This is a genomic window from Streptomyces sp. NPDC060000, from assembly GCF_042737375.1.
Taxonomy (GTDB): domain Bacteria; phylum Actinomycetota; class Actinomycetes; order Streptomycetales; family Streptomycetaceae; genus Streptomyces.
On sequence record NZ_JBHWUU010000023.1, the window covers coordinates 1 to 44,667 of the forward strand.

The 44,667-nt window shown below is 70.7% G+C and carries 39 protein-coding genes and 3 pseudogenes; 26 read left to right on the plus strand and 16 right to left on the minus strand.

The window, feature by feature from the left end; genetic code table 11:
• Positions 1-159: 159 nt before the first annotated feature.
• Entirely contained in the window at positions 160-300 is a 141-nt protein-coding gene (locus tag ACFWBB_RS14555; RefSeq protein ID WP_385270870.1) for a hypothetical protein, read from the minus strand.
• A gap of 303 nt (positions 301-603) precedes the next feature.
• Between ACFWBB_RS14555 and ACFWBB_RS14560 the strand changes: the two genes are divergently transcribed.
• On the plus strand, positions 604-1,725 hold the full coding sequence (locus tag ACFWBB_RS14560) for a PP2C family protein-serine/threonine phosphatase (RefSeq protein ID WP_385270873.1): 1,122 nt from the start codon (positions 604-606) through the stop codon (positions 1,723-1,725).
• 112 nt (positions 1,726-1,837) lie between these two features.
• A pseudogene (locus ACFWBB_RS14565) lies at positions 1,838-2,079 on the plus strand (DNA-binding response regulator); the annotation flags it as partial.
• Between the two features lie 86 nt (positions 2,080-2,165).
• Here ACFWBB_RS14565 and ACFWBB_RS14570 read toward each other — a convergent pair.
• A complete protein-coding gene (locus ACFWBB_RS14570; RefSeq protein WP_385270876.1) occupies positions 2,166-3,554 on the minus strand; it encodes a glycoside hydrolase family 43 protein in 1,389 nt (462 codons plus the stop codon).
• Positions 3,555-3,806: 252 nt separating this feature from the next.
• On the opposite strand from ACFWBB_RS14570, the gene ACFWBB_RS14575 reads away from it, so the two are divergent.
• From ACFWBB_RS14575 to ACFWBB_RS14590, 4 genes are all read left to right on the plus strand, one after another.
• Positions 3,807-5,228: an amidase gene (locus ACFWBB_RS14575; protein WP_385270878.1), complete on the plus strand. Its 1,422-nt coding sequence runs from the start codon at positions 3,807-3,809 to the stop codon at positions 5,226-5,228.
• Between the two features lie 26 nt (positions 5,229-5,254).
• Complete coding sequence (locus ACFWBB_RS14580; RefSeq protein ID WP_174855754.1) at positions 5,255-5,473, plus strand: hypothetical protein; 219 nt, start codon at positions 5,255-5,257, stop codon at positions 5,471-5,473.
• A 154-nt stretch (positions 5,474-5,627) separates the two neighbouring features.
• Positions 5,628-7,124 (plus strand): SPFH domain-containing protein, encoded by a 1,497-nt coding sequence (locus tag ACFWBB_RS14585; RefSeq protein ID WP_385270881.1) that lies wholly within the window; start codon positions 5,628-5,630, stop codon positions 7,122-7,124.
• 44 nt (positions 7,125-7,168) lie between these two features.
• Positions 7,169-7,615 (plus strand): type II toxin-antitoxin system PemK/MazF family toxin, encoded by a 447-nt coding sequence (locus tag ACFWBB_RS14590; RefSeq protein WP_385270884.1) that lies wholly within the window; start codon positions 7,169-7,171, stop codon positions 7,613-7,615.
• Here ACFWBB_RS14590 and ACFWBB_RS14595 read toward each other — a convergent pair.
• Positions 7,600-8,997, minus strand: a complete 1,398-nt coding sequence (locus ACFWBB_RS14595) for a TIGR02452 family protein (protein ID WP_385270887.1) — start codon at positions 8,995-8,997, stop codon at positions 7,600-7,602. The genes ACFWBB_RS14590 and ACFWBB_RS14595 overlap by 16 nt on opposite strands.
• Before the next feature lie 25 nt (positions 8,998-9,022).
• On the opposite strand from ACFWBB_RS14595, the gene egtA reads away from it, so the two are divergent.
• The 6 genes and pseudogenes from egtA to ACFWBB_RS14625 all read left to right on the plus strand — a co-directional run.
• Positions 9,023-10,324, plus strand: a complete 1,302-nt coding sequence (egtA, locus tag ACFWBB_RS14600) for an ergothioneine biosynthesis glutamate--cysteine ligase EgtA (protein WP_385270890.1) — start codon at positions 9,023-9,025, stop codon at positions 10,322-10,324.
• Complete coding sequence (gene egtB, locus ACFWBB_RS14605) at positions 10,321-11,688, plus strand: ergothioneine biosynthesis protein EgtB (protein WP_385270893.1); 1,368 nt, start codon at positions 10,321-10,323, stop codon at positions 11,686-11,688. Before egtA ends, egtB begins: the two co-directional genes overlap by 4 nt.
• Entirely contained in the window at positions 11,688-12,479 is a 792-nt protein-coding gene (egtC, locus tag ACFWBB_RS14610) for an ergothioneine biosynthesis protein EgtC (protein WP_385270896.1), read from the plus strand. Before egtB ends, egtC begins: the two co-directional genes overlap by 1 nt.
• A 236-nt stretch (positions 12,480-12,715) precedes the next feature.
• Positions 12,716-13,696, plus strand: coding sequence for an L-histidine N(alpha)-methyltransferase (gene egtD, locus ACFWBB_RS14615; RefSeq protein WP_385270899.1), 981 nt, complete (start codon positions 12,716-12,718; stop codon positions 13,694-13,696).
• A gap of 271 nt (positions 13,697-13,967) precedes the next feature.
• Entirely contained in the window at positions 13,968-14,300 is a 333-nt protein-coding gene (locus tag ACFWBB_RS14620) for a hypothetical protein (protein WP_385271114.1), read from the plus strand.
• Positions 14,219-14,656: pseudogene (locus tag ACFWBB_RS14625) on the plus strand (AMP-binding protein); the annotation flags it as partial. The gene ACFWBB_RS14620 and the pseudogene ACFWBB_RS14625, both read left to right, overlap by 82 nt.
• A 46-nt stretch (positions 14,657-14,702) precedes the next feature.
• On the opposite strand, the gene ACFWBB_RS14630 reads toward ACFWBB_RS14625, so the two are convergent.
• The 5 genes from ACFWBB_RS14630 to ACFWBB_RS14650 all read right to left on the minus strand — a co-directional run bounded on the left by ACFWBB_RS14630 (position 14,703) and on the right by ACFWBB_RS14650 (position 19,801).
• Positions 14,703-15,803 carry a PDR/VanB family oxidoreductase gene (locus tag ACFWBB_RS14630; RefSeq protein ID WP_385270903.1) on the minus strand — a complete coding sequence of 367 codons (1,101 nt, stop codon included), beginning with the start codon at positions 15,801-15,803 and terminating at the stop codon, positions 14,703-14,705.
• A 23-nt stretch (positions 15,804-15,826) separates the two neighbouring features.
• A complete protein-coding gene (locus ACFWBB_RS14635; protein ID WP_385270906.1) occupies positions 15,827-16,738 on the minus strand; it encodes a metal-dependent hydrolase in 912 nt (303 codons plus the stop codon).
• 90 nt (positions 16,739-16,828) lie between these two features.
• Positions 16,829-17,752, minus strand: coding sequence for an alpha/beta fold hydrolase (locus ACFWBB_RS14640; RefSeq protein WP_385270909.1), 924 nt, complete (start codon positions 17,750-17,752; stop codon positions 16,829-16,831).
• Positions 17,749-18,885, minus strand: coding sequence for a hypothetical protein (locus ACFWBB_RS14645; protein ID WP_385270912.1), 1,137 nt, complete (start codon positions 18,883-18,885; stop codon positions 17,749-17,751). The genes ACFWBB_RS14640 and ACFWBB_RS14645 overlap by 4 nt, the downstream gene beginning before the upstream one ends.
• A 4-nt stretch (positions 18,886-18,889) precedes the next feature.
• Positions 18,890-19,801 carry an SDR family oxidoreductase gene (locus ACFWBB_RS14650; protein ID WP_385270915.1) on the minus strand — a complete coding sequence of 304 codons (912 nt, stop codon included), beginning with the start codon at positions 19,799-19,801 and terminating at the stop codon, positions 18,890-18,892.
• Positions 19,802-19,953: 152 nt separating this feature from the next.
• On the opposite strand from ACFWBB_RS14650, the gene ACFWBB_RS14655 reads away from it, so the two are divergent.
• Positions 19,954-20,595, plus strand: a complete 642-nt coding sequence (locus tag ACFWBB_RS14655) for a TetR/AcrR family transcriptional regulator (RefSeq protein ID WP_385270918.1) — start codon at positions 19,954-19,956, stop codon at positions 20,593-20,595.
• A gap of 248 nt (positions 20,596-20,843) precedes the next feature.
• Here the strand turns inward: ACFWBB_RS14655 and ACFWBB_RS14660 are convergent, their stop codons facing one another.
• A complete protein-coding gene (locus tag ACFWBB_RS14660) occupies positions 20,844-20,990 on the minus strand; it encodes a hypothetical protein (RefSeq protein WP_385271117.1) in 147 nt (48 codons plus the stop codon).
• A 256-nt stretch (positions 20,991-21,246) separates the two neighbouring features.
• Here ACFWBB_RS14660 and ACFWBB_RS14665 point away from each other — a divergent pair, with 256 nt between their 5' ends.
• Positions 21,247-22,059: an oxidoreductase gene (locus tag ACFWBB_RS14665; protein ID WP_385270921.1), complete on the plus strand. Its 813-nt coding sequence runs from the start codon at positions 21,247-21,249 to the stop codon at positions 22,057-22,059.
• Positions 22,060-22,351: 292 nt separating this feature from the next.
• On the opposite strand, the gene ACFWBB_RS14670 is transcribed toward ACFWBB_RS14665, so the two are convergent.
• Together ACFWBB_RS14670 and ACFWBB_RS14675 are read right to left on the minus strand one after the other, a co-directional pair.
• A complete protein-coding gene (locus tag ACFWBB_RS14670; RefSeq protein WP_385271120.1) occupies positions 22,352-23,185 on the minus strand; it encodes a PIG-L family deacetylase in 834 nt (277 codons plus the stop codon).
• A gap of 259 nt (positions 23,186-23,444) precedes the next feature.
• A complete protein-coding gene (locus ACFWBB_RS14675) occupies positions 23,445-24,080 on the minus strand; it encodes a TetR/AcrR family transcriptional regulator (RefSeq protein WP_385270924.1) in 636 nt (211 codons plus the stop codon).
• Positions 24,081-24,345: 265 nt separating this feature from the next.
• Here ACFWBB_RS14675 and ACFWBB_RS14680 point away from each other — a divergent pair, with 265 nt between their 5' ends.
• Positions 24,346-26,523, plus strand: coding sequence for an MMPL family transporter (locus ACFWBB_RS14680; RefSeq protein ID WP_385270927.1), 2,178 nt, complete (start codon positions 24,346-24,348; stop codon positions 26,521-26,523).
• A 92-nt stretch (positions 26,524-26,615) separates the two neighbouring features.
• Here the strand turns inward: ACFWBB_RS14680 and ACFWBB_RS14685 are convergent, their stop codons facing one another.
• Entirely contained in the window at positions 26,616-27,326 is a 711-nt protein-coding gene (locus ACFWBB_RS14685; RefSeq protein WP_385270930.1) for a MerR family transcriptional regulator, read from the minus strand.
• A gap of 275 nt (positions 27,327-27,601) precedes the next feature.
• On the opposite strand from ACFWBB_RS14685, the gene ACFWBB_RS14690 reads away from it, so the two are divergent.
• From ACFWBB_RS14690 to ACFWBB_RS14715, 6 genes are all read left to right on the plus strand, one after another.
• On the plus strand, positions 27,602-28,216 hold the full coding sequence (locus ACFWBB_RS14690; RefSeq protein WP_266393698.1) for a DUF6230 family protein: 615 nt from the start codon (positions 27,602-27,604) through the stop codon (positions 28,214-28,216).
• Positions 28,217-28,334: 118 nt separating this feature from the next.
• On the plus strand, positions 28,335-28,820 hold the full coding sequence (locus ACFWBB_RS14695; RefSeq protein ID WP_385270933.1) for a DUF6114 domain-containing protein: 486 nt from the start codon (positions 28,335-28,337) through the stop codon (positions 28,818-28,820).
• A 766-nt stretch (positions 28,821-29,586) separates the two neighbouring features.
• Positions 29,587-30,030 carry a hypothetical protein gene (locus ACFWBB_RS14700; protein WP_385270936.1) on the plus strand — a complete coding sequence of 148 codons (444 nt, stop codon included), beginning with the start codon at positions 29,587-29,589 and terminating at the stop codon, positions 30,028-30,030.
• Positions 30,031-30,215: 185 nt separating this feature from the next.
• A complete protein-coding gene (lipB, locus tag ACFWBB_RS14705; RefSeq protein WP_385270939.1) occupies positions 30,216-30,884 on the plus strand; it encodes a lipoyl(octanoyl) transferase LipB in 669 nt (222 codons plus the stop codon).
• Between the two features lie 457 nt (positions 30,885-31,341).
• The gene (locus tag ACFWBB_RS14710) at positions 31,342-32,640 is read left to right on the plus strand and encodes an SNG1 family protein (RefSeq protein ID WP_385270942.1); all 1,299 of its coding nucleotides are present in this window, start codon (positions 31,342-31,344) and stop codon (positions 32,638-32,640) included.
• A gap of 232 nt (positions 32,641-32,872) precedes the next feature.
• Complete coding sequence (locus tag ACFWBB_RS14715) at positions 32,873-33,442, plus strand: TetR/AcrR family transcriptional regulator (RefSeq protein ID WP_385270945.1); 570 nt, start codon at positions 32,873-32,875, stop codon at positions 33,440-33,442.
• Positions 33,443-33,529: 87 nt separating this feature from the next.
• On the opposite strand, the gene ACFWBB_RS14720 is transcribed toward ACFWBB_RS14715, so the two are convergent.
• Positions 33,530-34,024, minus strand: coding sequence for a TetR/AcrR family transcriptional regulator (locus ACFWBB_RS14720; protein ID WP_385270948.1), 495 nt, complete (start codon positions 34,022-34,024; stop codon positions 33,530-33,532).
• 85 nt (positions 34,025-34,109) lie between these two features.
• Between ACFWBB_RS14720 and ACFWBB_RS14725 the strand changes: the two genes are divergently transcribed.
• Together ACFWBB_RS14725 and ACFWBB_RS14730 are read left to right on the plus strand one after the other, a co-directional pair.
• Positions 34,110-34,811 carry an SDR family oxidoreductase gene (locus ACFWBB_RS14725; protein ID WP_385270951.1) on the plus strand — a complete coding sequence of 234 codons (702 nt, stop codon included), beginning with the start codon at positions 34,110-34,112 and terminating at the stop codon, positions 34,809-34,811.
• Positions 34,812-34,894: 83 nt separating this feature from the next.
• Positions 34,895-35,869 carry an NmrA family NAD(P)-binding protein gene (locus tag ACFWBB_RS14730; protein WP_385270954.1) on the plus strand — a complete coding sequence of 325 codons (975 nt, stop codon included), beginning with the start codon at positions 34,895-34,897 and terminating at the stop codon, positions 35,867-35,869.
• Between the two features lie 1,142 nt (positions 35,870-37,011).
• Here the strand turns inward: ACFWBB_RS14730 and ACFWBB_RS14735 are convergent.
• A pseudogene (locus ACFWBB_RS14735) lies at positions 37,012-38,185 on the minus strand (extracellular solute-binding protein).
• 343 nt (positions 38,186-38,528) lie between these two features.
• On the opposite strand from ACFWBB_RS14735, the gene ACFWBB_RS14740 reads away from it, so the two are divergent.
• The gene (locus tag ACFWBB_RS14740; RefSeq protein ID WP_385270957.1) at positions 38,529-38,744 is read left to right on the plus strand and encodes a dodecin; all 216 of its coding nucleotides are present in this window, start codon (positions 38,529-38,531) and stop codon (positions 38,742-38,744) included.
• Between the two features lie 129 nt (positions 38,745-38,873).
• Here the strand turns inward: ACFWBB_RS14740 and ACFWBB_RS14745 are convergent, their stop codons facing one another.
• Positions 38,874-39,365 (minus strand): HAD family acid phosphatase, encoded by a 492-nt coding sequence (locus tag ACFWBB_RS14745; RefSeq protein ID WP_385270960.1) that lies wholly within the window; start codon positions 39,363-39,365, stop codon positions 38,874-38,876.
• 116 nt (positions 39,366-39,481) lie between these two features.
• Here ACFWBB_RS14745 and ACFWBB_RS14750 point away from each other — a divergent pair, with 116 nt between their 5' ends.
• On the plus strand, positions 39,482-40,495 hold the full coding sequence (locus ACFWBB_RS14750) for an LLM class flavin-dependent oxidoreductase (protein ID WP_385270963.1): 1,014 nt from the start codon (positions 39,482-39,484) through the stop codon (positions 40,493-40,495).
• 229 nt (positions 40,496-40,724) lie between these two features.
• Positions 40,725-43,094 (plus strand): ATP-binding cassette domain-containing protein, encoded by a 2,370-nt coding sequence (locus tag ACFWBB_RS14755; protein ID WP_385270966.1) that lies wholly within the window; start codon positions 40,725-40,727, stop codon positions 43,092-43,094.
• Here the strand turns inward: ACFWBB_RS14755 and ACFWBB_RS14760 are convergent, their stop codons facing one another.
• Complete coding sequence (locus tag ACFWBB_RS14760; RefSeq protein ID WP_385270969.1) at positions 43,095-44,150, minus strand: NAD-dependent epimerase/dehydratase family protein; 1,056 nt, start codon at positions 44,148-44,150, stop codon at positions 43,095-43,097.
• Positions 44,151-44,667 lie beyond the last annotated feature (517 nt).

Below are 44,667 nucleotides of genomic sequence, written 5' to 3' on the forward strand. Positions count from 1 at the left end.
CCGCCAGACCTCCGTGGCGGCCCCGCCTCAGACCCCCGGCCGGCCCCGCCGCCAGACCTCCGTGGCGGCCCCGCCTCAGACCCCCGGCCGGCCCCGCCGCCAGACCTCCGTGGCGGCCCCGCCTCAGACCCCCGGCCGGCCCCCCGGCAGGGTGACCGCTCAGGCAGCCGTGCCCAGCGCTTCCCGGTCCGGTACGTCGTCCGGGTTCACCACCGGCACGGTCACCGGCGCCGGGGCGCTGCGCCCGCGCACCGCGAGGCCGGTGCCGATCGCGGCCGCGACGACCGGGCCGCCGGTCACCAGGGCTCCGCGGGCCCCGGCCGGCTCCCTGAGCGACCCCTGCGAGTCCTTCGACCGGGCCGTCGCCGGCCACGGCTGGTGACCACTCCGGCGGCGGCGTTCAGGCTCCGCCGCCGGAGCGGCCGGTCGGTGGTGGCTGGTCTACTCGTCCGCGTCGTCGCGGGTCGCCCTCGACCTGGGAGGGCGGCGGGTCACCGCACGGCCGGCCCGTGGAGCGGCCCCGCCCGTGGAGCGGCCTCGGTTCCCGCCGGGGCAGGTGACCTGTCTAAGGTTGGAGAGATCACCGCCTGCCCGGGAGTCGCCATGATCGGTCCCCGCCGGAAGCGCTCCACCGACGCCCTCGGCACCATCGAGCCCCCGGGCAACGCCGAGACGGTCGTCGGGGTGCTGTCCGTGACGGTCCTGGTGGAGGTGCTCGGCGTCCTGTCCGGGTCCGAGGTGTGGCTGCTCGGGCTCCTGGTCATCCTGCCCGGCACGGCGTCGGCGCTGTGCACCGTCCAGCAGACGAGGTTCGTCGCCGCCTGGACCACCCTGTTCGTGTCCCTCACCCTGTTCCTGCGGGCCGGTGACGGCGGCCGGTGGCTCGACCGGTCCCTGCTGGTGCTGCTCACCCTCGCCCTGGGAGTCGTCTCCGTCTACGCCTGTCACCGGCGTATCGCGCGCGAGCAGGAGATGCTGCGGCTGCGCACCACCGCCGCCGCCATGCAGCGGCACATCCTGCACCCGCTGCCCCTGCTCACCGACGACGTGCTGGTCAACGGCGTCTACGAACCCGTGCAGGAGGACCGGCTCGTCGGCGGCGACATCTACGACGTCGTCGCCTCGCCCTGGGGCACGCGTGTGCTGATCGGAGACGTGCAGGGCAAGGGACTGGCCGCGGTGGGCGCCGCGTTCGCGGTGATCGGCGCCTTCCGGGAGGCGGCCCACCGGGAGCCCACGCTCACCGCGCTCGTCGACGCCCTGGACGCCGCGGTCGTCCGGCACAACTCCTACGCCGAACAGACCGGCGACGACGAGCGGTTCGTCACCGCCCTCATCATCGGCGTCGACGCGGGCGCGGAGGCGCAGGTCGTCAACTGCGGTCATATTCCGCCCCGGTTGCTGCACGACGGCGCCGTCACCACACCGCCGATGGACTCCGGCGTCCCGCTCGGGCTCGCCGAACTCGCCGTCGAACCCACGACGGTGGACTGGTTCGCGTTCCCGGCCGGCGCGACGCTGGTGCTGACCACCGACGGCCTCACCGAGACCCGCGCCCACGACGGCTCGTTCTACCCGGTCGACGAGCGGCTGATGAAGCACCTCGACCTCTCCCCCACCGAGCTGCCCGTGGCCCTGCACGAGGACGCCCGCGCGTTCGCAGGGTACGACCGCCGGCAGGACGACGTCGCCGTGCTGACCGTCCGCCGGTCACCGCGGCTCTGAGCCCGGCCGTCGTGGCGCGGCGGCGGCCCGTCGCACGTCGCGCGCTCATGACGGACGGAGAGGGGCTGGGGCCATGTCTGGCGTCTCCGGTATCCCTGAAGGCACGGTTCGGGTGCTGATGCTCACGGCCAGGGACGCCTTGGAGCACCGCATCGACGGGCTGTCGGCCGGCGCCGACGACTATGTGACGAAGCCGTTCTCCCTGGAGGAGGCCGTGCTGCGGCCGCGCGCTCTGCTGTGCAGGGCAGGGCCCGCCGGGACTGCCGACCGGGGCCCCGTACGGGTGCTGGGCGATCTCGTGCCGGCCGAGAGACCCGCGAGGTGCGGCGCGGCGGCACGCCGGTCACGCCGACCCGGCCCGGTCCACCGTGCGTGAGTGTGCGGGCCCGCGGTCGGGCGACCGCGGGCCCGTGCGCTCACGGAGGCGGGCGAGGGATGTCTCAGGCCCAGGCGGTCACCGGCACGAAGGAGCTGTCCTGACGGAACAGGTCGGTGCCGTCCGGCTGTTCCACCCGCAGCTGGTAGTTGTAGTGGCGCAGGTAGTAGCCGGGGTAGTTGTACGACTCGAAGCGGATCGAACCGCTCGCCGAGCCCGTCCGGGCGATGAAGGTGGCGTCCTTCGCGAAGGTCGACGTGCCGTCGTTGGCGTCGAAGCGGCCCCGGAAGGAGAAGTGGCGCAGATAGTTGCCGGAGGCGTCGCGGAAGGAGTACGCGTTCGCGTCGGCGAGGCCCGCCACGACGGTGAAGGTGGACGCCTGCTTCTCGGCGGTGGTGCTGGAGCCGGTCACCACGGGCAGGTTGAGCAGCGCGGACTGCTCCTGCCAGTAGCGGGTGGTGTAGTTGCCGGACCGCAGGGAGCGGGTGGCGTTCTTCGTGAGGCTGGGGCCACCGGTCACCGTCTCCTTGATGACCGTGAAGTGCCGTGCCGTGCCCGAGATGCCGGGCAGTGCCTTGGGTGCGCTCCAGGTGGCGAAGGAGTCGTAGCTGTCGCTGTAGTAGTAGTTGCCGTCGCCGTAGCCGTCGAAGAAGATCCGCCAGCCGCCGTTGTCGAGCTGGATGACGGACGGGCCCTCCCGGTAGCTGCCCCAGCCCGCCCAGTCGCCGGTCCTGGTGATCGTGTAGGGGCCTGCGAGGTTCGACGCCGTGCCGTACTCGATGTACTTCGCCGTCTCGTTCTTCGTGAACGCGTGGTACGTCGAGCCGACCTTCACGATGCAGGTGTCGATGTGGTTCGACCCGATGCCGGACAGCGCGACCGGTGAACTCCAGCCGGTGAGCGCGGAGTTGGTGGCCTTCAACAGATACGGGGTGAAGATCCACTCGTCGCTGGTCACCGAGCAGGACACGATGACGTTCACGCTGCCGTCGCTGTCGACGAACCACTCCGGCGCCCAGGCGCGGGACAGGTTGGTGATCGGGACCGTGTAGTCGTACAGGAAGGTCCAGTTGACCCGGTCGGAGCTGCGCGCGAACCCGATGGTGGTGCTGGCGTCCTGCCAGGTGTGGGTGGTGTAGGTGATGTAGTAGTAGCCGTTGGTGTGCTTGAAGACGCTCGCGTCGCGGATGCGGTTGCTCGGCGGGGTGTAGGCGGAGGACTGCACCAGCCGGAAGTCGGTGGCGTCGTCGGACTGGTAGACGTTCACCGTTCCGTCGTCGCTGTTGAGGAACGGCACGATGGTGTAGCGGGTGGCCGAGCCGGCGGCCGGCGCGGCGGCGAGGGCCGTGCCGAGCAGGCCGGGCGCTTCGCCGAGCACCAGGGCCGCGGCGGGCAGCGCGGCCATCGCACGCAGCACGGCACGGCGGGACGGGGTGGAGGGACGTGTCGTCATGGGGCGGCTCTCCTACGGCTCAAGGTTCGAAATTCCGAACGAAGTTCGGAAAGTCGATCAGAAGGTAGGGGTGGGACAGGAGCACGTCAATCCTTTGCGCAGGAACGGACGAGGACTGTGGGACACCTGTGGCGGAGGCGTTCGCCGCCCTTGTGGCGGACGGCCCGACCCCGCCCGCCCGCGCGCCGTTCCGCCATCCGGCCACCAGACGTTACCGTGCGGTAGACATCGTCGTCCCGGAGGTGCCCCCGCATGACGCCCGACCGTGCCGCAGGCCTGACGGCCACCGCCCACGCGCTGGCCGGGGGCGAGATCTCCTCCCGCACCCTCGTCGAGCGGACCCTCGCCCGGATCGAGGCGAGCCAGGGCACCCTCAACGCCTTCCGGATCGTCCGGGCGGAGGCCGCGCTCGCCGAAGCCGAAGCCGCCGACCGGCAGTTGGCGGCCGGGGTGCGAAGGCCGCTGCTCGGAGTCCCCGTCGCCGTCAAGGACGACATGGACGTGGCGGGCGAGCCGACCGCCTTCGGCTGCCAGGGCGCGCACCCGGCGGTCGCCGAGGACGGCGAGGCGGTACGGCGGCTGCGCGCGGCCGGGGCCGTGATCGTCGGCAAGACCAACACCTGCGAGCTGGGCCAGTGGCCGTTCACCGAGGGACCGGCCTTCGGCGCGACCCGCAACCCTTGGCACACCGAGCACACTCCGGGCGGCTCCTCCGGCGGTTCGGCGGCCGCGGTCGCGGCGGGGCTGGTGCCGGCCGCGCTCGGCTCGGACGGCGCCGGCTCGGTGCGCATCCCCGCCTCCTGGACCCATCTGGTCGGCATCAAGCCCCAGCGCGGACGCGTCTCGACCTGGCCGCGCGGCGAGTCCTTCCACGGCATCACGGTCAACGGCACGCTGGCCCGCACGGTCGCGGACGCGGCGCTGCTGCTCGACGCGGCGAGCGGCAACCACGCGCACGACCCGCACCGGCCGCCCGCCGTCGACGCCTCGGCCGCGGTGGGCCGTGACCCCGGCCGGCTGCGGATCGCGCTGTCGCTGAAGCCGCCGTTCACCGCCGTGCCCGCCAGGCTGCGCCCCGAGGTGCGCGCCCGGGTCCTCGAACTCGCCGGGAAACTGGCCGCTCTGGGGCACACCGTCGAGGAGGCCGACCCGCCGTACGGGCAGATCGGCCTCACATTCGTACCCCGGGCGACCGCGGGCATCGCCGAACGCGTCGCCGAGGCGCCCTTCCCCGCGCTCCTGGACCGGCGTACCCGGGGTTCCGCCCGGCTGGGCCGGCTGCTCGGCGGGGTCCCGCTGCGGGCGGCCCGGCGCGCGGAGGCCGTCCTGCACCGCCGGATCGGCGGCTTCTTCGAGAAGTACGACGTGATCCTCGCGCCGACGACCGCCGCTCCCCCGCCGCGCATCGGCGCCATGCTGCACCTGAGCGGATTCGCCACCGACCGCGCCATGATCGCCGCCTGTCCCTACGCCTGGCCGTGGAACGTGCTGGGCTGGCCGGGCGTCAACGTCCCCGCGGGCTTCACGCCCGGTGGACTGCCGGTCGGGGCGCAGTTGCTCGGCCCGGCGAACAGCGAGCCGCTGCTGATCTCGCTCGCCGCCCAGCTGGAGGCGGAGTTGCGCTGGCACGAGCTGTGGCCGCGGGAAGCGGTCGCGGACTCCCCGGCCGGATGAGCGTGTTCCGCCCGTACTCTGTGACCATGGACGATGCGTCGATGGTCGGGCTCATGGGGCGGGTCACCGGGACGATCGGGCCGGGGCTCGTCGGCGAGGTGATCGTCCGGGTGCGCGGCGGGGCCGAGCACTTCCTCGCGCACGCGGCGGACGGCGCCGGCCGCATCGAGTGCGGCACGGTGGTGATGGTGGTGGAGCATCTGCCTCCCAGGACCGTCTACGTCACCCGCGCGTACGACAGTTGAGCTCTCCGCGGCGCAGGTGAGAGCGGTTCTGTACGCCTTCGGGAACGTACGCGTCAAGATTGCAACAAGGTTTCGCCCCCGTCTTCAACCCTGATCCCGGCAGGCGCACACTCCCTTCGTTCGGTGCCGAAAGGGCACCATCAAAAGGGGGCGTATGCCGATGGTTGTCGGCGTCGTTGCGGGGATGGCGGTTGCCGCCGTTCTCGTTGTGATCGGTCTGTTCAAGATGATGTGGCGCGTCGCGGAACCCAACGAGGCACTCGTCATCTCCGGCTCCAACCACCGCACGGAGGGCCTCGAGGCGGGCATGGGTTTCCGCATCGTCACCGGGCGCGGAACACTGGTGATGCCCGGGGTCCAGGTGGTGCGCAAGCTGTCGCTCGACCTGAACGAGACCGAACTGCATGTGGACTGCGCGACGCACCAGGGCATTCCGCTCAAGGTGCGGGGCGTGGTCATCTTCAAGGTGGGCGACGACTTCGTGTCGATCGCCAACGCGGCCCGGCGCTTCCTCGACCAGCAGAAGCTGATGTCGGAGCGGGTGCACAACGTCTTCGCCGGTCATCTGCGGTCCATCGTGGGCGGGTTGACGGTCGAGGAGATGATCCGCGACCGGGAGAAGCTCACCGGGCAGACCCGTGCCGCGTGCGGTACGGAGATGGAGAAGCTGGGCCTGATCGTGGACTCGCTCCAGATCCACGAGATCGAGGACCCGACCGGCTACATACGGAACCTGGCGATGCCGCACGCGGCGGCCGTCCAGCGGGACGCGCGGATCGCGCAGGCGGAGGCGAACCGTCTCGCCACGGAGGCCGAGCAGGCCTCGTTCGCCCGGATGGCGGAGGCCACCCGGGACAGCGAGATCCTTCAGGCCGGTTACCAGGCCGAGCGGGACAAGGCGGCCGCGAAGGCCCGCCAGGCGGGGCCCCTCGCCGACGCGGCCTCCCGGCAGGAGGTCGTCGTCCAGGAGACGCGGGTCGCCGAACTCGAGGCGCATCGGCGTGAGCAGCAACTCCAGGCGGACGTCCGCAAGCCGGCGGACGCGAAGGCCTACGAGAAGCGCACCCTGGCCGAGGCGGAGCGCGACGTCCGGATCTCGGCGGCGCAGGCAAAGGCGAAGGAGACGGAGCTCGCGGCCGCCGCCGAGGCGACCCGGGTGAAGGCCGCCGCCGGCGCCGAGGCCGAGGCGACCAGGACCCGGGGTGAGGCCGGCGCGGCAGCCACCCGGGCCACCGGTGAGGCCGAGGCGGCCGCCGCACAGGCCAGGGGTCTGGCGGAGGCCGAGGCGGCGAGGGCGCGGGGGCTCGCGGAGGCGGAGGCCATCAAGGCCCGGGCCGCCGCGCTCGCCGAGAACCAGGAGGCGGTCGTCGCCCAGCAACTGGCCGAGAACTGGCCGGAGATCGTGAAGGCCGGCGCCTCCGCCTTCGGCAACGTCGACAACATGGTGCTGCTCAACGGCGCCGACGGCATGGCGGACGTGTTCGCCAAGGCGCTCACCATGGGCGGGACGGGACTCGGTCTGGCCCGTCAGCTGCTCGCCTCGATGAACCAGACCGGGCAGTCCCCGAACGGACAGGCCGCGAACGGGACTTCGGCGCTCAACGGGACCGCGGGCCCGCCTTCGCAGAAGGTGCCGATCGAGGAGAAGTGACCCGCTGAGGACGTGGTCACGGGGGCAGCCCTTAAGGTGCCCCCGTGACCGCGTTTACCGATGAAGACGTCCCGGGCCGCTCCGGCCCCTCCGCCACCACCGAGGCCGACCCCCGCGGGGTCGGCCGGGTGCGCACCGAGTACTCCCCCGCGCACGACGGCGACCCGGACCCCGGCGAGATCGTCTGGACCTGGGTTCCCTTCGAGGAGAACGACGGCCGGGGCAAGGACCGCCCGGTGCTCGTCGTGGCCCGGGAGGCGGGCGGGACCTTCCTCGCCGTACAGCTCTCCAGCAAGCGCCACGACGGGGACCGCGAATGGGTGCCGATCGGCAGCGGCCCCTGGGACCGGACCGGGCGGGACTCCTGGGTGGACGCCGACCGTGTCCTGCGGCTGCACGAGGAGGGCATGCGCCGCGAGGCCTGTGCGCTGGACCGGATGAGGTTCAACCTGGTCCGGCACCGGCTGCACGAGCGCTACGGCTGGACCTGAGGGCTCCGCCGGCCGAGCGTCCGCTCGAAGGCACCCAGCACCACGGCCCCGGGCGTCCGGTCCAGCACTCCGAACACCACATGCTCGAACGTCCGCTCGAATCGCCCACCGGGGCCGAGCAACGCCCGGAACGCTCCCGCCACCTGCGCGGGGTCGTTGCGGAACACCCCGCAGCCCCAGGCACCCAGCACCAGGCGCCGGTAGCCGTGGGCGGCGGCCGTCTCCAGGACCCGTTCGGCGCGGACGGCCAGCGCGTGCGGCAGTTCGGACGCGCGCTCCGGGGCCGTCCGCAGCACCACGCCCGCGTTCGGGGCGGCGGAGGTCAGAAAGCCGGCGGCGTAGGGCTCGTCGAGCAGGCGCCCCCGGTCGTCACGGAAGACGGGCACGGCCGGTGAGTGGATGACCCTGTCCGTGTAGAACGGGTCGCGGTGGGCGCGGTGGTGGTCGTAGAACTCCCGGGCCGTGAGCAGGCAGGTGTACAGCGCGGAGGCCCGGCACAGGGCCTCCTCCTGCGCCTGGGCCCCGTTGAGGTAGCCGCCGCCGGGATTGCGCGCCGAGGCGAAGTTCAGCACGGCGACCGGGCCTGCCCCGGCAAGCCGCCCGGCGGCCTCCAGACTGCTCTCACCGGTGACCTCGACGAGCGTGCGCCCGATGAACGAACCCACGGCGCCCGAGCCCCGAGTGGCCGAGCTCCCGGAGCCGGAACCCCTGACCGCTGAACCCTCGGCACCGGAAACCTGGGTGGCCGAGCTCCCGGAGCCGGAACCTCGGGCGGCCGAACCCCTGGCCACCGAACCCTCCGCACCCGAGACCTGGGCGGCCGAGCTCCCGACGGCAATACCCCTGGCGGCCGAAGCCTCGACGCCAGGACCGTCAGCGGCCCGACCTTCGGCGTGCGGGTCACCGGAGCCGCGCACGGGTGCGTTCACGGACCCGCTCGCCGGTACCTCGACCGGTCCCGGACCCACCATCCGCGTCCCCGCCCGGGCGGCCTCGACTGCCGCACGGAGGGAGACCGCGCGCCCGTCGGACGCGCGGTAGGACCCCGCCTCGACGATCGCCTCCGTCTCCCGCGCGATGCCGCGCAGCCGCGCGCTCATGGCGCCACCCCCGTGGACTCCATGGCCGCGCGCCGCGCGGTCACCCCCGCCCCGCCCGCCTCCCCCGTCGTGCTCATACACGCATCGTGAGCGATCCTGGACATCGCGTGCAACAGAGTTTCCCGGGACGGGAATCCTCCGCGGACCGGTCGGAAACGCCTGGAAAACAGCTCGAACCGAATCCCGTATAGACCGTTGTGCACCCTTGTGCGAATCCGTTCGAGGGTTTTGGGTGGGACGAGCGACGCCGGTCCGGCCGCACCGAGGCCGGACCAATGGCATGGTGGAATCTCAGGAGGATCCCGACATGTCCGACTCGGTCAGTCACTGTACCGACGAGACGGAGCCCCGCAGCGCCCTCACCGAAGCCGAGGTGGAGGCCCTGGTCAAGGGGATCTGTTTCAAGACCGGCCCGCCCCGCACCGTCGGGGTCGAGGTGGAATGGCTCATCCACGAGCTGCGCGCGCCGCAGCTCCCCGTCACACCCGAACGGCTCGAAGGGGCGTACGCCGCGCTGCGGACCGTGCCCCTGAGCTCGCCGCTCACCGTCGAACCCGGCGGCCAGCTGGAACTGAGCTCACCGCCCGCCGCCTCCCTCATGGAGTGCGTGGGCATCGTCTCCGCCGATCTGGCCGCCGTCCGCGCGACCCTGAGAGAGCACGGACTCGCTCTCTCCGGCCACGGCACCGACCCCTGGCACACACCCCGGCGGTTCCTGCACGAGCCCCGCTACGACGCCATGGAGGCGTACCTCGACCGCACGGGCCCGGCCGGCCGGGCCATGATGTGCACCTCGGCCTCCGTGCAGGTCTGCCTGGACGCCGGGCACGAGGAACCCGGCCCGCTGGGGCACGGACGGCGCTGGTGGCTCGCGCACACGCTGGGCGCGGTGCTGGTGGCGGCCTTCGCCAACTCCCCGCTGCTCGGCGGCGCCCCCACCGGCTGGCGCTCCACCCGGCAGCTGCTGTGGACGGAGATCGGCGCCGGCCGCGCGGGCGGACCCGCCCTGGCCGGCGATCCGCGCGCGGCGTGGGCCCGGCACGTGCTCGACGCGCCCGTGATGTGCGTCCGGCGCGACAGCGGGCCGTGGGAAGTGCCCGACAGGCTCACGTTCCGGCAGTGGACCCGGACGGGAGCACCCACCCGGGAGGATCTCGACTATCACATCAGCACACTGTTCCCGCCGGTCAGACCGCGCGGCCACCTGGAACTGCGCATGATCGACGCGCAGCCCGGCGACGACGGCTGGATCGTCCCGCTCGCCGTGACGACGGCGCTGTTCGACGACCCGGAGGCCGCCGAGATCGTCTATCGCGCGGTGAAGCCGCTGGCCGAACGGGCCCAGCCGCTGCCGGCTCCGCACAATCCGCTGTGGATCGACGCGGCCCGGTACGCGCTGACCGACCCGGAGCTGCACGAGGTCGCCGTCGCCTGCTTCACCACGGCTGTGCGGGCCCTCCCCCGCCTCGGCGCCACCGAGGCGGTGACGGACGCCGTGACGGACTACCTGGAGCGGTACGTCCGCAGGGGCCGCACTCCGGCCGACGACCAGCTCGACCGCCTGCGCGGCAAGGACACCCGCGCGTACGGGAAGGATCTCCGCCCATGACCGACCCCGCCCTGGCCACCGGGCCCGCGCTGGACGGTGTCGCCCCACAGGCCGAACCGGCCCTGGACGCGGACACCCTCCGGGCCCGTGTGCTCGCCTCCCTCACCACGGCCCGGGAGCGCACCACACTGCTGACCAGTTGCGTCGAGGAGCCGGACCTCATCGCCCAGCACTCCCCCCTGATGTCACCGCTGGTGTGGGACCTCGCCCACATCGGCAACCAGGAGGAGTTGTGGCTGCTGCGCGCGGTGGCCGGCCGTGAGGCGATGCGCCCCGAGATCGACGGCCTGTACGACGCCTTCGAACACTCGCGCGCCGAACGGCCCACCCTGCCCCTGCTGCCGCCCGTGGAGGCCCGCCGGTACGCGGCGGAGGTGCGCGGCCGGGTGATGGACGTGCTGGAGTCGGCCGACTTCGGCGGCACCCGGCTGACGGAGGCGGGTTTCGCCTTCGGGATGATCGCCCAGCACGAACAGCAGCACGACGAGACGATGCTGATCACCCATCAGCTCCGCGTGGGACCGCCGGCCCTCACCGCTCCCGATCCGGAGCCGGTGGGGCTGCACACCGGCCCGGCCGAAGTCCTCGTGCCCGGCGGCCCGTTCACGATGGGCAGCTCCGGGGAGCCCTGGGCGCTGGACAACGAACGGCCCGCGCACCGGCGTGAGGTGGCGTCCTTCCACATCGACACGACCCCGGTGACGAACGGCGCGTACCTGGCGTTCATCGAGGACGGCGGCTACGACGACGAGCGCTGGTGGACGACGGAGGGCTGGGCGCACGTCCGCCGGAGCGGTATCCACGCGCCGCTGTTCTGGCACCGGGACGGCGGGCAGTGGCTGCGCCGCCGGTTCGGAGTCACCGAGGTCGTACCGCCCGACGAGCCGGTACTGCACGTGTGCTGGTACGAGGCCGACGCCTATGCCCGCTGGGCCGGACGCCGGCTGCCGACCGAGGCCGAGTGGGAGAAGGCGGCCCGCTTCGACCCGGCGACGGGCGGCTCGACGCGCTACCCGTGGGGCGACGCCGACCCCGGCCCCGAGCACGCCAACCTGGGCCAGCGTCATTTGCGCCCGGCCCCGGCGGGCAGCTATCCGGCCGGTGAATCCCCGCTCGGAGTAAGGCAGTTGATCGGCGACGTATGGGAGTGGACGTCCAGCGACTTCCTTCCGTACCCCGGTTTCAGGATGTTCCCGTACAAGGAGTACTCGGAGGTGTTCTTCGGCCCCGAGTACAAGGTGCTGCGCGGCGGTTCGTTCGCGGTGGATCCGGTGGCCTGCCGGGGCACGTTCCGCAACTGGGACTACCCGATCCGGCGGCAGATCTTCTCCGGGTTCCGCACGGCCCGCCCGGGAGCCGTCTGATGTGCCGTCACGTGGCGTACCTGGGACCCGTGGAGCCGCTCGGCCGGCTCCTCACGGAGCCACCGCACAGCCTGTACCGCCAGTCGTGGGCGCCCCGGCGGCAGCGGTACGGGACGGTCAACGCCGATGGTTTCGGAGTGGGTTGGTATGCGGAGGGAGACCCGGTACCGGCCCGTTACCGCCGGGCCGGGCCCATCTGGGCGGACCTGTCCTTCGCCGACCTGGCCCGGGTCGTCCGCAGCGGGGCGCTGCTGGCCGCCGTACGGGACGCGACGCTGGCCGGTGCCGACGCGGAGGCCGCTGCGGCGCCGTACGCGGCCGGGACCTGGCTGTTCAGCCACAACGGGGCGGTCCCGGGCTGGCCGGCTTCACTGGAGTCGCTCACCGGTTCCCTGCCCGCCGTGGACCTGCTGTCCATGGAGGCGCGCAACGACTCCGCGTTCGTCTGGGCGCTGGTCCTCGCCAGGCTGCGCGCCGGGGACACGGGGAGCCAGGCCCTGGCGGACACGGTGCTGGAGGTCGCCGCGGCGGCTTCCGGTGCGCGCCTCAACCTGCTCCTCACCGACGGGGAGTCCATCACCGCGACCGCATGGGGCGACACCCTCTGGTATCTGGCGGTGCCCGGCCGGGGCACGGTCGTCGCCTCGGAACCGTACGACGACGATCCGCGCTGGCAGGAGGTCCCCGACCGCACCCTGCTCGCGGCGAGCCGCGCCGACGTCCTGCTCACCCCACTGAAGGAACCGAGCACGGACACGGCATCCGCACCACTCAAGGAGACCGGCAGGTGAGCCCGTTCCACATCATCCGCACCCTGCCCGAGGACGCCACCGCCGCCGCCCTGCGCGCCGACGTCCTGCGCTCCCTTTCGCAATGCCAGTCGACTCCGGCTGGTGACGCAGAGCGCCAGATTCCGACCCGACCTCGAGCGGGGCGTCCGCCCCAAGGGGAGAACCGGGCCTGACTTCTGGCTCCCGCGGTCACTCCAGGTACCCACCGCCACGACGTCGACTGAAACGAGGCAATCATGTCCGGCACCCGCACCTACGGCTACACCGACACCCTCGACGCCGAGCACTACGCCACGGCACTGCGCGCCGATATCCACGGCGGGCTGACGAGCACCCCCAAGTCCACTGCGCCCACGTGGTTCTACGACGCCCGGGGCAGCGAACTCTTCGAGGAGATCACCCAGCTCCCTGAATACCCCTTGTGGAGGGCAGAACTGGGGTTGCTCCAGCTCCACGCTCGGGACGTGGCCGCGCGAACCGGGGCCCGCAGCATGGTCGAGCTCGGATCCGGGAGTTCGACGAAATCCAAGCTGATCATCGAGGCGTTGGGGCCGGCCGACCTGAACTACGTCCCCATCGACGTCAGTGGGGACGCGCTCCATCAGGCAAGCGCCCAACTGGTCCAGGACTATCCGGGGATCCGTCTGCACGCCCTCCGTGCCGACTTCACCGCTCCGCTCGTCCTGCCGACGCTGCCCGCGGGCGGCCCGCGGCTCATCGCCTTTCTCGGCAGCACGCTGGGGAATTTCCGGCGCCCCGCCCGGGGGCCCTTCCTCCGCGGGCTCCGGGACATCATGCGTCCCGAGGACTTCCTCCTGATCGGTGCCGACCTGATCAAGCAGGAGCACGAAATGACCGTCGCCTACGACGACGGTCAGGGCGTCACGGCCGAGTTCAACAAGAACCTGCTGCACGTGTTGAACCACGAACTGGACGCCGACTTCGACCCCGACGCCTTCGACCACGTATCGATGTGGAACGGCGCGGAAAGTCACATCGAGATGAGGCTGCGCAGCCGAGTCGACCAGCTCGTCAAGGTCCGGGAACTTGACCTGGCGGTGCACTTCGGGCGCGGAGAGGAATGGATCACCGAGCGCAGCGCCAAGTTCACCACGGAGGGGCTGCAGGGGGAAATGGCCGAAGCCGGCCTCCGAACGCGTGAACTCTGGGCAGACTCCGACGCCGGCTTCGCGCTGATTCTCGCCACGGCTGAATAGAAACACAGGCCTGCGGCCACATCATCTGGCAGATCAGCGCCCCTCACAGCCAACGGCGACCGAGCTCGTCAGCCTGGCTCATGGACGGCGAATATCGAACAAGGGTCGAGAGGATCACTCTTTCGCGTATCTCTTGGGCGGCGGGCCGGGTCTCGGACAATTCTCAACTCCGCTACCCGGCCCTCCGCACGAAAGGTCGTTCCCGTCCCTGCGCGCTCCCCTGGTGGCGGCGAACCGCCCCAGCCTCCTTCCATACACCCGGCGCGGCGACGTGGTGGGCCTCCTGGCGCCGAACTCGTCACGGTTCGCCGTGGCCTTCCACGGCATTCTGCGGTCCGGTGCCACCGCGGCCACGATCAACGCGTTGTTCAGCGCCCATGACATTGCGTCCTCGACGGCGACGGTGCTGCCGCCACCGGACACCCGAACGCCGACCACCTGCTCGGCCCGGGCGCTGCGGCACCGCAGGTCGACTTCGATCCCGCCACCCACCTGGCGGTGCTGCCCTAAAGCTCCGGAACCACCGGCAACCCCAAGGGCGTCATGCCCACCCACCGCGACCTGGTGGCCAACACGGCGCGGATCCGGCCGCTGCTCGCGATGAAATCCGAGGACAAGATCCTCGCGGTACTGCCCTTCTTCCACAGCTACGGCATGACCATGCTGCTCAACGCGGCGTTGCAGGCGCGGGCGACGCTGGTCGTCATGCCCCGCTCCGAGCTGGCCGACTTCCTGGGCACCGTCCAGAACCACCGGGTCACCTACGGCTTCATCGCGCCATCGGTCGCGGTGGCGCCGGCCAAGCGAACACGGCGTGTCCCGCGGGCAGTCCGTGTCCGCGCAGAACGGTGTGGTCGGCCTGGTGGCTCGACTTGCCGCTGGATCTGGCCGGTGTCCCAGACCCTCTCATCGTCCAGGCGGTGGGTCACGCCAAGGGTCGGGTATCAACGCTGCCGCTGAGGTTCCTCGCGGTGACGGCCGCGCTCTACGGGCGCTCGGTCATCGCTCACACCTCCAGCACCAACCGCTCTCCTTCCGGTGCACGCGAGACGCAGGGCAGCATGGCGCCCTCCGCACGTTCGGTGGCCGTGAGCCGACGGTCACGATGATCGACATGGCCATGGGCCACCCTTACCCGGCAGGTGCCGCAGAACCCCTGGCGGCAGGAGAACGGCATGTCCGGCAGGGCCTCGTGGAGAACATCCAGGGCGGAGCGGTCGTACGGCACCGGCAGAACCCGTCCGGTGTCGCCCAGCTGCAGTTCGAAGGGACGGCCGTCCGTGATCGGGGCCGGGGCGAAGCGCTCGAAGTGCAGGGCTGACGCGCGGCTGCCACCGAACGCGCGCCGAACGCCGTCGATCATGGGCGCGGGCCCGCAGCAGTACACCGCACCCGCCGCCGGGATCGAGCTCAACAGATCGGCTGCTTCGGGCACGCCGGACTCGTCGTCAGGACGGATGGAGACCCGGCCAGGGGCTGCGGCCGCGAGTTCGGCCAGCTCTGCCGCGAAGGGCATCGAGCCGCGGTTGCGGCCGGTGTGCACGAGCCTCCAGTCCAGCCCGCGTCGGGCGGCTTCCCGGGCCATCGGCAGGATCGGGGTGATTCCGATGCCGCCCGCGATGAGCAGGACCGATGCTTCGGCGGCGAAGGGGAAGGCGTTCCGGGGCGCGGTGACGGCGACCCGCACACCGTCTCCGAGGGTGTCGTGAACCTCGGCCGAACCGCCTCCGCCGTTGGCGACGCGGCGCACCGCGATGCGGTACCGGTACCGGTCGGCAGGGTCTCCGCACAGGGAGAACTGCCGCTTGCGGCCGGAGGGCAGGTGCACTTCGATGTGGGCACCGGGCTGCCAGGGCGGCAGCATGGCCCCGTCGGGTGCTGCCAGCCGCAGGGAGACGACATCCTCGGCCTCCTGGTGCCTGGCGGCGACCACCAGTTCCCGGATCGCGGGCATCTCGGTGGCCGGCGGGCGCCTGGGAGGAGTGCCGCGCCGCGCGAGGCGCGTGACCGCGTTGTCGCTGAAAGCCTCCAGCTTCCGCATGAAGGAGTCGCCGCGCGGTCGGCCGTACAGGTCCGGCGGCCGAGAGAGGGGTGTGCTGATGTCCATGGGATGCCTTGCTGGTTGCTGAGTCATTGGGCAGCAGCTCGGGCAGCGGGGGACGCCGCCAGGTAGGCGACCGCCTGCTGGGTCGAGCCCTCCTGGGTCGGGTGGTAGCCGGGGCGGAAGTAGCGCAGCACCGAGCGGGCGAACGCGCCCGGTGGCGGCAACAGGTCCTTGCGGGCGGCGGCCAGGTAGTCGCGGAAGCGGACCTCGACCCGCTCGTCGAGTTCGGGGTCGGCGCTCATAAGGAAGCGGACTCCGCGGATCCAAAGCCGGGTCAGCACCGGAGCGGTGACGAGCATGCCGGCCACTCGGCGCCGGTACCGGGGATCGAGGTGCACCAGCAGGTCGAACGCCACCGAACGGTGTTCGACCTCCTCCGCGCCGTGCCAGCGGAACAGATCGAGCATCGCGGGGTCCGCGCCGGCCTGGTCCAGGTGCCCGTTGCTGAGAATCCAGTGCCCCATGTACGCGGTGAAGTGCTCGAAGGCCGCTATCAGGGCAAGCCGTTGGAGGAGGTGCGCGTGGGTGGCGGCCGGCGTCAGCTCCGGCCGGTCTCCCAGCACCCTTCGGAAGATCCATTCGGACTGCAGGGTGTACGGAGCCGGGTCCAGCCCCTTGGTGAGCAGGTGCTCCAGGACCTCCTGGTGCGCCTCGGCGTGCATCGCTTCCTGGCCGATGAAGCCGCGTACGTCCTCGCGCAGCCGGTCGTCGGTGATCAGTGGCAGTGCCTGCTCGAAGGTGCGCACGAACCAGCGTTCGAGCTCGGGGAGCATGAGGTGGAGCACATCGAAGGTGTGGGTCGCGAAGGGCTCACCCGGCAGCCAGTGCAGCGGGGTGGCGCCCCAGTCGAAGGTGACGTCCCGGGGTTGCAGCACCAGGTCGTGGTGGTCGATGGGCTCGGACGGACTCTCCGGGTGGGCATGTGCGGCTCGGAACATGACAGGTTCCTCCTCCGTCGGCGATCGGTGTGTGCGGAAGGGCGGTCAGGCAGTCATCCAGTACTGCTGGCCTGTTGGGCTGTTGGGCTGTCAGATCGGGTGCGCGGTGTGGTCCGGACTCCGGCGGGAGGCGTCTTCGATGCGGCGGGCGAATTCCGCGATCCGGGACGCGACCTCCTCGGGGTGGCTGAGCTGTACCCAGTGCCCGGCGTCGATCGGGCGCCGTTGTATCCGGCGCGTCCAGTGCTCCACTCCGTACGACAGCACCGGGGTCACGCAGAAGTCGCGGGTGGGGATGATGAGTTGAATCGGGACGGTGGTCGGCCGGTCCCGGGGACGCAGCAGGCGGGGCAGCACGTTGGCGCGGTACAGCGCGGTGCCGGACACGGCGTCGCGGGCCAGCGTCGGCGCGGGGTAGGGGGTGTGCTCGGGTACGCCTTGGGAGCCGGTGAGGAAGGCGCGCCAGCGGTGTCCCAGTGCTCTCCAGGTCAGGGCGGGCAGGAGCGGGAGATGGAAGTAGGCGATGTACCAGGACCGTGCGGCCTGCCGCAGCATCTTCGGCAGATCCGGATGCCGCGGCCGAAGGCGGGCCCGGATCAAGTGGCCGACGTGGTCCAGGCAGGGTCCGGAGATGGAGGTGAACGAGGCGATCCGCCCGGCCAGGCGGGTGCCGGTGACCGACTCCCAGGAGTGGATCGACCCCCAGTCGTGTCCGACCAGGTGCACCGGGCGGTCGGGGCTCACGGCGTCGAGAACCGCCTCAAGGTCGGCTTCCAGGCGGGACATCCGGTAGGCGCGCAGCCCCCTGGGCCGGTGGGAGGCACCGGCTCCCCGCACGTCGAAGGCGGTGACGTGGAAGTGGTCGGCCAGGCGCTCGGCGACTGGGCGCCAGACGGCGCTGGTGTCCGGATAGCCGTGGACCAGCACCACCGGAGGAGCCGTGGAGGCTCCCCATTGGTAGGCGGCCAGCTCCACGCCGTCCGCGGCGATCCGGCGGGCGGCCGGGCCGGTCATCGGCCACCGCTGGCAGGCGTCAACTCGCCGTAGTTCAGACCGCCGTGGAAGAAGCTGGGCAGCACCGGCCAGTGCCGCTTGAAGGGGGCCAGCTCCGAGGAGGGCAGGATCTGCAGCCAGCGTGGATCGCGTCGGCTGGGGCTGGCGAGGGTCTTCTCCTTGACCATGGAGTCGTACTGGTCGAGAGAGTCCTCCAGTGTGTTGGCGTTGGGCACCACCTCATGGCCGTAGAACGCGGCGTGGCGGCGCACCCCGGGGATGCGGGAGAGCTCGGGCTGCCAGTTGTCGGCCGAGATGCCGTTCTCGGAGGAGACCCACACCCCGTCCGGGGTGTTCAGCACCAGGGAGTGGTTGCCGTCCGTATGGCCGGGGGTCCACAGCAGGCTGACGCCGACGCCGAGTTCGACATCGCCGTCGAAGGCGGTGACGCGCTCGGGCGGTACCCCGTCCATGCCTCCGTCGACGTACCAGGCCCACTGCATCGGATGCGTCGATTCGAAGGTGCCCAGCTCCCTGCGGTGCACCAACAACCGGGCGCGCGGGAACAGCGCTTCGCGGGGCGCCCGTTCGCCGGGAATGGTGCTGGTGCTTCCCATGATCATGCGCACGTCCTGGACGTGCAGGTGGTCGAAGCTGACGAAGTCCACGTCCTCGGGTCGCAGACCGCAGGAGGGCAGGACGGTGTTCGGGTCCTGGTAGAAGCGGGCGAAGACGTGCTCGGTGAGAAAGTCCCCCGCCAGACGCTTGAGCTGGGCGTAGAACGGCGCTTGAGCCGTTCCGGCGGCGACGGTCGGCTCCCACACCAGTGTTTTCGGCTCACCGTCGAAGCCGTCGAACTGTACGACGAGCATCCGGTTGACGATGCTCACGAACGGGTTGACGGCGAGCGCGGCGCCGTGGAAGCCGAACCGGGTCGGGTACGGGGCGGCGGCGATGTCGAAACTGCGGACGGCGTGGATGCGGCCCTGCTGGACGAACCGCTCACGGTAGGTGGCCGCGGCGCCGCGCACGGCGCGCAGCCGGTCACCGCGGGGCCATACCTCGTGGACCCCTCCGAATTCGGGGATGGGACGCGGAGCGGCGGCGTCCTGGGCCTTCGTCGCGCTGGGCGCCGGCTTGGGCGTGGTGGTCACGGGCTCAACTTTCGGGATGGCGGGCGGTCCGGGTGCGCTGCTCGTAGGCCGCGCGGACCGACCGGTCGGGCAGGGCGGCGAGCTGGTCGGGGACGAGGAGGTGATGCAGGGCGTCGCGGGCCCGGCCCGGCAGCACCGCGGCCAACCGGGTCAGGGCGGCCACCTGGCGGGGAACGAAGACCTCGAACCGCGGGCGCAGCACGACGTCGAGCACCGCGTCGGCCACCTGATCTGCCGTCAGGCGTCGGGTGGGTCCGGTCGCGGTGCCCACGGCCAGCTCGGTGTCCACGACGCCGGGCATCACCAAGGACACGTGCACGCCGGTGCCGCGCAGTTCGGCGCGGACGGCTGTGCTGTAGCCGTGGATGGCGTGCTTCGTCGCCGCGTAGGTCGCCTCGCCGGCCGGGGCGACCTTGCTGGCGGCGGAGGCAATGTTCACCACGTGGCCGCGACCGCGTTTCCGCATCCCCGGGATCATGAGTTTCATCCCCCGCAGTACGCCGTGGACGTTGACGTCGAACTGGCGCAGGGCGGCTTCCTCCGGTTCCTCCTCGAAGGGGCCCACCCACATGATTCCGGCGTTGTTGACCAGTACGTCGATCGGCCCCAGCCGGGTCTCGACGGTGCGCAGGAAGTCTTCGAAGGAAGGTGTGTCGGTGACGTCGAGAGACAGCCCGAGCAGTCGGCCACCGGGATGCGCGCCGATGGCACCAGCCGCCTCCATGGCGACCTCCGCGTCGAGGTCGCCGATCGCCACGGCCGCTCCGGCCGCGGCGAGCCGGGCCGCGACGGCACGCCCGATTCCGCGGCCCGCCCCGGTGACCGCGATCACCCGTCCGGTCAGCGGTTGTGTGCGGGGGAGCCTGTCGCGGTCTCTTCGGCTGGACGTGTACGGGTATTTGGGCGGTGCTGCCACGGTCGAGCCCCTTTCTTGCCCTGAGCATGAGCGGAACGCCGAGCGGCAAGCGGCCCCCACGCGTGTCTGACACGATGCCATGTCAGATGAACTGACAAGCTAGAGTGTCAGTTCGGAGCACACCGGTGTCAACACCTCTGCGAAGGGGAGAAATGACCGGCACACAGACCGCTGGGCGGCGCTACGGCGGGCGCGATGCGGCGCAACGACAGCAGGAGCGCCGCACCCGCCTCATCCAGGCGGGCCTCGACATGTTCGGCACGGTCGGATACGCCTCAGCCTCCGTCAAGCAGGTGTGCTCGCATGCCGGACTGACCGAGCGCTACTTCTACGAGTCGTTCCGCGACCGTGAAGACCTTCTCGCCGGGGTCTACAACGAGCTGATCACTGCGATCCAAGCCGAAACCGCGCAGGCCGCAGCCGCTGCCGCACCCGATGTCGACGCCCAGCTGCGCGCCGGCCTCGAGGTGTTCATCCGCACACTGGCCGGCGACGCCCGCATGGCCCGCCTGGTGCTCATCGAGGTCGTGGGCGCCAGTCCCCGCCTCGAAGTACGGCGCCGTGAGGTCCTGCACGAATTCGCCGCCATGGTCGCCGCCGTCGTCGGACCGCTCCCTGACCCGGAAGCCTCCTCCAGCCGGCTCACCATGACCGCGATGAGTCTGGTCGGCGGAGTCAACGAACTCCTCGTGGACTGGACGCTGGGCCACCAGAACGCCACCGTCGAGGAACTGATCGACCTGTGCTACACCCTGTTCACCGCGGCCTACCGAGCCATCAGCGATCAGCCCTGATCCCGCAGGCCCGGATTCCTTCAGGAGCTTCCGCACCGGACGGCAGCCCACGCCCCCTGCTCACCGGCCCGGCGCACGGGCTCGTGCCCGTCTCACCGGACGCCGCCGAGGGCTTCTACCGCCTGGTGGCTGCCGCGGCGGCGTATCCCCGCATCTGCATCTGGAGCGTTTCGGGGTGCGCCGAGACCGGCCGCGTGTAACCGATCGCCATTGAGCTGCTCATGGCACGGGAGGCCTGCTCGCACCCCTCATCCTTGGCCACGCTCTCGAACGCCAGGCGGGCGTTCGTTTGCAAGCACTTCTTCCGTGCTCCGCGTCAAGGCGGCGGCGATCGCCTTCTCGCCCGGGAAGAGTCGGAAGAGGTACGGCTGCGTGACACCGACACGCCTGGCGATCGCCCTGGCAGAGGTGCCGTAGTAGCCCTTGAGCGCGAACTCGCGATCGCAGCGCGGGGATGACGCTCCCGCGTCTCTCCTGCCTGCTCATCCGGCGCATGCCCTGCCGACGGGCGCCGGCCAGCTCAAGCCGAAGCCGGCCGGTGACGCGGCCCGGGATCAGTTCCCTGCTTGAGCTTGCGCAGTGGAAACCGACCGGTTTACAGTGAGGGCATGGGGAAACCGATCGGTTTCTCAGCGAGTTCGGGAGCGCATGATGACGACAAATCGACCGGTGGCCCTCGTGACGGGCGCGTCCTCCGGCATCGGCAAGCAGACCGCCCTCGCGCTGGTCGCGGCGGGTTTCGAGGTGGCCGGCACCGGCCGCGACACCTCACGCGTCACCCCGCTCCAGGGCGTGACGTTCTTCGACCTCGACGTGGTCAGTGACAAGTCGGTCACCGCCGTGGTCCAGCAGGTGATCGACCGGTTCGGGCGGATCGACGTCCTGGTCAACAACGCCGGCATCGGCTCGATCGGCGCGGCCGAGGAAACCTCACTCGCACAGGCGCAGGGTGTCTTCGACATCAACGTCTTCGGGGTCATGCGCATGGTGAAGGAGGTCCTGCCACACATGCGCGCCCAGGGACGCGGCCGCATCATCAACCTCTCGTCCGTACAGGGCTTCATCCCCGCTCCCTACATGGCCGTCTACGGCGCGTCCAAGCACGCGATCGAGGGCTACTCCCAGTCCCTGGATCACGAGGTCCGCCAGTACGGCGTCCGCTCGCTCCTCGTCGAACCCGCCTACACCAACACCGGATTCGAGGCCAACAGCGCCAAGCCCGACACCCCCTTGCAGACCTACGCCGACCAGCGGCACGTCTTCGACCGCCTGATGACAGAGGCGATCAAGAGCGGTGACGACCCCGCCGTCGTCGCCAAGGCGATCGTCACGGCTGCCACCGACACCAAGCCGAAGCTGCGCTACGCCGCCGGTCCCATGGCCGGACGCGCACGCATGCTCCGCTTCGCTCCCGCCTGGGTCCTGGACAAGCAGATCCGCACGATGAACAAGCTCACCGGCTGACACCCGCCACCCCGCGCACCCCGTCCACCAAGCACGTCGGCACCCGCACATCCCATCGCGCCGCCGATACCGCGAGAGACCCATGCCCGAGACCCGGCACTCCGCCGCCGCCACCGTCGCGAGCTGGCGCTCCGCCGAGGAACGCGGGGACGTCGACGCCGCGGTCGCGTGCCTGAGCCGGGACGAGGGATCTGACCAGCTGCGGGAAGAAGGCTCCGACAACGTCGCTCGGGCTGCGGCGTGTGCAGGCTGCGGGACCCCGTGTGTCCGCAGGACGGCCGCCGACCGGAGCTCAGCGCAGGCCGGCGAAGAGGTCGTTCTCGGGCAGGGGCGCGCCGGTGGTGTCATGGACCCGGACGAACGTCTCCACGCCCATGAGCTGCGTGAACCTCTCCTTGCCCATCCGCAGGAAGAAGATGTTCTCACTCTGGCTGGCATGCGCGGCCAGCGCGTCGAACTTCTGGCCGCCGAACTCAGTGGTGTCCACCCACGTGGAGATCTCCTCGTCGGGGAGGCCGATTTCGGGCCCCTCGCCGGCCTCGGACGAACCCGGCTCCTCCCAGTCCGCGCCGAACTCGCGCATGATCTGCCCGAACTTCTCCATCATCGAGCGCGGCGCCGTCGTCCAGTACACCTTCGACGCCATCCCGGTCAGCGACAGCGCTGCCATCGTGATCCGGTTCGCCTGGATGTGATCGGGGTGGCCGTAGAACCCGTTCTCGTCGTAGGTCACGACGACATCGGGCTCGTAACGCAGCATCAGTTCGGCCAGCCGAGCGGCTGCCTCATCCACGGGCGTACTCCAGAACGATCCGGGTGCGGTGTTGGCCGGCCAGCCCATCATCCCGGAGTCGGCGTATCCGAGCAGCTCGAGATGACCGATCCCCAGGACGTCACAGCTCGCTTCGAGCTCGCCGCGACGCATCACGGCAACGGCAGCTGGATCATGCCCGGGGTCGCCCGGCTTGGCGCCCCCCGGACCGTCACCGCAGCTACCGTCGGTGCACGTGACGAGCACCGTGCGGATGCCCTCCGCCGCATAACGCGCCAGGACACCCCCTGTTCCCGTAGCTTCGTCGTCCGGGTGGGCGTGCACTGCCATCAGAGTCAAAGCCCGGTCAGCCATGAAATCCACCCCTCGTCGGTCAAGCGATCGAAGCCAGTCTGCGGCACAGCGGTACGTGACAGCCCGCAGCCCACCGAGTCCGTCCGGTGTCCCGCAGGATCCGACCGGCCTGATCATTTCAGAACTGATCATTTCAGAAGGGCCCCCACCGGATAGACCGGCCACGGCAGCGGGGACTCACGTACCACCTCGCGGAACGCGACCCGAAAGAGTCCCACTGAACCGTACGTTCAGGCCCGGAGCGATCCCGGGTCCGGACTCACGGCACGTCCGCGGACCCCTGAACCTTCCCCTCGCTCACTCGCCACCCCGCTACCAATACCCCCAGGGCCCGCTCATAGCAGTCGGCGACCGCGAGCCCGGGCGGCTCGTTCCCCGACAGCACCAGGGACACCAGGCCATGGGCCGTTCCCCAGACCGACAGCGCGATGACCTCCGGGTCGGACTCCGGACTGAACTGCCCTGCCTGCTGTCCGCGCCGCACGGCGTCGACGAGGGGCCGGTAGGTCTCGATGGCCTCACGCGGCCTCTCCGACTCCGACCCGGACGGGCACTGGACGCTGCGGTCGGAGAAGAGGATCGCGTAGAGATGCGGGTTGGCGATGGCGTATTCGCGATAGACGAGCCCAAGTCGGATCACGTCGCCCGCCGGGTCGTCCGTGGGACGGATGGCTGCCAGGCGTGCGACGAAGAGCCGCGCGGCCTCCTCGTACAGGCTGCTGAGCAGACCCGCCTTGTTGCCGAACAGCGAGTAGACCGCCGTGGTCGAGGTCTTCACGTCCGCAGCGAGCTGTCGCAGGCTCAGCGCGGCAGTGCCGCGGTCGAAGACCGTGGCGGCCGCGCGGTGCAGGAGCCGGAGCCGGAGTGCTTCGTCATGTGTCTTGAGCCTGGCCATGGCGCCATCGTATTGCAACGCCGTTACGAATGCTTCTCGGTATCACCTTGGCTTGCCGTCGTCCGCTGCACCCCGCGTCAGGACCCGCCGCTTCCGAACGAGCTCCTCTTGCATACCAGCAGGTCAGGACAGAGGAGCTCGACCCCTCTCCGGATGAGAGGTGTGCAACTGTGTTGCATCGAGCAATGAAAACGCTGTTACGGTTCATTCGGCGCCGACCTTCGAACGGTCCTGCCCGGCGCCGGCTAACGATCTAGGAGAAGTCATGTTCGAGGGGTTTGGGCGTCTGCTGTACCGCAGGCGAAAGCCGGTGCTGATACTGACCATGCTGTTCGCCGTCCTGTCCGGGGCCTACGGTGCCGGAGTTTTCGGCTCCCTGACGCCGCTCGGCTTCCAGGACCCCGGCTCGGACAGCGTGCGCGCGGCCCACATCGCCGAGAAGGCGTTCCCCCAGCGGACACCCGACGCGGTGATCGTCTACCGCGACAAGGACCGCACCGTCGACGACCCGTCCTTCCAGCAGGCGGTCGTCAAGCAGTTGGAGTCCCTGCCGAAGTCGGAGGTGACCGGCTACCTGGACTTCTGGACCACCAGGATGCCGGCGCAGGTCAGCCACGACCGGCACGCCACCTACGTCGCCCTGAACCTCCACGGCAGCAGCGAGAAGGCCAAGGAGGACGCGTACAAGGCGGTCAAGGACAAGATCCCGGCACCCGGCCTTCAGACCCTGCAGGGCGGAACGGTGCCCACCGGCCACCAGGCGAGCGAGAAGATCGAACACGACCTGAGAACCGCGGAAATCATCTCGGCCCCCGTGCTCTTCCTGCTCCTGCTGGTCGTGTTCGGCGGTCTGACCGCGGCCTTCCTCCCGCTGCTCGTCGGCGTGCTCTCCATCCTCGGTTCGATGGCCGTCCTGCGGACCATCGCCAACATCACCGACGTGTCCGTGTTCTCCATGAGCCTGGTCACCATCCTGGGTCTCGCGGTCGCCATCGACTACGGCCTGCTGATCGTCAGCCGCTACCGCGAGGAACTGGCGGCCGGCTACACCGGCGAAGCGGCGATCGGGCGCACTCTCGCCACGGCCGGGCGCACCGTGATGGTCTCCGGCACCACGGTCGCGGCGGCGCTGGCCGGACTGACCCTCTTCCCGTCGACATTCCTGAAGTCGATGTCGTACGGCGGTGTGGCCGCGGTCCTGCTGGCGGTGCTCTTCTCACTGGTCGCGCTGCCCGCCCTGCTCGCCGTCATGGGACCGAAGGTCAACGCCTTCCCGCTGCGCCGCGAGAAGGCCGCGCGTTCGACAGCGGCGGGCGAGGGTGCCTGGTACCGGTTCGGGCACGGCCTGATGCGGCGGCGGTGGGTCGTGGTGGTGGGCGCGGTGGGCCTGCTGCTGACGCTCGCCCTGCCGTTCTCGAAGATCGAGTTCGGTTCCATCAACGCGCAGCAGCTGCGGAGCAGTTCCGAGGGCCGCCAGGTCTTCAACGCCATGGAGAACGACTTCGACGGCGACGCGGTGAAGTCCATCGACTCGCTGCTCGTGCTGAAGTCCGACGGGACCTCGAAGGAACAGGGCGCGGCGCTGAAGGCGTACGCCGAGCGGCTCGGCGCCACCGAGGGCGCCACGAGCGCCGGCATCACCGGAGTCGAGGGCACCACGGCCCGGGTGTCGGTCACCTACGACGGCAATCCCATCTCGACCGACGCGCGAGACCTGGTGAACCGGCTCAAGGACGTCCCCGAACCGCCGGGCGCCCGGGCGTACTTCGGCGGCGAGTCGGCGGTCTACGACGACACCCTGGACGCACTGGGCGAGACCCTGCCGTGGATGCTGCTCTACATCGCGGTGATGACGTACCTCCTGCTGTTCCTCGCGTTCGGCTCGGTGCTGCTGCCGCTGAAGGCCATCGCGATGAACATGCTGTCGCTGACCGCGACCTTCGGCGTCCTGGTCTGGATCTTCCAGGACGGCCATCTGCACAACCTGCTCGGCTTCGACCCGACCGGGAACATCGAACCCAACATGCCGATCATGCTGTTCGCGCTGATCTTCGGGCTCTCCATGGACTACGAGGTGTTCCTGGTGTCCCGGATGCGGGAGCAGTACGACAAGCAGGGCGACAGCACGGAGGCCGTGGCGACCGGGCTGCAGTCCATCGGCCGCCTGGTCGTGAGCGCCGCCCTGCTGATGTGCGTGCCGCTCGCGGCGATCGGGATGAGCGATGTGCTGACCATCAAGCTCTTCGGCGTCGGCATGGTGTTCGCGGTCCTGGTGGATGTGCTGGTGGTGCGCATCCTGCTGGGAACGGCCGTCATGAGGCTGCTGGGCAGGGCGGCCTGGTGGGCTCCGGGCCCACTCGCCCGCTTCTACGACCGGTTCGGAATCAAGGAGACCGACGTGCCGGAGGACACAGACGAGCGGGTCCCCGTAGCCACGAGCTGAACCCTCCCGAGAGGCCGAAGTGCCTTCAATTGCGGCACTTCGGCCCTCGCTGCCGTCGCGAGCGGGGGTGCTGGCGGTGCACTGCTGGAAACTCACTCCTCCGGATGCTCGCCCCGCCCGCACGCACGGCGATCATGGCGACGGTGGTTCGCGTCCTCCTGGGCCAGGCGCCGTAGCAGCCGGACGACCGGCTCGAAGAGCACGGTGAGGACCACCGCGCGCTCGGCGAGAGCGATGCGGTCCTCGATCCCCTCGAACTGCGCGAAGTCCAAATCGGCGGTGGAGGTGGCGAGCTGTGCGTAGGGGATGAGGTCGTCTGCCGTGTAGTCGGTGCCGAGGCGGCTCAGCGCGGCGAGACTTTCGGCGAGTGCGGGGCGGTGCGGTGACGCGTCGGAGATCCGCCAGCCCATGTTCTCGATGAGCGCCTCCACCCTCGCGGCGGCTCCGCCCGGTACAGCCTCGTCGGCGGCGCTCTCCGCTCCGGGACCGTCCTCGTTGTCCGCGCCGCTCTTCCCGTTCGTCTCCGCGGAGGGCACGGGCAGTGCGTGGTGGACGACGCCCAGGGTCTCGAACTCGTCCAGTGGACGGTCCACCGCATCGAGCACCTCACGGGTACGTGCGACGGACAGCCCGCCGAGCTGGATGAGAGAACGGATCAGACGGAGCCGCTGGATGTGCTCCTCGCCGTACTCGACCGTGGTCGGGTTCAGCGCGCGGCCCTCGGGCAGCAGCCCTTCCCGTCGGTAGTACTTGATGGTCGCCACCGGTACCCCGGACCGGCGACTGAGCTCTGAAATCCTCATGCGCTCCCTCACGCTCAACTGTCCCATCAGTATCGCGTTACCGGGGGTTGCCCCGACGGGATCGATAGTGCCACTATCAGGTACTCGGTAGTAACACTATCGAGTGCCCCTTCGGTGTGCCCCTTCCTCCGTGCGCTTGATACGACATGCGCTCGCGGAAGCCGCCTGCACCGCCACGGCCACACCCAGCCGTAGTTCTTCCCCCGCCCCGGGCCCCGGGCCAGTCGGTTCTGGGTCCGGTCGTCTCGTACGCCTAGACAACGGAGAACCACACCATGTCCCAGCGAATCGGCAAGACCCACTGGAAGCGCTTCGCCATCGGTGCGGTCCCGACGGTGGCCGCCACGGCGGCGGTCGCCGTCTCCATGGCCCAGGGCGCACTGGCCGCTTCGTTCAGCATCTCCGGTTCCGACTTCCAGGTCTCGGCCGGCAAGTTGAGCGGCACCGGATTCGGCAACTACGCCACGGTCGACGTCGCCAAGAACGGCAAGCACGTGCCCGTCTCCGTCTCGTCCATCAAGAACGCGACGATCACCGACATGTGCCAGTCCGTCCCGGTGGACATACCCGTCCTCGGGACCTACACCATGACGCTCAAGGCCGGCGGGGACGGTACGCCGGCCAAGGCCAAGGACCTGTACATCGACATGACCGATCTCCAGGCGAAGAAGGGCACCTTCACCAACGTCGACATCGGCGTCGCCACCGGTTCCATGACCAAGGGTCAGGTCAACCCGAAGGACCACGTCGATCCCAACGGCTACGCCCAGCAGGCGGACGCGGTCGAGATCATCGATGCCCACCAGAAGGTCTGGGCCACGACTGCGGGAACGTTCGAACTGGCGGGCCTGCACATGAACATCGCGGCCGGCCGCCACGACTGCTTCTGACCTCGCTCCCGCCCCCTCGTCTCCCGTGCGCGCAAGCGGCCGGCGACTGCCCAGGGGGCGGCAGCGCCCCACCGTCCTCGCGGACACCCTCACCCACTCACGACCTGGGAGCTGCCACATGACGAGTGCAGGTGCACCCGCGCATCCCCACAGTGACAGCGGCTTCATCCGCGCTCGCCGGGACTTCCGGGCCTGGCGGCGCACCCGCCCCTTCTGGGCGGGCCTGCTGGTGCTCCTTGCCGCTGCGCCCATCATCTACTTCCCGTACTTCAACCTTTCCCTGGGCGCCCTGTCCGTGGCGATGTCCACCACCGCGGGGGCCGGGTCCCTGGTCATCGGCCTGACTCTGATCGTCCTCGGCGGACTCCTCTGGTTCCAGCCGATCATCAGGTTCTTCGCCGGCTGCGTCGCGGTGTTCCTCGGCGTGCTGTCGCTTCCCATCTCCAACTTCGGCGGGTTCTTCGCCGGCACACTGCTCGCGGCGTCGGGCGGACTCCTGGCTCTGGCGTGGGGCCCGGTGGACGGGCACCCGGAGGACATACCCGACGGCGCCGAGGGGTCGTCAGCCGCCGTCAGCCGGGCGGGAGGACAGGGGCGTGAGTGACCAGTCGCCCGACACCCGCGGCGAGGCCGCAGCCCCCCGATTCGCTCGACCACCGAGGGGCCGGCACGCCGTCCCCCGTACGTCCGCTCTGACGCGTCTGCGTCTGCCGGTCGGGAGGGCTCTCGCGCTGACCGCGCTGCCGACCGCCCTCATCCTGGGAGGTCAACGCCTGCCCGAGTCCGCGGACCCGAGTGCCGCCGCGGCGCTCTCCGTTTCCGAAGGGGGGTCAGGCGCGCCTGGAACCAGCGGTGTCGATTGCGCCCGTCCCGACGGCACCTCAGCCTCTGCGACGAACGCTCCCGCAAACCCCACCCCTTCCGCTGATCCCCGCACGGCCGGCGCTCACCCGAGCGGGGAGCCCGTCGAGCCGCCGTCGCACACGGACGACGAGAGTGCGGGCCCGACCCCGGCACCGACCGCCACCGCGACCCCCTCGCCCAGCGCAACGTCCGTGACAACGAGCCTCGCGGACATCCTCGGTCCCCTCTTCCGCGACGACGCCGAGCAGCAAAGCCCGTCACCCGACGCGAGCCCCTCACCCCACGCGAGCCCTTCACCAAGCTCGGCAACTTCGAGGCCGGAGTCCGGAGCACCGCCCGAGCCCCGGCTGTCCACCACGCCCGTATCACCTGCTCCCAGCCACCGGACCGCCGAGCCGTCGCCCCGACCGGAGTCGCTCCAAGGAACTCCCCGCACCTGCGACATCAGTGACGTCAAGGCCCCCGAGGAACATGAGGCAGGCCGATTCTCCTCCGAGGCATGGAACATGAAGGGGAGCCGCCTCGAACTGCACGACCTCGTCTTCGGCGGCGTGGTGACCGTGGAGACAGCCGACGGGCCCAAGCGGGTGCTCAAGTTCACCGCGGCGGCGGTCACGATCCGCGACCTGAAGATGGCGGTACCCGTCGGCCCACAGATCCAGCACATCGACGGAGCGCCCGGTTCCACCTCCACGCTCCGGGGCGACGACATCACCATGTACGTCGAAAGCCTGACAGGCACCCTCTCCAGCATCGAAAACCTTCCCGCACCACCCGTCCTCCGCCTGCACCTCACCCCGGACACCATTCCGGAGTGGCTCTACGACACGGTCGGGAAGCTCGACCTCAAGCTCCAACTCGGCCTGGACGACGCCGACATCGACCAGGCCGGACAGACAGGCGGAAAACTCGCCATCCCGGGGATCCACGGGTACGGAACACCACGCTGAAGCCGGCCGCAAGCGGCTGTGGCTGGGTCGTGGTCTTGGATGACGACACCTGACCGCGGGGCTGTGTCGCGTGCACGGTGGTCTGCTGGTGCAGCGGCGAAAGCCACGGCCGTGGTCTGTTCGTCGGGGGCGGGTTTCGCAGGCGCGGCTCGAGGCGACGTCGCCTCGAAGACACGGGAGAGGCAATGCAGCCAGGGAAGATGGAGCGGGTCGATCTGGGTGAGGTGCCGTATGAGGTGGCGCAGGCCGACATGGCAGGTTGGGTGGCCGAGCGGAAGCAGGGGCGTACTGGGGATCGGCTGTTTCTGCTCACCCACCCTCCCGTGATCACCTACACGGCGCGGACGCCGGCCGACCAACTGCCGGTACCGGCTTCACCGATCAGCCTCGTCGAAGTCGACCGGGGAGGTCACGCCACCTGTCACGGGCCAGGGCAGCTGATCGGGTATCTCGTGCTGAACGTACGCGAGCTGGGACCGCGCGGCTTGATACGACGGATCGAACACGCTCTGATCCGTGCGCTGGGATCACTCGGGTTCGACGCGATACGCCGGGACACACCCCGAGGTGCCGAGAGTCTGGTCGGCGTGTGGACCCCCGGCCACCGCAAAATCGCCTCCATCGGCATGCGCATCAGCGGCGGCGTGACCAGCCATGGATTCGCGCTCAACGTCGACCCGGACCTCGACGTCTACACCACGTTCACGGCCTGCGCCCTGCCCGGTGTCCGGATGACCTCGTTGGCTCAACTCGCTGCCGAACTCGGTCGGCCCACCCCCACGGAGGCGCAGGTGAGGGATGCTGTAGCCGACGCCGTAACAGCCGAGCTGGCGCCGACGCGCACACCCTCCTGAGCCGGGGCAGGCGCTTGCGCGGTGGCCGCCGCTCAGTTTCGAGGCCATCATCCGGAGCCGGCAGGTCACCGGGAGCCGGTAACGGCGACTGCTGGGCGGGGCGGCCCCGATGGCCGTGTTCGGCGCGACGGACCCGCACCGCTCGCGCGACCTGGAGCGAGCCGCTCCACTCGCGGCTCGAAGCGACCCGATGACAGAGGTGGCGCCGGCGCGCGGCTTCCTGGCGCTGCTGGGACATGGGCCGGCGCCTCGACTTGGAATTTGTAAACTGATCGGTTTACGATGACCCTGAAACTGACCGGTTTCCTCAGTCGGAGTCCCGGCGGGGGTGCTGCACCCCCGGTTCCGCGCCGACGGCCGTGTGTACCGAGATCGAACGTCCGAGGGTCGCCGGACCGCAATGAAGCTGTCCGCCCTTCTCCGGATATGAGCGTGTTGTCCGAGACCGGAGTAAGTCATGAGTGGGATTCACCCGTTCCGCGTCCTGCGCGCCAAGCCTCTGTGGATAGCCAACGGCGTCATCACGGGCGTCCTCGCGCTGCTGTTCACCGTGTTCTACGTCGGGGCCAACGTCGATCCCGTCGACCACATGAAGAATCTGCCCGTCGGTCTGGTCAACGCCGACAAGGGTGCCGCTGTCGGTGACAAGCAGGTCAACCTGGGGGCTCGGCTCACCGAGTCGATCAAGAAGTCCACCGCGAGCGGGGGCAAGATCGACTGGAAGGTGATGGACGAGAAGGAGATGAAGGAGGAAATGGGCAAGGGCAAGCTGTACGGCGCGCTCGTCGTCCCCGCCGACTTCACCTCCGCCACCACCGCACTCACCGGCGCCGCGACCACCGGCGTCCCGACCCGTCCGACGCTGACGGTGCTGACCAACCAGTCCGCCGGCAGTGTGGGCTCCAGTCTGGCCCGGACTGCGACGACGCAGGCGGCCCAAAGCGCCTCGCTCCAGGTGGGCAAGGAGCTCACGTCCCAGGGCGGGACCGGACAGGCGAAGCTGCCCGTCGCGGCACGCGTCCTGCTGGCCGACCCGGCCGCCGTCACCGTCGAGGACGGCCATCCCCTCGACTCGCACAGCGGCCTGGGCCTGACGGCGTTCTACTACGCCCTCGTCCTCGTGGTCTGCGGGATGCTCTCCGCCAACGTCATCAGCGGCCAGGTGGACCACGCCCTCGGCTACACCCACAACGACATGGGTCCGCTGCGCCTGCACCGCCCGCTGATCCGGGCGACCCGGGTGCAGACCCTCGCCGTCAGCAGCACTCTCATGGCCGGGCTGTCGCTGCTGATGGGGAGCCTGGTCATGGTGGGCGCGGTCGGCCTCATGGGGATGCACGCCGCCCATCTGCCCCTGCTGTGGCTGTTCTCGGTGTGCGCCATCGCCGTCTCCGGGATCGGTGCGCTCACCCTGCTCGCCGTCTTCGGCACGCCCGGCATGCTGGTGGTCACTCTGGTCTTCATCGGGATGGCGGTACCGACGGCCAACGCCACCACGCCGATCCAGGCACTGCCCGGCTTCTACCGCTTCCTGGCGGAGTTCGAACCGCTGCGGCAGATCACCGGCGGCATCCGCTCGATCCTCTACTACGACGCCCAGGCCGACGCCGGCCTGACCCGGGGCTGGGCCATGATGGCCGTCGGCCTCGCGGCAGCCGCCCTCTTCGGCTTCGGCATGACCAACTGGTACGACCGCAAGGGGCTGCACCGCATCCCCGCCGAGACGAAGCCCGAGAAGACCGCTGCCCCGGCGTAGCGGAAGGCGGCTCACCCAGGACGGGGCCATTACTCGGAGTGGCCCCGGTGTGCGTCGCCCCCGTGGGGACGAGAGGCGCGTGCACCATCAGGGCTCGGCGACGGTCTCTCCTCCAAGACCGTCGCCGAGCCTCTGAGCGGCCCGCAGGCGCCCGCCCGGCGGCGGGGTCTCCCCGGCACCCCTTGGAAACCGATCGGTTTCTATTTCGTCCGATTCGAGTTAACCTCGCGGTATGACTACCGAAGTGAAGCAAAGCCCCCGGGAGCGGCTGCTGGAGGCCGCGGCCACGCTCACCTACCGCGACGGCGTCGGCATCGGCGTCGAGGCGCTGTGCAAGGCGGCGGGGGTGTCGAAGCGCTCCATGTACCAGCTGTTCGAGAGCAAGGACGAACTGCTGGCGGCGAGCCTGAAGGAGCGTGCCACTGCCTTCGTGGCGAGGGCCCTGCCCCCGGCGGATGATGGCCGTTCCCCCCGCGAGCGGATCCTGTACGTCTTCGAGCGGATGGAGTCGCAGGCGGGTGCGCCCGACTTCCAAGGCTGCCGGTACCTGGCTGTGCAGATCGAACTGAAGGACCAGAGCCACCCCGCGAGCCGGGTGGCCCACCAGATCAAAGCGGACCTGACGGCCTTTTTCCGTTCCGAGGCCGAACGGGGTGGGGCGAGCAACCCCGACCTGCTGGCCCGGCAGCTCATCCTGGTCTTCGACGGCGCCAGCGCCCGCGCGGGGATCGGCGCCGACAGTCTGACCGGGCTCATCGCGCCCACTGTGAGCACCCTGCTCGATGCGGCAGACATGCTCTGATCCGCCCCGTCTTCGAGCAGGGTCGGCGACCGAAGCGCTCTTTCGGGTTGACGCCCGACTCCGGCAGCCGGAGCAGCACCCATGGCCTCACGCCCCTGCTTCCCTGCAATCGGAGGGAAGCCCGATGGCCGTAGGAGTGTTGCCGAGCATGCCGCAAGCAAAGAAGCTTGTGGCCGCGTGAACCTCGGCACCCAGCGACAGGTGCACGGTTTCCCACAGTCTCATCCAGCCGGCCCGGACGAGCTCGCCCGTCTGGTCATCGCCCTCCGCCTCGGCGGCCGCGACGACGGCGTATCCCTGCATCCGCATCAGGAGCGTTTCGGGGCGCGCCGAGATCAGCCGCGCGTACGCGCCCGCCATGTCGCCCAGGGCCTGCTCGCCGCCCTCCATCCCCTCGGTCGCCCGCCCGAAAGCCAGGCGGGTGTCTTCCATGCTCCGCGCCAAGGCGGCGACGAAGATCGCCTTTTTGCCCGGGAAGAGCCGGAAGAGGTACGACTGCGTGACGCCGACGCGTTTGGCGATCGCCTCGGTGGAGGTGCCGTAGTAGCCCTGCTCCACCTCGACCCCGCGTGCCGTGGTCATCCGCCGCCCAACCCGACTTGCATGACAAAACCGATCGGTTTACGGTGGGTGAAACCGATCGGTTTTTCTCTTCGTGGAGGTAGTCATGACAGCGATCAAGGGCGCCAGCGTCTTCGTCACCGGAGGCAGCCGTGGCATCGGCAAGATGCTGGTCGAGGAGCTCTATGCGCGCGGGGCCGGCAAGGTCTACGCCACGGCCCGTGACCCGCGCACGGTGACTCACCCCGATGCCGTTCCGCTGGCGCTCGAGGCCACCGACCCGGCATCCGTGGCGGCGGCCGCCGAGCAGGCCCAGGACGTCACCATTCTGATCAACAACGCCGGCGCCTCCGTCCGCGCTTCGTACCTCAACTCCCCGATGGAGGACGTGCGCCGGGATCTGGAGACCAACTTCTACGGGCCACTGCTGGTCACCCGGGCCTTCGTGCCGGTCATCGAGCGCAACGGCGGGGGCCACATCCTCAACGCCCACTCCGCTCTGTCCTGGCTGGCCGACGGCACGCCCTACGGCGCCTCCAAGGCCGCTCTGTGGTCGCAGACCAACTCCCTGCGCCTGGAGCTGCAGCCGCGCGGCATCGCGGTGACCGGGCTCCACATGGCCTACGTGGACACCGACATGACGTCGGGTGTCGACGCGCCCAAGGCAGACCCTCGCGACATCGCCGTGGCCGCACTCGACGGCATCGAGGCGGGAGCGCACGAGGTGCTGGCCGACGACACCACCCGCTGGGTCAAGTCCCAACTGTCCGCCGACCTGGAAGCCATGTACGCGCAGCTGAAGAAGTGACACCACCCGCGTTTTCCAGAGAGCCCGGTGTGGACAGCTCGCCCACCCACCGGGACTCCCCCCACCAGACAGAGGACACATTGATGCCAGAGCGCAACCCCATCCTGATCACCGGTGCCGCCGGCGAAGTCGGCGGTGTGAGCCGGACGATGGTCGACATGCTGCTCGAACAAGGGCACCCGGTGCGCGCGTTCGTGCGCCAGGACGACGAACGCGCGCATGCGCTCCGCCAGGCCGGGGCCGAGGTCTTCGTCGGTGACCTGCTCACCATCGCCGACGTGAGCGCCGCGCTGAAGGGCGTCCGCCGCATCTACTTCAGCATGAGCCTGTCGCCGTACTACACCGACGCCGTCACCCTGATGGCCGCCGCGGCACGGGCCCAGGGCGACATCGAGGTCTTCGTCAACATCTCCGAGTACGAGCAGTCGTTCATGACGTTCGACAAGATGACCGCGCCGGAGGAGGAGCGGCGTGCGTGGCTCGGCGGACTCGTCGCCAACTGGTCGCCGCAGCAACGCGCCCACTGGGTCGCCGAGCAGGTGCTGGACTGGTCCGGCCTGCCGACCGTCAACATCCGGGCGGCCATGTTCGTCGAGAACCCCCTGATGACCTGGCTGGCGCTGGAGCCGCTGAGCAGGGGCGAACTGCGCCTGCCCTTCGGTGACCACCGGCTCGCGCCCATCGCGGGCTACGACGTGGCGGAGCTGTGCGTGAAGATCCTGGCCGACCCGGAGCCGCACATCTCGAAGTCCTACGACCTCAACGGCCCGGAGCTGAAGGACATGCACGGGTTCGCGGAGGACTACGCGGCCGTCCTGGGACGCGAGGTCACATACGTTCCCGAAGACGTCGAAACCTGGAACGAGACCTACGTCGACACCGCCCTGTCCGCGCTCCCGCACACCGCGGAGCACCTCAAGACCCTGACCCGGCTGAAGGGCGGCGGCGGCTACCGCGGCACCACCGACCAACTGGAAACCCTGCTCGGACGCCCGCCGAAGACCGTGCGGTGGGCGCTGGAGAACCACCCGCGGATCCGGAAGCTGGCGTCTGCCTGAACCGCTGTCCGGCACCCCGCCGGTTTCCCTCCCCGTCGAGTCGACGTGAATGGCCCCCGTCCCCGTCATCTTCTTCGCGGTCCTGCAAGAGCATCTCCGCCCATCCGACGCCGCCTCCTCCCTCCGTCATCCGGTCGGCTGCCCTCGCCAGCGAACCCGGGCCACCGGCCTCTCGGTTGTCGGACCGCGAGAGCGTCCAGGCACGTGATCATCAAGTCCGGGGCCGGCCTACGCGCCGACCACGCGCGGAGGGCGGGGTGCCTGACCGGACAGGTCGAGTCTCGAGAGCTGCGAACCGGAGGATCACCTCACGTTTTTGCTTGCTGGGTGTCGGTGTCCATGGATCCCAGCGTAGGAAAAGGAAGCGATCAGTGGGGGTCCCTGTCAGTACCCCTCACAGCACGGACTCCCACAGGGATCAACGACGCCGGGCTGACCCTGTCCGAACCGAGGGAGGCCGCGCCCATCACTGGCGTACCGCCACGACGCCGGCGCCGATCGACCTCATCGCGTCCGCGCCCCTCTCCCTCAGCTCCTGCCAACTACCACAGATGCGTACAGCTGCTAAGTCCTGCTTCGCGGTTGTTGCGCACGTACGCCGGCTGATCGTGCAGGCCCTCGACGATGCGCAGCACACTGGGCCGCACGGTGCCCTTCTTCGGGCGGCGCCCGCCTCTCCAATGCCGGATTCAACGCACCCCACGACGCGAAACTGCAGAGCGGAACCATCAACCTCGACGCCCTCACCGCGCGCCCCCGGCACCACTGAGCGCCCCGGGGAGCCCCAAGATCCGCCAAGCGGGCTCAAAGTCGACACGGAGGCGCTGACGTCCAGTTTGTTCGGGGGTCGGCGACACCGTCCCCCGAACCACAGGCCGATCACGGCCAAGTTCCGGGAGGAGGGAGTACGCGCCGAACTGGCCGCTGCAGGACTGGAGTTGACCCACTGGTGAACGGACGGCGCGGGCCGTTTCGCGCTGTCGCTGAGCACGGTGCGGTGAGCACGGTGCGGTGAGCACGGTGCGGTGAGCACGGTGCGGTGAGCACGGTGCGGTGAGCACGGTGCGGTGAGCACGGTGCGGTGAGCACGGTGCGGTGAAGAGGGCCGTACCGCGGTGCCGGGCGCGTAGGGCCGGCGGCCGTCAGAAGGTCACCGTCAGCGCCTCCGTGATCCGGCGGGCGGCGCGGCGGGCCCCGGTCGCCGGGTCGGAGCCGGTGAGCACCTTGGTCATGTAGTCCTTGATCGGGTTGTCCGCCTCGACGGCGGCCCACTCGGGTGTGCTGGGGGTCGCGCGGCCGTGCGCGGCCCCCGCCGCCATGGCCGCGACCCCCTCCTCGCCGGCGACGGCCTTCGCCAGCTTCGCCTTGTTCGGCACGTAGTTCATGGTGCGGGCCAGCTCGGTGTCCCACTTCGCGCCGGTCAGCGCGGCGACCACCGCGATGGCGCCCTCCCTGACGTCGGTGTTGCGGGGGACGACGAGGTCGGAGCCGCCGGTGAAGACGGCGCCGGGCGTGCCCGCGCTCTTGCCGGGCACGGGGAAGAATCCCAACTCCCCCTCCAGGGCGGGATTCTGCTGCACCACCGCCCGGGCCAGTCCGGGCACGGCCACGATCTGCGCCACCTTGCCCGCGGCGAACACTCCTGCCTGGGGCGGGTGTTCCTCGTCCGCCGCCACGGGGCCGTCGCCGAGCGACTGGAGCCGCCGGTAGAAGTCCATGCCGCGCAGGGCGGCCCGGGTGTCGAGGGCACCCTGCCAGCGGCCGCCGTTCTCGGTGGCGAGGTCGCCGCCCTCGTCCCAGATGAACCCGGCGAGCGTGTACCAGTCCTGCCCGGCCAGGTAGATGCCCTGGTTCCCGCCCGTGTTCAGCTTCCCGGTGGCGGTCAGCCACTCGGCGCGGGTGCGGGGCGGGGACGCCGGCCTGCTCGAAGAGGTCCTTGCGGTAGATCACGACGCGGTTCGCCGCGTACCAGGGGATGCCGTACTGATGGAAGCGCTGCTGCCCCGGTTCGCTGAGGCCGGGCAGCCAGTCGTCCCGGCCCCACTTCGCGGCGGACTCCAGGGTCAGGTCGAGCAGTCCGCGGCCCTCGATGTACTGCGGCACCTGGGTGTTCCCGACCTCGATGACGTCAGGTCCGTTCCCGTCCCTGTTCCCGTTCCCGTCCTCGTCCCCGCCCTCGGCCTTCAGCGCGGCCTGCACCTTGCCGCCGATGCCGGTCCACTCCTGGATGCGGATGTCGAGGTCGAGGTCCGGGTGGCCGTCTTCGAAGTCCTCGGTGAACCGGTCCAGGAAGTCCTGCGAGGCGCTGTCCTTCATCAGCCACACCGTGACCGTCCGGCGATCGGGTCCCCCTGTCCCCGGCAGCACGCCACAGGCGGTCAGGAGGGAGGCGGACACACAGAGGAGGGCGAGGAGGCGACGTCTCACGGGGGTCCTGTTCTGCCCGGTGGACAGGGGCGAGGGGCCCGACGTGGGGGACGAGCGCGGCGCTCGAACGGGTGTCCCGGATTTTGGTATGGACCAATACGGGGGGTCAAGAGGGGCAGGGCGGAACGACCCCGTCCGGCCCGACGCCTCGCGCTCCGCCGCAGCTTGGGGCACGGTGGAGTGACGCGTGACACACGTGACGAGGCCCGTCACGGTCGAGAGGAGCACCCTGATGTCGAAACACACCTACCGGGTCACGGAGATCGTCGGCACCTCACCGGAGGGCGTCGACGACGCCGTCCGCAACGGCATCACCCGCGCCTCCCGGACCCTGCGCAATCTGGACTGGTTCGAGGTGACCCAGGTGCGCGGCCAGATCGAGAACGGCGACATCGCGCACTGGCAGGTGGGTCTCAAGGTCGGCTTCCGCCTGGACGAGTCGGACTGACGGCCCCCCACCCCATGTGCGGGGCCGGGCCTTTCCGTACGGCCGACCCTCGGGTACGGGGTGCGACCGGCCCTGGACACGCCGCACATCCGCCTCCCCTCGGACGGCCTCCCTCCGGTACGACCGCCCTCAGGTACGCCCCTCGCCCTCCTGCGCCTGCTTCAGCGCGCCCGAGGGAGCGGTCCAGCGCGCCACGACCACGGTGAAGCCGGCCCGTTCGGCGTCGGCGCACACCAGCTCGTCGTCGTCCACCAGCACGCGCACCTGTCGGTCGCGGGCCAGTCGGCGCAGAGTCTCCAGCTTGGTGCGCCGGGCGGGCCTGCGGTCGTCGTCGCGCCGCATGTGGAGGCGCCCCTCCGGCAGCCCCTGCGCGGCGAGCCACTCCAGCGTGTCCCGTCGGCAGCGCTCGGGCCGGCCGGTGAGGTAGACGATCTCGCAGTCCTCGGCTCTGGCCAGCACCAGCGCGATGCCCTCCGGGAGCGGCGGGTCCTGCGGCGCGGCCGCGAAGAACGCGTCCCAGTCGCGCGGACTGCGCTCCAGGAACCGCTGCCGGTGGGCCGTGTCGGCGAGGGTGTTGTCCAGGTCGAAGACGGCGACGGGCCGCTTGCTGCTGTCGGTCACGCCCTCCACCCTAGACAGACCGCGGCGCCCGGCGGCATTTTCCGGCTCGGCGGGTGATCCCCGGCACGGCAGGGTGCCGTGCGGAATCCAGCGGACCGTGCGGTGTTGAACCCTGTATGAGCTCCGCGATCGCCTCGGCCCGCTTCTCCGTCCTCGACCGCTCGCGCACGCGCGAGGGCCACACCGGCGCCGAGGCGCTCCGGGACACCGTGCGCCTGGCGCGGGAAACGGAGGCACTGGGCTACCACCGGTTCTGGGTCTCGGAGCACCACGGGGTGCCCGGGGTGGCCGGTTCCGCGCCCACCGTGCTGGCCGCCGCCGTGGCCGGCGCGACGGACCGGATACGGGTCGGCACCGGCGGGGTGATGCTGCCCAACCACCGGCCCCTGGTCGTGGCCGAGCAGTTCGGCGTACTGGAATCCCTGTTCCCGGGGCGCGTCGACATGGGCCTGGGACGCTCGGTGGGCTTCACCGACGGGGTGCGCAGGGCGCTGGGCCGGGACAAGGACGACGCGGACGACTTCGCTGAGCAGCTCCAGGAACTGCTCGGCTGGTTCCTCGGGAGCTCTCCCACGGGGGTGCACGCGCGGCCCTCGGAGGGGCTGACCGTGCCGCCGTTCGTGCTGGCCATGGGCGAGGGCGCGGAGATCGCCGCCCGCGCGGGCCTGCCCATGGTCATCGGCGACCTCCGCGACCGCGCGAGGATGCGACGCGGCATCGACCGCTACCGGGACCGCTTCCGGCCCTCCCCCTGGGCGGCGGAACCCTACGTCGTCATCTCCGGGACGGTCGCCGTGGCCCCGACGCCCGAGGCGGCACGACGGCTCCTGGTCCCGGAGGCCTGGTCGATGGCGTACTCACGCACCCACGGCACCTTCCCCCCGCTGCCGGCCGCCGAGGAGGCCGAGGTCCGCGCGATGACCGCGAAGGAGCGCGGCTTCTACGAGTCCGGCCTCACCGGCCACCTCGCGGGCACCGAGGAGCAGGTCGCGGACGAGCTGGAGACGGTGCTGAAGGAGACGGGGGCGCAGGAGGTCCTGGTCACCACCAGCACGTACGACCGGGCCGCGCTGCTGGACTCCTACCGCCGGCTGGCCGGGATCGTGCGCGCGGAGCGGAGCGGCGGCTGACAGCCGGTCCCCCGAGCCGGTCACCGCACCCGCCGGCGAGCGGCTCCCGCGCCGGTCACCGTACCTGCTCCCGAGCGGCTCCCGCGCCGGTCACCGCACCGCCGGCGAGCCGGTCACCGCGCGTCGGACGTCCCCCGCGCATAGGATTGCGGGGTTTGTCCCGCCCGCCGGGCGGGTGTGTCCCGCCCGGCGCCGGCCGCGCACCGAAGATCCGTACGGAGTTCCTCCCATGCCGAGCCCACACGAGCCGCACGGCGGCGAGCCGTCCACGCGGGACGGGTACATCCGGGTCCGGGGAGCCCGCGAGCACAACCTCCGGGGCGTGGACGTCGACATCCCGCGCGACGTGGTGGCCGTGTTCACCGGCGTGTCCGGCTCCGGGAAGTCGTCGCTGGCGTTCGGGACGGTCTACGCGGAGGCCCAGCGCCGCTACTTCGAGTCGGTCGCGCCGTACGCACGCCGGCTGATCCACCAGGTCGGCGCACCGAAGGTCGGTGAGATCACCGGGCTGCCTCCGGCGGTCTCCCTGCAGCAACGCCGCTCGGGGCCCACCTCACGCTCGTCGGTGGGCACGGTCACGAACCTGTCGAACTCGCTGCGGATGCTCTTCTCCCGCGCGGGCGACTACCCGCCGGGCGCGGAACGCCTCGACTCGGACGCCTTCTCCCCCAACACGGCGGCCGGGGCCTGCCCCGAGTGCCACGGCCTGGGCGAGGTGCACCGCACCACCGAGGAGTCGCTGGTACCGGACCCCTCGCTGTCCGTCCGCGAGGGCGCGATCGCCGCCTGGCCGGGCGCCTGGCAGGGCAAGAACCTGCGGGACATCCTCGACGCGCTCGGCCACGACGTCGACGTCCCGTGGCGCGAGCTGCCCTCCGAGCAGCGGCGGTGGATCCTGTTCACGGACGAGCAGCCGGTGGTGACGGTCCACCCGGTGCGGGACGCCGACCGTATTCAACGCCCCTACCAGGGCACGTACATGAGCGCCCACCGCTATGTGATGAAGACCTTCGCGGACTCCCGGAGCCCGGCCCTGCGGGCCAGGGCGGAACGCTTCCTCACTGCCACGCCCTGCCCGGCGTGCGGTGGCGGCAGGCTGCGGCCCGAAGCGCTCGCCGTGACCTTCGCGGGCCGCACGATCGCGGAACTGGCCGCGCTGCCGCTGGTGGAACTGGCCCAGCTCCTCGACGCGACCTCCGAGACGTCCCGCGTCCTCACCGAGGACCTCAAGTCCCGTATCGCTCCCGTCCTCGAACTCGGCCTCGGCTATCTCGGCCTGGACCGAGCCACCCCCACCCTGTCGGCCGGCGAGCTGCAACGGCTGCGGCTCGCGACCCAGCTGCGCTCCGGGCTGTTCGGGGTGGTGTACGTCCTCGACGAGCCGTCGGCGGGACTGCACCCGGCGGACACGGAGGCGCTGCTCACGGTGCTGGAGCGGCTGAAGGCGGCGGGCAACTCGGTGTTCGTGGTGGAACACCAGCTGGACGTGATGCGCGCCGCCGACTGGCTGGTGGACGTGGGCCCACGGGCGGGCGAGCACGGCGGGCGGGTGCTGCACAGCGGCCCGGTGGCGGATCTGGCGTCGGTGCCGGAGTCGGCGACGGCGCGCTTCCTGTTCGACCGCTCTCCGGCGCCCACCCGCGAAGTCCGTGCCGCCAGGGGCCGGTTGACGGTGGGTCCGGTGACCCGGCACAACCTGCGCGGGGTGACCGCGGAGTTCGGGCTGGGCGTGTTCACGGCGGTGACCGGCGTGTCGGGGTCGGGAAAGTCGACGCTCATCGGCGAGATCACGGACGACCTGCCCGGCGTGGGCCGGCTGGTCTCGGTCGACCAGAAGCCGATCGGCCGCACCCCGCGCTCGAACCTGGCGACGTACACGGGCCTGTTCGACGTGGTCCGCAAGGTCTTCGCGGCGACGGACGCGGCCCGGGCCAGGGGCTACGGCGCCGGCCGCTTCTCCTTCAACGTGGCCGGAGGGCGCTGCGAGACGTGTCAGGGGGAGGGGTTCGTGAGCGTCGAACTCCTCTTCCTGCCCAGTACGTACGCGCCGTGTCCGGAGTGCGGCGGGGCCCGCTACAACCCCGGGACACTCGAAGTGTCCTACCGGGACCGGAACATCGCGCAGGTGCTGGACCTGACGGTGGAGTCGGCGGCGGACTTCTTCGCCGATGTCCCGGCCGTCTCCCGCGCTCTGGCCACCCTCCTCGACGTTGGCCTCGGCTATCTCCGGCTCGGCCAGCCGGCGACGGAACTCTCCGGCGGCGAGGCCCAGCGCATCAAGCTGGCGGCCGAGTTGCAGCGCGGCCGCCGCGGCCACACGCTCTACCTCCTCGACGAGCCGACGACCGGGCTGCACCCGGCCGACGTCGAGGTGCTCATGCGCCAGCTGCACGGTCTGGTCGACGCGGGGCACACGGTGATCGTCGTCGAGCACGACATGTCCGTGGTGGCGGGCGCGGACCGGGTGATCGACCTCGGGCCCGGCGGCGGCGACGCGGGCGGCCGGGTCGTGGCGACGGGAACGCCGCAGGAGGTGGCGGGAGCGGAAGGAAGCGCGACGGCTCCGTATCTGCGCAGGGCGCTGGGCTCTCTGTGCTAGCTAGCTTCGCTGCTCCCGCCAGGCCCGGTAGTGGTCCACCAGGGTCTCCTCGATCGGGCGGTAGGTGAGGCCCAGTTCCTCGGTGCTTCTCCGGTTGTCGACGCGGAAGCGGATACCGAGGTGGTTGCGGATGTACTCCTGCGAGAGTCCGAAGGCGGGGCCGAGGATCCGGACCGGCCAGTGCGGGAGGGCGGTCCTGGGCAGACGCCGGTTCTTCGGGTGGTGCTTCAGCAGGGCTCTCGACATCTGGTGGAAGGAGGTCATCTCCGGCGCGGCGACGATGTAGCGGCCGTGCGCCTCGGGGTGTTCCGCCGCCGCTATGTGGGCCGCCGCGACGTCGCGTACGTCGGCCGTGGTGAAGCTGAAGTCCGGGGCGCCGTAGAAGAAGTACCCCTTGAAGAGCTCGTCCAGGAGGAACAGGCTGCCCGAGTCCGAGGCGGGGGTGAGGGAGGGGCCCAGGATCAGGCCGGGGTTGACGGAGACCATGCGCCAGCGGCTCTGCGCGGCCTCCGCCTCCCAGGCGGCCCGCTCGGCCACCGTCTTGGCGTAGTGGTACGGGTTGTTCTCCACCGTGCTGGTGGTGTTGAAGTACTTCTCCGACAGGGTCCGGTCGTCCATCTCCCGTACGTCGGCGTAGTCGCCGAAGATCGCGCCCACCGTGGAGGTGAGGACGAGACGCTCGACGGTCCCGGTGCGCTCGACCGCCGCCAGGATGTTGCGGGTGCCCGTCAGGGCCGGTTCCACCATGTCCCGTCGGCCGTCCTTGATCTTCTCCGGCATCAGGAAAGGGGAGGCCACGTGGAAGACCACCGCGCACCCCTTCATGGCCTCGTCGAACGAACCCTCCGTCAGGAGGTCCGCCTCGAAGAGGTCCAGACGGCCGGGATGGGCGTCCCGCAGGGCGCGCAGTGGCCGGAGCTTGGCGGTGTCGGCCGTGCCGCGCACGGTGGTGCGCACGTGGTAGCCGCGCTCGAGGAGCTGCCGTACGAGATGGGCGGCCACGAAGCCGCTGCCCCCCGTCACGAGTACGGTCCGGCCTGCCGGGCTTCCGTTCACGCACGCTCCCCTCAGAGGTCGGGGCGTCATGATCCCATCACCACGCCCCGACGGCCCCCCGTCCGCCGGGAATTGATCCGGCACGGGTCCCCGCACCGGCCGGCCGCTCGACTCCCGGGGCCACACCGTTGCGATGGCCCGCCGCCCCGGCCGGGTCTCCGGGCCGACCGCCCGGTGCGATGACTCGCGGCTCCTGTGCCGCCCCCCGCAACCGGACCCCGGCGACCGCAGCCGGCCCCCCGCCACCGGGCTGGCCGCCCGACGCGAGCCCGGACCGCACCTCAGCCTCGGCCACCACCACAGCCGACACCCCGCGCTCAGGATGACCGCCCGGCACAAGCCCGGGCAGCACGTCCACCGCAGCCGACGCCCCACAACCGGGACGGCCGCCCGGCGCGAGCCCGGACCGCACCTCGGCCTCCGCCACCACCACAGCCGACACCCCGCGCTCAGGATGACCGCCCGGCACAAGCCCGGGCAGCACGTCCACCGCAGCCGACGCCCCACAACCGGGACG

What these genes read in the sequence shown, in the direction of transcription:
- ACFWBB_RS14680 (WP_385270927.1), top strand. Translation starts at nt 24,346, where the DNA reads ATGTTCGAGGGGTTTGGGCGTCTGCTGTACCGCAGGCGAAAGCCGGTG.
- ACFWBB_RS14725 (WP_385270951.1), top strand. Translation starts at nt 34,110, where the DNA reads ATGACAGCGATCAAGGGCGCCAGCGTCTTCGTCACCGGAGGCAGCCGT.
- ACFWBB_RS14570 (WP_385270876.1), bottom strand. Translation starts at nt 3,554, where the DNA reads ATGACGACACGTCCCTCCACCCCGTCCCGCCGTGCCGTGCTGCGTGCG.
- ACFWBB_RS14665 (WP_385270921.1), top strand. Translation starts at nt 21,247, where the DNA reads ATGACGACAAATCGACCGGTGGCCCTCGTGACGGGCGCGTCCTCCGGC.
- ACFWBB_RS14700 (WP_385270936.1), top strand. Translation starts at nt 29,587, where the DNA reads ATGAAGGGGAGCCGCCTCGAACTGCACGACCTCGTCTTCGGCGGCGTG.
- ACFWBB_RS14690 (WP_266393698.1), top strand. Translation starts at nt 27,602, where the DNA reads ATGTCCCAGCGAATCGGCAAGACCCACTGGAAGCGCTTCGCCATCGGT.
- ACFWBB_RS14560 (WP_385270873.1), top strand. Translation starts at nt 604, where the DNA reads ATGATCGGTCCCCGCCGGAAGCGCTCCACCGACGCCCTCGGCACCATC.
- ACFWBB_RS14755 (WP_385270966.1), top strand. Translation starts at nt 40,725, where the DNA reads ATGCCGAGCCCACACGAGCCGCACGGCGGCGAGCCGTCCACGCGGGAC.
- ACFWBB_RS14750 (WP_385270963.1), top strand. Translation starts at nt 39,482, where the DNA reads ATGAGCTCCGCGATCGCCTCGGCCCGCTTCTCCGTCCTCGACCGCTCG.
- ACFWBB_RS14670 (WP_385271120.1), bottom strand. Translation starts at nt 23,185, where the DNA reads ATGGCTGACCGGGCTTTGACTCTGATGGCAGTGCACGCCCACCCGGAC.
- ACFWBB_RS14685 (WP_385270930.1), bottom strand. Translation starts at nt 27,326, where the DNA reads ATGAGGATTTCAGAGCTCAGTCGCCGGTCCGGGGTACCGGTGGCGACC.
- ACFWBB_RS14595 (WP_385270887.1), bottom strand. Translation starts at nt 8,997, where the DNA reads ATGCCATTGGTCCGGCCTCGGTGCGGCCGGACCGGCGTCGCTCGTCCC.
- ACFWBB_RS14720 (WP_385270948.1), bottom strand. Translation starts at nt 34,024, where the DNA reads ATGACCACGGCACGCGGGGTCGAGGTGGAGCAGGGCTACTACGGCACC.
- egtD (WP_385270899.1), top strand. Translation starts at nt 12,716, where the DNA reads ATGTCCGGCACCCGCACCTACGGCTACACCGACACCCTCGACGCCGAG.
- ACFWBB_RS14740 (WP_385270957.1), top strand. Translation starts at nt 38,529, where the DNA reads ATGTCGAAACACACCTACCGGGTCACGGAGATCGTCGGCACCTCACCG.
- ACFWBB_RS14730 (WP_385270954.1), top strand. Translation starts at nt 34,895, where the DNA reads ATGCCAGAGCGCAACCCCATCCTGATCACCGGTGCCGCCGGCGAAGTC.
- egtC (WP_385270896.1), top strand. Translation starts at nt 11,688, where the DNA reads ATGTGCCGTCACGTGGCGTACCTGGGACCCGTGGAGCCGCTCGGCCGG.
- egtA (WP_385270890.1), top strand. Translation starts at nt 9,023, where the DNA reads ATGTCCGACTCGGTCAGTCACTGTACCGACGAGACGGAGCCCCGCAGC.
- ACFWBB_RS14655 (WP_385270918.1), top strand. Translation starts at nt 19,954, where the DNA reads ATGACCGGCACACAGACCGCTGGGCGGCGCTACGGCGGGCGCGATGCG.
- ACFWBB_RS14635 (WP_385270906.1), bottom strand. Translation starts at nt 16,738, where the DNA reads ATGTTCCGAGCCGCACATGCCCACCCGGAGAGTCCGTCCGAGCCCATC.
- ACFWBB_RS14695 (WP_385270933.1), top strand. Translation starts at nt 28,335, where the DNA reads ATGACGAGTGCAGGTGCACCCGCGCATCCCCACAGTGACAGCGGCTTC.
- ACFWBB_RS14580 (WP_174855754.1), top strand. Translation starts at nt 5,255, where the DNA reads ATGGACGATGCGTCGATGGTCGGGCTCATGGGGCGGGTCACCGGGACG.
- ACFWBB_RS14675 (WP_385270924.1), bottom strand. Translation starts at nt 24,080, where the DNA reads ATGGCCAGGCTCAAGACACATGACGAAGCACTCCGGCTCCGGCTCCTG.
- ACFWBB_RS14640 (WP_385270909.1), bottom strand. Translation starts at nt 17,752, where the DNA reads ATGACCGGCCCGGCCGCCCGCCGGATCGCCGCGGACGGCGTGGAGCTG.
- ACFWBB_RS14630 (WP_385270903.1), bottom strand. Translation starts at nt 15,803, where the DNA reads ATGGACATCAGCACACCCCTCTCTCGGCCGCCGGACCTGTACGGCCGA.
- ACFWBB_RS14715 (WP_385270945.1), top strand. Translation starts at nt 32,873, where the DNA reads ATGACTACCGAAGTGAAGCAAAGCCCCCGGGAGCGGCTGCTGGAGGCC.
- ACFWBB_RS14575 (WP_385270878.1), top strand. Translation starts at nt 3,807, where the DNA reads ATGACGCCCGACCGTGCCGCAGGCCTGACGGCCACCGCCCACGCGCTG.
- egtB (WP_385270893.1), top strand. Translation starts at nt 10,321, where the DNA reads ATGACCGACCCCGCCCTGGCCACCGGGCCCGCGCTGGACGGTGTCGCC.
- ACFWBB_RS14585 (WP_385270881.1), top strand. Translation starts at nt 5,628, where the DNA reads ATGCCGATGGTTGTCGGCGTCGTTGCGGGGATGGCGGTTGCCGCCGTT.
- lipB (WP_385270939.1), top strand. Translation starts at nt 30,216, where the DNA reads ATGCAGCCAGGGAAGATGGAGCGGGTCGATCTGGGTGAGGTGCCGTAT.
- ACFWBB_RS14710 (WP_385270942.1), top strand. Translation starts at nt 31,342, where the DNA reads ATGAGTGGGATTCACCCGTTCCGCGTCCTGCGCGCCAAGCCTCTGTGG.